41 protein-coding genes and 2 pseudogenes (2 of these 43 running past the window's edge) are annotated in these 57,671 nt (G+C 68.8%); 19 read left to right on the top strand and 24 right to left on the bottom strand.

Annotation, left to right across the window (positions count from 1 at the left end):
- From AZL_RS18510 to AZL_RS18495, 5 genes and pseudogenes are all read right to left on the bottom strand, one after another.
- Window positions 1-743, bottom strand: the 5' portion of a protein-coding gene (locus tag AZL_RS18510) for a branched-chain amino acid aminotransferase (RefSeq protein ID WP_012976015.1). It extends 358 nt beyond the left edge of the window; the window shows 743 of its 1,101 coding nt (coding positions 1-743); the start codon lies at window positions 741-743; the stop codon falls past the left edge of the window.
- A gap of 4 nt (window positions 744-747) precedes the next feature.
- Window positions 748-1,542 (bottom strand): hypothetical protein, encoded by a 795-nt coding sequence (locus tag AZL_RS18505; RefSeq protein ID WP_012976014.1) that lies wholly within the window; start codon window positions 1,540-1,542, stop codon window positions 748-750.
- 43 nt (window positions 1,543-1,585) lie between these two features.
- The gene (locus tag AZL_RS18500; protein WP_148219480.1) at window positions 1,586-2,368 is read right to left on the bottom strand and encodes an acyl-homoserine-lactone synthase; all 783 of its coding nucleotides are present in this window, start codon (window positions 2,366-2,368) and stop codon (window positions 1,586-1,588) included.
- Between the two features lie 406 nt (window positions 2,369-2,774).
- A pseudogene (locus AZL_RS34455) lies at window positions 2,775-2,948 on the bottom strand (recombinase family protein); the annotation flags it as partial.
- A 32-nt stretch (window positions 2,949-2,980) separates the two neighbouring features.
- A protein-coding gene (locus AZL_RS18495; protein ID WP_247894349.1) for an IS3 family transposase occupies window positions 2,981-4,470 on the bottom strand; the annotation gives its coding sequence in 2 pieces (ribosomal slippage) (window positions 2,981-4,044 and window positions 4,044-4,470; 1,491 coding nt in all).
- A 121-nt stretch (window positions 4,471-4,591) separates the two neighbouring features.
- Here AZL_RS18495 and AZL_RS34450 point away from each other — a divergent pair.
- Window positions 4,592-5,688 (top strand): IS630-like element ISAzs14 family transposase gene (locus AZL_RS34450; protein ID WP_148219284.1). Its coding sequence is split into 2 segments (ribosomal slippage): window positions 4,592-5,108 and window positions 5,108-5,688, totalling 1,098 coding nucleotides; the frame shifts between segments, so codons are not numbered across the junction.
- Here AZL_RS34450 and AZL_RS34445 read toward each other — a convergent pair.
- Complete coding sequence (locus tag AZL_RS34445; RefSeq protein ID WP_012976010.1) at window positions 5,671-6,132, bottom strand: site-specific integrase; 462 nt, start codon at window positions 6,130-6,132, stop codon at window positions 5,671-5,673. The two genes, AZL_RS34450 and AZL_RS34445, sit on opposite strands and share 18 nt — an antisense overlap.
- A gap of 223 nt (window positions 6,133-6,355) precedes the next feature.
- Between AZL_RS34445 and AZL_RS37650 the strand changes: the two are divergent.
- From AZL_RS37650 to AZL_RS18450, 5 genes and pseudogenes are all read left to right on the top strand, one after another.
- Window positions 6,356-6,472, top strand: a pseudogene (locus AZL_RS37650) (helix-turn-helix domain-containing protein); the annotation flags it as partial.
- A 380-nt stretch (window positions 6,473-6,852) separates the two neighbouring features.
- Window positions 6,853-9,108, top strand: a complete 2,256-nt coding sequence (locus tag AZL_RS18465) for an ATP-binding protein (protein WP_012976009.1) — start codon at window positions 6,853-6,855, stop codon at window positions 9,106-9,108.
- A 4-nt stretch (window positions 9,109-9,112) separates the two neighbouring features.
- Entirely contained in the window at window positions 9,113-9,586 is a 474-nt protein-coding gene (locus AZL_RS18460) for a response regulator (RefSeq protein ID WP_012976008.1), read from the top strand.
- An 11-nt stretch (window positions 9,587-9,597) separates the two neighbouring features.
- Entirely contained in the window at window positions 9,598-11,082 is a 1,485-nt protein-coding gene (locus AZL_RS18455) for a sensor histidine kinase (protein ID WP_148219479.1), read from the top strand.
- 5 nt (window positions 11,083-11,087) lie between these two features.
- Window positions 11,088-11,462, top strand: a complete 375-nt coding sequence (locus tag AZL_RS18450; RefSeq protein WP_012976006.1) for a response regulator — start codon at window positions 11,088-11,090, stop codon at window positions 11,460-11,462.
- 167 nt (window positions 11,463-11,629) lie between these two features.
- On the opposite strand, the gene AZL_RS18445 is transcribed toward AZL_RS18450, so the two are convergent.
- From AZL_RS18445 to AZL_RS18410, 8 genes are all read right to left on the bottom strand, one after another.
- Window positions 11,630-12,124, bottom strand: a complete 495-nt coding sequence (locus tag AZL_RS18445; protein ID WP_012976005.1) for a copper chaperone PCu(A)C — start codon at window positions 12,122-12,124, stop codon at window positions 11,630-11,632.
- A gap of 193 nt (window positions 12,125-12,317) precedes the next feature.
- A complete protein-coding gene (locus tag AZL_RS18440; RefSeq protein WP_247894348.1) occupies window positions 12,318-12,695 on the bottom strand; it encodes a DUF2946 family protein in 378 nt (125 codons plus the stop codon).
- Window positions 12,696-12,865: 170 nt separating this feature from the next.
- Window positions 12,866-13,642 carry an ABC transporter ATP-binding protein gene (locus AZL_RS18435; RefSeq protein WP_012976003.1) on the bottom strand — a complete coding sequence of 259 codons (777 nt, stop codon included), beginning with the start codon at window positions 13,640-13,642 and terminating at the stop codon, window positions 12,866-12,868.
- Window positions 13,578-14,318 (bottom strand): ABC transporter permease, encoded by a 741-nt coding sequence (locus AZL_RS18430; RefSeq protein WP_012976002.1) that lies wholly within the window; start codon window positions 14,316-14,318, stop codon window positions 13,578-13,580. The genes AZL_RS18435 and AZL_RS18430 overlap by 65 nt, the downstream gene beginning before the upstream one ends.
- Window positions 14,319-14,336: 18 nt before the next feature.
- The gene (locus AZL_RS18425; protein WP_012976001.1) at window positions 14,337-15,362 is read right to left on the bottom strand and encodes an ABC transporter substrate-binding protein; all 1,026 of its coding nucleotides are present in this window, start codon (window positions 15,360-15,362) and stop codon (window positions 14,337-14,339) included.
- Between the two features lie 96 nt (window positions 15,363-15,458).
- Window positions 15,459-16,163 (bottom strand): ABC transporter ATP-binding protein, encoded by a 705-nt coding sequence (locus tag AZL_RS18420; protein ID WP_012976000.1) that lies wholly within the window; start codon window positions 16,161-16,163, stop codon window positions 15,459-15,461.
- A gap of 47 nt (window positions 16,164-16,210) precedes the next feature.
- The gene (locus AZL_RS18415; RefSeq protein WP_012975999.1) at window positions 16,211-16,948 is read right to left on the bottom strand and encodes a sulfite exporter TauE/SafE family protein; all 738 of its coding nucleotides are present in this window, start codon (window positions 16,946-16,948) and stop codon (window positions 16,211-16,213) included.
- 4 nt (window positions 16,949-16,952) lie between these two features.
- Window positions 16,953-18,569, bottom strand: a complete 1,617-nt coding sequence (locus AZL_RS18410; RefSeq protein ID WP_012975998.1) for an acyl-CoA synthetase — start codon at window positions 18,567-18,569, stop codon at window positions 16,953-16,955.
- Between the two features lie 170 nt (window positions 18,570-18,739).
- On the opposite strand from AZL_RS18410, the gene AZL_RS18405 reads away from it, so the two are divergent.
- Window positions 18,740-19,249 (top strand): RT0821/Lpp0805 family surface protein, encoded by a 510-nt coding sequence (locus tag AZL_RS18405; protein ID WP_012975997.1) that lies wholly within the window; start codon window positions 18,740-18,742, stop codon window positions 19,247-19,249.
- Window positions 19,250-19,272: 23 nt separating this feature from the next.
- Here the strand turns inward: AZL_RS18405 and pseG are convergent, their stop codons facing one another.
- The 6 genes from pseG to AZL_RS18375 all read right to left on the bottom strand — a co-directional run bounded on the left by pseG (window position 19,273) and on the right by AZL_RS18375 (window position 31,383).
- Entirely contained in the window at window positions 19,273-20,355 is a 1,083-nt protein-coding gene (pseG, locus tag AZL_RS18400; RefSeq protein WP_012975996.1) for a UDP-2,4-diacetamido-2,4,6-trideoxy-beta-L-altropyranose hydrolase, read from the bottom strand.
- A gap of 123 nt (window positions 20,356-20,478) precedes the next feature.
- Entirely contained in the window at window positions 20,479-21,204 is a 726-nt protein-coding gene (locus AZL_RS18395) for a nucleotidyltransferase family protein (protein ID WP_012975995.1), read from the bottom strand.
- 170 nt (window positions 21,205-21,374) lie between these two features.
- Window positions 21,375-25,403, bottom strand: a complete 4,029-nt coding sequence (locus tag AZL_RS18390) for a tetratricopeptide repeat protein (protein ID WP_247894414.1) — start codon at window positions 25,401-25,403, stop codon at window positions 21,375-21,377.
- A gap of 2 nt (window positions 25,404-25,405) precedes the next feature.
- Window positions 25,406-27,412: a tetratricopeptide repeat protein gene (locus AZL_RS18385; RefSeq protein WP_012975993.1), complete on the bottom strand. Its 2,007-nt coding sequence runs from the start codon at window positions 27,410-27,412 to the stop codon at window positions 25,406-25,408.
- Window positions 27,413-27,508: 96 nt separating this feature from the next.
- Window positions 27,509-29,812 carry an NADP-dependent malic enzyme gene (locus tag AZL_RS18380; RefSeq protein ID WP_012975992.1) on the bottom strand — a complete coding sequence of 768 codons (2,304 nt, stop codon included), beginning with the start codon at window positions 29,810-29,812 and terminating at the stop codon, window positions 27,509-27,511.
- 239 nt (window positions 29,813-30,051) lie between these two features.
- Entirely contained in the window at window positions 30,052-31,383 is a 1,332-nt protein-coding gene (locus AZL_RS18375; RefSeq protein WP_086935420.1) for a dicarboxylate/amino acid:cation symporter, read from the bottom strand.
- A 266-nt stretch (window positions 31,384-31,649) separates the two neighbouring features.
- Between AZL_RS18375 and AZL_RS18370 the strand changes: the two genes are divergently transcribed.
- From AZL_RS18370 to treY, 5 genes are all read left to right on the top strand, one after another.
- Entirely contained in the window at window positions 31,650-33,503 is a 1,854-nt protein-coding gene (locus AZL_RS18370; RefSeq protein ID WP_247894413.1) for an ATP-binding protein, read from the top strand.
- Window positions 33,500-34,855 (top strand): sigma-54-dependent transcriptional regulator, encoded by a 1,356-nt coding sequence (locus AZL_RS18365; protein WP_012975989.1) that lies wholly within the window; start codon window positions 33,500-33,502, stop codon window positions 34,853-34,855. Before AZL_RS18370 ends, AZL_RS18365 begins: the two co-directional genes overlap by 4 nt.
- Window positions 34,856-35,107: 252 nt before the next feature.
- Window positions 35,108-35,416, top strand: a complete 309-nt coding sequence (locus AZL_RS18360; RefSeq protein WP_042444604.1) for a hypothetical protein — start codon at window positions 35,108-35,110, stop codon at window positions 35,414-35,416.
- Between the two features lie 148 nt (window positions 35,417-35,564).
- Window positions 35,565-41,195 (top strand): malto-oligosyltrehalose trehalohydrolase, encoded by a 5,631-nt coding sequence (treZ, locus tag AZL_RS18355; protein ID WP_042444212.1) that lies wholly within the window; start codon window positions 35,565-35,567, stop codon window positions 41,193-41,195.
- A 33-nt stretch (window positions 41,196-41,228) separates the two neighbouring features.
- Entirely contained in the window at window positions 41,229-44,009 is a 2,781-nt protein-coding gene (gene treY, locus AZL_RS18350) for a malto-oligosyltrehalose synthase (protein ID WP_012975987.1), read from the top strand.
- 87 nt (window positions 44,010-44,096) lie between these two features.
- Here treY and AZL_RS18345 read toward each other — a convergent pair whose 3' ends face one another.
- Window positions 44,097-44,543 carry a response regulator gene (locus AZL_RS18345; RefSeq protein ID WP_042444210.1) on the bottom strand — a complete coding sequence of 149 codons (447 nt, stop codon included), beginning with the start codon at window positions 44,541-44,543 and terminating at the stop codon, window positions 44,097-44,099.
- 228 nt (window positions 44,544-44,771) lie between these two features.
- Between AZL_RS18345 and AZL_RS18340 the strand changes: the two genes are divergently transcribed.
- A complete protein-coding gene (locus tag AZL_RS18340; RefSeq protein ID WP_012975985.1) occupies window positions 44,772-44,990 on the top strand; it encodes a hypothetical protein in 219 nt (72 codons plus the stop codon).
- A 13-nt stretch (window positions 44,991-45,003) separates the two neighbouring features.
- On the opposite strand, the gene AZL_RS18335 is transcribed toward AZL_RS18340, so the two are convergent.
- Window positions 45,004-45,789: an oxepin-CoA hydrolase, alternative type gene (locus AZL_RS18335; protein ID WP_012975984.1), complete on the bottom strand. Its 786-nt coding sequence runs from the start codon at window positions 45,787-45,789 to the stop codon at window positions 45,004-45,006.
- On the bottom strand, window positions 45,786-46,217 hold the full coding sequence (locus tag AZL_RS18330) for a PaaI family thioesterase (protein ID WP_012975983.1): 432 nt from the start codon (window positions 46,215-46,217) through the stop codon (window positions 45,786-45,788). Before AZL_RS18330 ends, AZL_RS18335 begins: the two co-directional genes overlap by 4 nt.
- A gap of 227 nt (window positions 46,218-46,444) precedes the next feature.
- On the opposite strand from AZL_RS18330, the gene AZL_RS18325 reads away from it, so the two are divergent.
- The 3 genes from AZL_RS18325 to AZL_RS18315 all read left to right on the top strand — a co-directional run bounded on the left by AZL_RS18325 (window position 46,445) and on the right by AZL_RS18315 (window position 51,543).
- Window positions 46,445-47,152, top strand: coding sequence for a glutathione binding-like protein (locus AZL_RS18325; RefSeq protein WP_012975982.1), 708 nt, complete (start codon window positions 46,445-46,447; stop codon window positions 47,150-47,152).
- Between the two features lie 315 nt (window positions 47,153-47,467).
- Window positions 47,468-49,048 carry a bifunctional metallophosphatase/5'-nucleotidase gene (locus AZL_RS18320; RefSeq protein ID WP_247894412.1) on the top strand — a complete coding sequence of 527 codons (1,581 nt, stop codon included), beginning with the start codon at window positions 47,468-47,470 and terminating at the stop codon, window positions 49,046-49,048.
- Window positions 49,049-49,119: 71 nt separating this feature from the next.
- On the top strand, window positions 49,120-51,543 hold the full coding sequence (locus tag AZL_RS18315) for an ATP-binding protein (RefSeq protein WP_247894411.1): 2,424 nt from the start codon (window positions 49,120-49,122) through the stop codon (window positions 51,541-51,543).
- A 33-nt stretch (window positions 51,544-51,576) separates the two neighbouring features.
- On the opposite strand, the gene AZL_RS18310 is transcribed toward AZL_RS18315, so the two are convergent.
- Window positions 51,577-51,915, bottom strand: coding sequence for a DUF1491 family protein (locus AZL_RS18310; protein ID WP_012975979.1), 339 nt, complete (start codon window positions 51,913-51,915; stop codon window positions 51,577-51,579).
- 82 nt (window positions 51,916-51,997) lie between these two features.
- Here AZL_RS18310 and AZL_RS18305 point away from each other — a divergent pair, with 82 nt between their 5' ends.
- The 3 genes from AZL_RS18305 to flgK all read left to right on the top strand — a co-directional run.
- Window positions 51,998-53,488 (top strand): tetratricopeptide repeat protein, encoded by a 1,491-nt coding sequence (locus AZL_RS18305; protein ID WP_012975978.1) that lies wholly within the window; start codon window positions 51,998-52,000, stop codon window positions 53,486-53,488.
- Between the two features lie 211 nt (window positions 53,489-53,699).
- A complete protein-coding gene (locus tag AZL_RS18300) occupies window positions 53,700-56,315 on the top strand; it encodes a flagellar hook-basal body complex protein (RefSeq protein WP_012975977.1) in 2,616 nt (871 codons plus the stop codon).
- Window positions 56,316-56,447: 132 nt separating this feature from the next.
- A protein-coding gene (flgK, locus tag AZL_RS18295) for a flagellar hook-associated protein FlgK (protein ID WP_012975976.1) crosses the window boundary here: on the top strand, window positions 56,448-57,671 show its 5' portion. Its footprint extends 186 nt past the window's final position; 1,224 of the gene's 1,410 nt are visible here — the first part of the coding sequence; it begins with the start codon at window positions 56,448-56,450; the stop codon falls past the right edge of the window.

The raw sequence follows: 57,671 nt of genomic DNA, 5'->3' as shown, positions 1-57,671 counted from the left end.
ACCGCGACGTTCATCGCGGTGAATTCCTCCAGCTTGCGGCGCTCGACGGCGTCGAGCCAGAGAAGTTGCTGGAAGCCGTTCCCCTGAAGCTTCGCCGCGGCGGGGAAACTGGCTGCGTAATTGCCAGCCGCCTTGATCGATCCGGTGCCACCGGGTCCCGCCCGGCAATAGCCGCGCTCGATCCAGGCGTTGATCGGCGTGGTGAAGAAGACGTCGGAGGGCGTCGCGCAGACGAGGAAGACGTATTCGGTCGAGGGCACCACCGAAAGGCTCGGCGTCGCGCCGAACATGAACGGGCGCAGGTAAAGCGACTGGCCCGGCGCGTCGGGGATCAGCCGGTCCAGATGCGCGACGAGCCGGACGAGCGTGTCGACATAAACGTCTTCCGGGAACTCCGGCATGCCGAGCCGAGCCGCGGAACGGTTGAAGCGGCGTGCGTGGTCCCGCGGGCGGAAGAGCAGCGCCGGCGCCTCGAAGATTTCGCCGAGGTTGCGATAGGCTTTCATGCCCTCGAAGATCGCCTGCCCGTAATGCAGCGCCTGCGTCTCGGGATAGAGGCCCATCGGTTCGAGCGCGGTCAGCCGGGGAGCTTCCCAGGCTCCGTCACGAAAGACCGCCTTGGCCACGACCGGCGCCATGATCCTGCCGAATCCGAGATCCTCGGGCAGGGTGATGCCGTCGATGCGCGCCTGCAGGTCCGCGCCGATGCCGGCGCGGTGGTGGGAAAGGGTGTGGATGTCCATCCCTTCAGCTCCAGCATAGAAGGTGCCGGTCCTCGCCGGCGCAGCCGACGAAACCGGATATCGTCAGCCGTTCGCCGTCGACGATCTTGCGGATGGCGTGCACGCAGGCGGTGTTGACCATGATCAGGTCGCCGACCTCGGGGGCGACGACGAGCGATTCCCGGGGCAACATCTCCCGCGGGTAGCCATAACTGCCTTCGAACCGCTGGGCGATTTCCTCATACTCGTCATCCGAGACGACGAAATCCCAGGTTTCGAGTTCGCCGCCTGCGGACGAGGTCGTCAGATAGATGTTGACGCCGATCTGATCGCTGATCTTCAGCTCGTCGAGCTTGTCGTCGCCCAGTTCGCGCTTGAGCAGGTCCTGGTGCGGCAGCCCCTCGCTGCCGACCCGCCAGAGGCGCGAGATCCCGAAGGGGGCTTTCAGGCCGTTGCGGCACATCAGGGCGGTGCCGCCCGGCCAGGCTTCGTCGAGCGTGAGCCGGAGGAGATCGGTCGGCGAGACGTGCGGCGCGCTGACCTGCCGCAGGCGGCGCTGGATCACGATACCCGTTTCGAAGTACCGGCGGTGCCGATCCTCGCTCCGTCGCGCGGCCCACAGGGAGTCGATGTTGCTGGCGTAGATGCCCGAACCGGCCGTGTCGACGATGTCCGCCATGACGCCCTCGGCGAGGGCGGCGCAGTATTCGGGATTGTAGAATTTCGGCACGCGTACGACGATGTGCTCGCGCCTGAACAGCTTGCGCAGCACGTCTTCCGTCAGCGTGTCGACCACGATGAGCTTGTCGCTGATGGCCATGGTTTTTTGTCCGGGTTTGTTCGGGATGGTGTGCCGCGCGCGCTCAGGCGCGGCCTTGCGGGAAAGCAGCCGTCGCGGCGGCGACGGAAAGCGATCTTGCCGGCAGGATTGCCGACAGAGTGCCGGCGATCGGCGCCCCGTCCGCGGCGTCGCTTTCCGTCAAGGTCGATTTCACCGCGCCGGGGGCGACGAAGCGCGAAGGAAGATTCATCTCGACGGGGAAATGCCCGGCGACCGTGTTCAGGCCGTCATAGGCGTGAACCGGACCGAGACGCGTAAAGCGGCAGCCGGCGCGCTGAAGGATCCGTTCGACGAAGATGTCGTAGACGGAGACAATCGACTGCAACCCGAGTGCCCGTGCCGAGCCGAAAAGCCCGCCCAGGAGTGCGCGCGTCACCTCGTTGATCCCGTCGGGATGGAAGGCGCGCGCCGCCTGCGTGTCGACGCAGAAGCGGGAGCTTTCCCAGGTGTCGGCACGGCGGATGGGCCGCGCGTCGCCCATGACCTCGGGAAAGACGTCCGAGAGCATATGCGGCCCCATGGTCGGCAGGAGCCGCAGCGACCCGATCAGTCGCTGATCTGGATCCGTGACGCAGACATAGACCGGGTCCTGCAGGTCGAAGCAGTCGATTTCCTCGCCGTCCCGGACCTTTACGGACCATTTCCGGCGATTGAGGAAGAGTTGGGCGCGCAGCCGATACATCTGGCGGCAGAGTTCTGCATGCCGGGTCCGATCGGAGCCGCTGAAGACGGTGATCATCCGGAAACCCCCAAACCGATTCTGGAAATCGGCGGGGATTGTGCCAAAGCTCGCCGGATTGGCCATTACGGCAGAAATCCGGTATTGAGCCGGCGGCAAATCCCCATGGAAGTAGTTTAACACGAAAGAAGAGCAACCTTTGATTTCTTCGCCGCCCGGTTCCCTTTGGCTGCGCACCGCAGCGCTGGCCGGATGAGGAGCCTCCCTCAATGTCGGATCTTGCGATCGGTCTCATCAAAGTCAGTTAGCCGGGAAAATTCATGTGGGTTGGCGGGTGTAGCGGCATCCGTGGAGCGGCCGTAGGATTTGGGTGCTGACGCCAACTCCTGCCGCTGCCCGGCCTGTCCCCCTCTGGCCGGAAAGCCGGTGATCGGGCGCTTTGACGGCCGTCGCTTGTCCTCCGACGACGGGCTGGGGGCACTACACGAAAGTGATCAGATTGTCCGGGATGTGAGAGCTTAATAGGAACTCATCAAACCACGGGATCAACAGCATCAAGAGGGTCGCCACCAAGAGCGGCATAGAGCGCAGTTTTTCCGACCTTGATCCGCGCAGCGGCTTCACGAACCGTGAAACCTTGGGCGAGGAGCGCCTTTGCCCGGCGTAGCTTGTCCTCGGTCACCACCGGCGTGCGCCCGGCGGAACGGTCAACGACTGTGAGACAGCCCGAGTTATGAATTAGGCTTGGATGGTCTCTGGCTTTTGCGGCGGATTGATCCAGACTTCGATTGGCTTTGCGGGTGGTTGAGGCGCTTTGCGAACGAAACGCTCCGGTGTGCGGCGAAAGGCACGGTCGAGGGTTTGCTGGCGGGCGGCATGGACGGCGTCGGCTTGGCCGTAATGGACTTGGTCTGGGGTCATCAGGCCGATGCCGGCATGGTGGTGATCCCGGTTGTACCAGGTGAAGAAGTCCCGGCAGAAGGCCCTGGCATCCTCGATGGAGCCGAAGCGCTTGGGGAATTGCGGCTGATATTTCAGGGTCTTGAAGTGGGCCTCCGAGAACGGGTTGTCATTGGAGGTGTGGGGCCGGCTGTGCGATTTGGTGACGCCGAGGTCGGCGAGCAGGAGAGCGGTCGCCTTGGCCTTCATCGGGCCGCCTCGATCGGCGTGCAGGGTCAACTGGCCGGGTGGGACGGCGTTCTTGGTCAGCGTCTCCTCGAACAGCGCCTTGAACAGGGTGGCGCTCTCGGCATCGGCGACGCACCAGCCGACAACGCGGCGGCTGAAGATGTCGAGGATCACGTAGAGGTAGTAATAGGACCACTTCATCGGCCCCATCAGCTTGGTGATGTCCCAGGACCAGACCTCGTTCGGGGCCTTGGCCAGCAATTCGGGTTTCCGGTAGGCCGGATGACGGAGCTGGTCGCGGCGTTCGCGGACCTCGTCATGCTCCGCCAGCAGGCGGTACATGGTGCGGATGGAGCAATGATAGACGCCTTCATCGAGCAGGGTGGCGTAGACTTCCGCCGGGGCGAGATCGACGAAGCGCGGCTCGCGCAGAAGGGCGAGCACCGTCTGGCGCTCCTGGACCGCGAGCGCCCGCGGCGGGCGTGGCCGGGGGCGAGGCGCCGGTTCCCGGCCGGCCAGCCGGACCCGATGCCGATGGACGCTGGCGCGGGCGACGCCGACAGCGGCGCAGGCCGCACTCACAAGACCGCGGTCGGGGGCCAAGGTGGCGATCGCGCTCATCGCGGCGTCTCGTCGCTGTCGGCGGGAGGCAAGGCAATCCCCAGCAGGTCCGAGATTTTTTTTTGGACGTCGATGACCGCCTCGGCCCGTTCCAGGCGGCGCTGGAGGCGGGCGATGTCCTGGCGGGCCTTGGCCAACTCCGCCTCCAGCGGGTTGGCGGGAGCCGCCTTCGGCCCGCGCTTGAGCGGCTTCAGCGCCTCGAAGGCACCGGCATCGCGTTGCCGGCGCCAGTCGGTCAGGGCCGACGAATAAAGACCTTCCCGCCGCAGGATCGCGGCGATCCCACCGGTGTCCGCCGCCCGATCCGTCTCGGCGAGGATCCGCAGCTTCTCCGCCGCCGTGAAGGTCCGGCGCTTCGGACGCGACGAAAACTCCGGGGGAACTGCCACAGGCGCGGCAACAACCCGCGGCGTCTCACCGGCGTCGGGAACCGCCTCCGATACAGGGGCGGACAGGGGCATCTTGTTGGGCATAACCACGAAATCAGTTTCCTACCCCCTCAAGCTTAAACTTCAGGGGGCACGGTGTCTCATACCAGAGCCGGAAACTTCTGACTCGCCGGGTCTGTGGCTTGCGGTTCAGCGCCGGTAGTGATTCCCTGTGCCAGGTCTCACCATTGAGCGAAGCACAGCCATGTCCGCCCTGCCGATCCGCCCCGACCTGAGCTCGGAAGACCTGCGCCGCCTCGCCCGCGGCGAGAGCGATGGGCGGGTGTGCCGGCGCCTGCTGGCGATCGCCATGGCGCTGGACGGCGTCAGCCGGGCGGAAGCGGCGCGGCAAGCCGGCATGGACCGGCAAGCGCTGCGCGACTGGGTCGTGCGCTACAACGCCGAAGGGGTGGACGGCTTGCGGGATCGGGCGCGCTGCGGCCGGCCGCCGCTGCTCGCCGACGCCTTGGAGCCGGAATTGGCTGACCTGATCGCCGCCGGCCCCGAGGTCGAACGGGACGGCGTCGTCGAGTACCGGGTTCGCCACATCCGCGACTTGGCCCTACGGCATTTCGGGGCGGACTACAGCCGCACCGGCATGCAGGACCGCTTGCACCGCATGAAGCTGTCCTTCCTGACGCCGCGCCCGATCCATCCCAAGGCCGACGCACCGGCCCAGGAGGCGTTTAAAAAAACTTCGCCGAACGCCTCGCCGCCATCGGAGAGGACCACCCCGAGGCGAGCGCCGTGGAGGTCTGGTTCCAGGACGAGGCCCGCATCGGCCAGAAAGGCACCCTGACCCGGCGCTGGGCGCCGCGCGGCAGCCGGCCGCGCGCCGTGCGCGATCATCGTTTCAAGTCGGCCTATCTCTTCGGCGCGGTCTGTCCTGAGCGCGACACCGGAGCCGCCATCGTCATGACGCGCGCCAACACCGAGGCGATGAACCTCATGCTGGAGGAGATCAGCCGCACCGTCACCCCCGGCGCCCATGCCGCCGTGGTGATCGACGGGGCGGGATGGCACACCAGCGGCGATCTCGCCGTGCCGGCCAACATCACCCTCGTGCCGCTCCCGCCCTACAGCCCGGAACTCAACGCCATCGAAAGGCTCTGGCAGGTCATGCGCGACACCCTGCTGTCCCACCGGCTCTTCACCGACCTCAACGCCATCCTCGACGTCTGCTGTCGCGTCTGGAACCGCATCCTCGCCGAACCCGGCCGCATCCGCTCCACATGCGGTTACCCGTGGGCCTTACAGGTCAAAATTTAACGGCTTTGGTATCACTCTCATTGGCACAGAGGGTTCGGCCTCAGCGAAGACCGCTGAACTCTGCCGCTGGTCCAGGAACTGATAGAAGCCCTTGATGGAAAACAAGACTTGGTTGTGCAAGCTGACGGAGCCGGCATGGCGTTCCTGATGCAATGGCACAATTCGAGCGTGGGCGGAAGCCTGGCTGCTACCATATCGAACCGCCGTCATGAGGAAACGGTCGAATTCTGGAACCGTCAACTGCGCGAAGCTCTTACCCAAGGCTCCGAGATGATTTCCCAACTGCACGACATGACGGGCGTAGTGTCGGACGGTGCTGGGCGCATAGCGGCGTGCCTCCAGGAACAGCACAAAGTCGCGGATTTCCGGAACCACCACACCGTGGTCGTCGAAAGCTGTCCAACTGACCAAGCCCGAAGGCATCACGATACGCTGAAGGTGCATGACGCACCTGACACGTTGTTGACAGCCTCAGGGTAAGCCTGTCAGCAACAGGGATCAAACGCGCAGAGTGGTTAGGTATCTGACGCTCCTGACATGAGCAATCCTCCTACAGATATTTCCATAACGAAAGTTATGTGTCTTTGTTGTGTAGGCTCGGTAGGTTCTATTCTGAAGTGCAACTTTCTTGTAATCACAGGGCTTTACGGGTCGTGAGCGCTGATGGGTGAACATTATTCGCAGAATCCAGGATATGCGCGACGCCAAGATGCCGGTGGCTGCGATCGCCGATGCATTGGGTCGCCACCGCTCGACCATCCACATAAACGTGTTGTCGCACTTCAGCTTGATTCCGCCCTCGAAGATCTTTGGCTGGGCCATCCCGATCATCTTCATCATCGGTCTGCTGGCGGTGACCAGCGTTCTGAAGTTGATCTTCAGATACCGCCCTCGTCAAAGAAAATTATGATCTTAGTATTATGATAAATGGATGGTCTTTCGAGAAAATCGCGGAGCGATCCAGAAACTTATCCTATGATAATGAATGTATGGGCTGGGAAAGGACATGCTGCCGCTCGGGCCGGATGCCGCTGATATCTTTCGGCCGATGCCGGCAAGCCGTGATTGATGCCGACCCATTCCGGGAACGCCCAACGGACCGATGACCGAGTTGAGCAAAGGACGACCGTGACGCCCGCAATCGGACCGGAACCGCGGCCCCAGATGACGACAGGCGCGCTTGATCCCGACACCTGCGCGCGTGAACCGATACACAGCCCCGGCAGCATCCAGCCGCATGGCCATCTTCTGGCCGTCGAGGCGGACAGCCTGCGTCTCATCCGTGCGAGCGCGGATGCCGGGGCGGTGCTGAACCGGCCGCTGGCCGCCGCCTTCGGCCAGCCGCTCGGCGATCTGATCGACACCGCTTCCAAGTCTTCCCTCCTGCGTGGCCTGCGCGCGGCCCCGGCCGAGCCGGTCCAGCTCGACATCCTGCGCCTGCCCGAGGGGAGCGATTATCAGGCCATCGCCCACCGGTCCGGCGACCTGTTGATCCTGGAGCTGGAACTGCTGCCCGCCTCCGGCGCCGGCACCTTGGAGGCCCTGTATCCGCAGTTGCGCGAGGGCATCCGGCGCATGCAGGCCGCCGCCGATTTCGCCGCCCTGCTGGCCTGCACCGCGGAGGAGGTGCGCGCGTTGAGCGGGTTCGACCGCGTTCTGGTCTACCGGTTCGACGAGCAGTGGAACGGCACCGTCATCGCCGAGGATCGAAACGGCCGCCTGCCCTCCTATCTTGGCCTGCGCTTTCCGGCATCCGATATCCCGCAACAGGCCCGGCGGCTCTATGCGCTGAACCGCCTGCGGCTGATCGCCGATGCCCGTTATCAGCCGACCCCCATTCTGTCCGCCGCCCTGCCCGCCCCCTTTACCGATGGCTGGGAGCCGCCACCGCTGGATCTCAGCTTCTCGGTCCTGCGCAGCGTATCGCCGGTGCACCGGGACTATATGCGCAACATGGGCACGCCGGCCTCCATGTCGATCTCCGTGTTGGACGGCGAGCGGCTGTGGGGCCTGATTTCCTGTCACCATGCCGAACCGCGGCAGGTCTCCTTCGCGGTGCGCACCGCCTGCGACCTGTTGGGACAGGTGCTGTCCAGCCAGATGATCGCGCTGGAGCGGGCGGTCGATGCCGACCATCGCATCCGGTCCAAAAGTACACAGGCCCGGCTGCTGGCCCATATGGCGGCGGCGGAACGCTTCGTCGACGGTCTGGTCGAGGACCGGGAGGCGCTTCTGGGACTGGTGAATGCCGAAGGCGCGGCGGTCCTGTTCGACGGCGACTGCCGGCTGGTCGGCCGCACGCCGCCGCAGGAGGTGGTCGAGGCCATCGCCGCTGCGCTCGCCGCTCAGGGCGTCAGGGATCTGTTCGCTACCCACCGGCTTGCGGCCGAGCTTCCCGCCACCGTCGGGATGGCCGGGAGGGAAGGAAGCTTCGGCGGTCTGCTGGCCATCTCCATTTCCCAGCTGCATCCCAGCTATCTGCTGTGGTTCCGGACGGAGATCGTGCAGTCCATCGACTGGGCCGGCGATCCCAGGAAGCCGCAGGATGCCGGCGGCAGGCTTTCCCCCCGCAATTCCTTCGAGGCCTGGAAGGAGACGGTGCGCGGCCAGTCCCTGCCCTGGCGGCATGGCGAGCTGGAGGCGGCCGGCGATTTCCGCAATGCGATCGTCAGCATCGTTCTGCGTCAGGCCGAGGAGACGGCCGCTCTCAACGATGAGCTTCGCCGCAGCAACGGTGAGCTTGCCGCCTTCTCCTATTCGGTGTCGCACGACCTGCGGGCTCCCTTCCGTCATGTCACCAGCTATGCCGAGCTCCTGCGTTCCCGTGCCGCCGACAAGCTGAACGAGCGGGAGCGCCATTATCTGGACAGCATCATCGAGGCGGCGAGTTCGGCCGGCCGGCTGGTCGACGGATTGCTGCACTTCTCCCAACTGGGCCGCGCCACGCTGGCGCGGGTGGAGGTCGATGTCGGCCGGCTGGTGGAGGAGGTGCGCCATCTGCTGGAGCCCGATCTGCATGGCCGCGACCTTCGCTGGATCCTGCATCCGCTGCCCTGCGTCGACGGCGATCCGACCATGTTGCGTCTGGTGATGCAGAATCTGCTGTCCAACGCCATCAAATACACGCGCGACAGCGCCGAAGCCGAGATCGAGGTCGGATGTCGCGAGACCGCCGAGGACGTCGAGTTCTTCGTGCGGGACACCGGGCGCGGATTCGACATGGCCTATGCCGGCAAGCTGTTCGGTGTCTTCCAGCGTCTGCACCGCGAGGAGGAGTTCGAGGGCATCGGCATCGGTCTCGCCAATGTCCGCCGCATCGTGGAACGCCACGGCGGGCGGGTGTGGGCGGAAGGCGGTCTGAACCAGGGTGCGACCTTTCATTTCTCCCTGCCGCGGTCCGCGGCCGCCCAACCGAGGTAGCCCCATGGCCACGCTGAAACCCATCCTGCTGGTCGAGGACAACCCCAAGGATCTGGAGCTGACGCTGGAGGCCTTCGCCGAGGCGCAGCTCGCCAACGACATCGTCGTCGCCCGTGACGGGGCGGAGGCGCTGTCCTATCTCTTCGATGCGGATGGGCAGGCGGTTTCGAAGCCGACCGATCCCAAATATCCGGCCGTCATCATCCTCGACATCAAACTGCCGAAGGTGGACGGAATCGAGGTGTTGCAGCGGATCAAGGCCGATGACGGCACCAGGGCCATTCCGGTGGTCATGCTGACCTCGTCGAAGGAGGAGCAGGACCTTGTCCGCAGCTACCGGTTGGGCGTGAACGCCTTCGTCGTCAAGCCGGTCGGGTTCAAGGAATTCTTCGACGCCATCCGTGACATCGGCAGTTTCTGGGCGATCCTGAACGAGCCGCCGCCGGGCTGTCACCCCCGCCGGCCGCGTGGCGGCTGATGGCGCAGTTGATGACGTCCACCGCCGGCCGCCATGCCGGTTCACCGCTTGCGGAAGGCGATCCGGCAGCCTCCACCCCGGCGATTTCCTGCCGCGTCCTGCTGCTGGAGGACAGCGGCATCGATGCCGATCTGGTGCGCGAGCATCTGATGATGATCACCGATCATCAGTTCGATATCCACAGGGTGGAGACCCGGCGGGACTTTGTCGATGCCGTCGCCGGCGGCTCCTCCTTCGACCTGATCCTGTCCGACTTCGACCTGCCGGATTTTGACGGCATGTCGGCGCTGGCGATCGCGCGCGACCGGCTGCCGCGGGTCCCCTTCATCTTCGTCTCCGGCATGCTGGGCGAGGAGACCGCCATCGAGGCGCTGAAGAAGGGCGCCACGGACTATGTGGTGAAGCTGCGCATGGAGCGCCTGCAGGTCGTGGTCCGCCGCGCCCTGATCGAAGCGCGCGACCGCAACGAACTGGCCGACAAGCGCAAGGCCCTGGCCGACGGCGAGGCACGGCTGCGCTTCGCGCTGGAGGCCGGACGGCTGGGGTCTTGGGAGCTGACGCTGGCGAGTGGACGGCTGCGCGTTTCGACGATCTGCGCGGCCAATCTGGGGCTTTCCGACCCTGCCGAGATTTCGAGCTGGCACCGGTTGCTGGAGCGCGTCCATTCCGAGGATCGCAGGCCTTTGCAGGCGGCGGTTCGCCATGCGGTGACCTCCGGCTCGCCGCTCGAAACGGAATACCGCACGATCTGGCCCGGCGGCGCCGTCCATTGGGTCCAAGTGCGCGGACGTGCCGTCTATGACCGCAACGGCGTTCCGACCGGACTGGCCGGCGTCTCGCTCAACATCACCGACCGCAAGAAGGCCGAGGAGCGGCAGCTCCTGCTGCTGGAGGAATTGAACCACCGGGTCAAGAACACGCTCGCCATGGTGCAGTCCATCGCCAGGCAGACGCTGCGCGCCGCCCCGTCGGTGGAGGCGTTTCCCGACGCGTTCCAGTCGCGGTTGCGCGCCCTGGCCCAGGCCCATGACCTGCTGACCCGCCGCCATTGGCAGGGCGCGTCCTTGAGCGAGATCGCCGCCCTGACGTTGGAGCCCCATGTCGATGCCGGGCGTGTCCGGGTCGGCGGCCCGCCGGTCACCCTGGCGACCGGCGTGGCGGTCTCCCTGCATCTGGCCTTCCACGAACTCGCCACCAACGCCGCGAAATACGGTGCCCTTTCGGTGGAGAACGGCCGTGTCGATCTGGATTGGCGGGTCGCCCGGCCCGCCCCCGGTCCTTCCATCCGCGACGAGGATGGCGGCGCGCTCGTCCTGCTCTGGCGCGAGAGTGGCGGGCCGCGGGTGGAGCCGCCGACCCGCCGTGGTTTCGGCTCCCGCCTGATCGAGCGCGGTCTGGCGCATGAGCTGGACGGTGATGTGGTCCTTGCTTTCGACCCGGCCGGCGTGCAATGCCGGCTGACCATCCCCCTGTCGTCGCGAGTGAGCCCGCTGTGACCGAGATGACCCTGTCCGATCTCACCGTCCTGATCGTCGAGGACGAACCGCTGATCGCCATGAGCGTGGAGGACGCCCTGCTCGACCGGGGCGTGCGCTGCCTCGGTCCCGCCGGCTCCGTCTCGGCGGCCTTGACGCTGATCGAAACGGGGGGCTTCGATATCGCGCTGCTGGACGTCAATCTGCGCGGCGAGCGGGTCGATGTGGTGGCCGACCGGTTGGCCGAAGCCGGCATTCCCTTCATCTTCACCACCGGCCATGGCACGGGGGGGCTGCCCGATGCGCACCGCGCGCGGCCGGTGATCGGCAAGCCGTTCCGCGATTTCGACCTCACCGACGCCCTGGCCCGCCATCGCCGGGTTGAGGGGCGGCCGCGCTGAGAGGCGCCGGACCTTATCATCCGGGCGGTTCCGACACCATGAGCCGGTGCGGCAGGCCGGCATCCGCATCGACCAGGCGGATGGCCTTTACCGTGACCGGGCGGAATATTCCGTCCTGGCGCGGATCGCGCAGCCGCTGACGGCGGTCTTCTTCAAAAGCCGCGGGATTACTTGGCCGGCTCGGCGTTGTGGTTGTGGCCTTCGGCCGGTGCCGCCTGCCCGGCCGCCTCGACGGCGATCTCGACATCGACGGTCCCGGCCTTCTCGAAGCGCAGGGTCATCGGGACGCGGGAGCCCTTTTCCAAAGGCTGCTTGAGGCCGAGCAGCATGATATGCAACCCACCCGGTGCCAGCTTCACCTCTTCGCCCGGCGCGACGGGGATGCCTCCGGCAACCTCCCGCATCTTCATCACGCCATTCTCGTTCAGGTGGGTGTGAAGCTCCGCCTTTTCCGCTGCCGGGGTGGAGGCGCCGACCAGACGGTCCTCCGCCGTCCCGGTGTTCTTCAGCGACAGGTAGGCGCCGCCATTCGGCGCGGACGCGGCGGTCGCGCGGGCCCAGGGGTGGCCGATCTCGATCGGACCGGCCTTGTAGCCATGGGCCAGGGCGGCGCCGGCGCTGAACAGGGCGAGGACGGCGGCGATGCCGAGAATGCGTTTCATGGACTTCGTCTCCTGGAATGCGGCTGTGAACAGCAAGGGGGCGCCGAGACGATCGCCGTCTCGGAGCTTGGATTGGATTTGCCGGCTTTGAGGGGCTCGGGCTTGCAGGCCGCCACGATGGTCTTCCCCGCTCCGGACATGGGAACGAGCGCGATGACCGGCTGTGGCAAGCGGCTTGGCGAGTTTGGAAAGATCAGGCGATGGACGGGGGGGCCCGGGCCTGGAGCGTCGACAGGAACCAGCCGGCGGCGATCCGTTCGGCCGGCAGCAGGCGGGTGTCGTCGGTCATGGCCAGGGCCGGGCCGACCGTCAGCGGCGGCGGCGGCGGGGCCAGCCCGGCGACCAGCGGACAGAGCGGGCAATGGCCGAGGCCGGTGACCGCATGGTCCGGCGCCTTCTGACTGCCATTGTCGCCGATCGCGTAATCCGCGGCATCCACGGCGATGCTGGTCAGCCCGCCGGAGGAGCAGATCAGCAGCGGCGCCATCTCTCCATTACGGGGGGCGCCGGACGCCAGCGGCATCCAGCCCCAGGCGATGACCTGCAACAACAGCGCGACCATCCCGGCCATCAAGCCTGGCCTCCGCACCCGCCGCATTGTCAACCGACCGAGGGCCATCCGGCTCCGCCGCTCCCGCAAAGGCGGCCGGACCACTCCGGCCAGCCGGCAAGATAGCGCAGCCGGTCTGGCGGCACGAGCGGCAAATGAACCCACAGGCCGTGAAGGGATGATCCGACGCGTCAGGCCAGCAGCCGGAAGGCCGGCTCCGGCCGTGCCAGCAGCTCGCGGCGCAGGGCCTCGATGGCGCCATCGTCGCGGGCGGCGCGGGGGAGCGTCACCGGCACCTCGGCCACCACCCGGCCGGGAGAGGGTGCCAGCACCAGCAGCCGGTCGGCCAGCGCCAGCGCCTCGCGCAGATTGTGGGTGACCAGCAGCACGGTGGCCGGGCGCCGATCCAGCAGCCGCGACAGCAGGGCGCGCAGGCGGAGCGCCGTCGCCTCGTCCAGCGAGACGAAGGGCTCGTCCATCAGCAGCAGGTCGGGCTCCACCAGGAAGGCGCGGGCCAGCGCCACCCGCCGCGCCATGCCCAGTGAAAGCTGGGTCGGGAAACGGTCGGCGACGGCGGACAGCTCCAGCGCGTCGAGCATCGAGTCCACCGCCGGTCCCCGGCGCAGCGGACGCGGCAGGACCAGCGCCAGATTCCGCCTTACGCTGCGCCAGGGCAAGAGGCGCGGCTCCTGGAAAACATAGCCGAGTTTGGCGGAACCGCCGCCCGGTCCCGGCCCGACCGCGACCACCCCGTCGAAGTCGCGGTCGAGCCCGGCCGCGATGCCGAGCGCCGTCGTCTTGCCGCAGCCGCTGGGGCCGACCAACGCCACCACCTCCCCCGCCGCGGCGGACAGGGTCAGGCCGCGGAGGGCCTCCACCGCGCCGAAGCGCTTGGAGCGGATCTCAAGCCTCAGCGGGCATCCGCCGCCAGCGCTGGCAACGCCGCTCGGCCGGCTGGAGGACGCCATATTCCAGAAGCTGGACCACGGCCACGAACGCGATGCTGTAAGCCAGGATTCCTGCGACATCGAAGGTCTGGAAAAGAAGGTTGATCTGGAATCCGACGCCGTCGCTGCGGCCGAGCAGTTCGACCACCAGCACGATCTTCCAGATCAGCGCCAGGCCGGACCGCGCGGCCGCGGCGATGGTCGGGGTGAGTTGCGGCAGCAGAACATGGCGAAGCCTGTCGGTGGGCGACAGACGATAGACGCGGGCCATCTCGATGAGCCCCTCGTCGATGGCGCGGGCCCCGGCCCGCACCAGAACCACCGTGTTGGGAATTTTGTTGACCGCGACGGCGCCGATGGCCGCCGCCTCGGTCAGGCCGAACCAGACATAGGCCAGCACGATCACCACCAGCGCCGGCAGGTTCAGGAAGAACACCAGCCAGGGACCGAACAGCCGGTCCATCACGACCGAACGCCCCATCGACAGCCCCAGCCCGACCCCGACCGACATGGCGAGCGCGAAGGCCGCCAGCACCCGCAGCAACGTGGCGCCCATATGATGGAGCAGTGCCCCGCTTTCCGCCTCGCGCAGCAGGGCCTGCGCCACCGGCAGCGGTCCCGGCAGCAGGCGCCCGCCGGCTGAGAGCGCCGCCGCCTGCCACAGCGCCAACAGCAGCAGGATCGACAGCAGGGGCATCAGGGCGCGGCGCAACGGCTAAGCCCCGCCGGTCCAGAAGGTGCCGGGAGCGATGGCGGGCGCGTCGCCGACCAGCTCCCGCCCGCCGAGACGCGCCAGCAGCGCATAGAGTTCCGCCGCCGCCATGACCGCCCCCGCCCGCTCCTCCTCCGTCCAGCGTCGCGGAATGCCTTCGCGGTAGCGGTCGCGCAGGGTGCGGAAGGTGGCGTCGTCCTCCGCCTGCATCAGCGGGGCGAGCCGCTCCCAGGCGGCGTCCGACTGGGCCAGCAGGGTCTTGGCCCGAGCGGTCGCCGCCTGGAACCCGGCGAGGGCCGCCGGATTCGCCCGCGCCCAGTCCTCGCGGAAGACATAACCGATGGCGGGCACCGCCGCCGGCTGGCCCAGCGCCTCCAGCATGCCGGACACCGTCATCAGCACGCGCATGCCCTTCGCCTCCAGCCGGGCGGCGAAGGACCAATAGGTCAGCACGGCGTCCAGGCCACCATCGGCGACCTTGCTGTTCAGCAGCGGGGGAGCCGCGAAAAAGGGCTGGGCATCGCGGTCGAGCGACAGGCCATGGCGGTCGCCGGCCAGCGCCTTCAGCAGAAGCCAGCTCTTGTCGAGCGGGCTGCCGGCGACGCCGATGCGCTTGCCCCGCAGATCGCCGACCCCGGCGATCTTTGAATCGGCCGGCACCACCAGGGCGCCGACGGCGGTCGAATAGGGGATGAAGGACAGCGCCTCCCCCTTGGCGCGCATGCGCGACACCCACAGCCAGTCGGAGACGATCACCTCGACGCCGCCGGCCTGCAACGCCACCTGGGTGGCCGGATTGCCGGCCAGTTCGACCAGTTGCAGGTCGATCCCGGCCTGCCGGTCGAATCCGTTGGCGCGCACGGTGTCGAGTTCCCAGCTGACCGTGCCGAATTTCAGCACCCCAGCGCGGACGGCCGGGCGATCAACCGGCCGGTCATCGGGCGCCGCGCCGCGCCCGAGCGCCGCCGATGCCAGAAACGCGCCGGCCGCCAGCAATGTCGTCCGTCTGGTGCAGCCCGCCGTCATCATCCCCGCCCGCTCTTTGCCGAGAGGTCAGCATAGGGGGAACGCCGATGGTCCGTATATTCAACGATGGGAGGATAAGGGGATGGGAGGATGAGGGGCTCACAGCCCCAGATAGGCCTGTTTCACCGCAGGGTCGGCCAGCAGCGCCTCCCCGGTTCCCGACAGCACCACCCGTCCGTTTTCCAGCACATAGGCGGCCTGGGCGAGGCGCAGCGAGGCGGCGACATTCTGTTCGACCAGGATGATGGTCATGCCGTCGGCGGCCAGCGAACGGATGATGCGGAACAGCTCCTGCACCAGGGCGGGCGACAGGCCGAGCGATGGTTCGTCGAACATGATCAGGTCCGGCTTGCCCATCAGGCAGCGGCCGATGGCCAGCATCTGCTGCTCGCCGCCGGACAGGGTGCCGGCGGCCTGGTCCAGCCTTTCGCGCAGGCGGGGAAACAGCTCCAGCACGCTGTCATAGGTCTGGCGCGCGCTCGCGCGGGCGCGCGGGATGACCGCACCCATCTCCAGATTCTCCCGCACGCTCAGTGTCGGGAAGATCTGCCGCCCCTCCGCCACCTGTCCGATGCCGAGGTCGCAGACGACATGGCTGGGCAGGCCGGCGATCTCGCGGTCCTTGAAGCGGATGCTGCCGCGCGCCGGCTTCAGGATGCCGGCGATGCTGCGGATCAGCGAGGTCTTGCCCGCCCCGTTGGCGCCGACGATGGCGGTGGTCCGCCCCTCCGCCACCCGCAGCGTGACGCCGTCGAGCGCCTGCGCGTCACCATAGTACAGGTCGAGGTCGGTTACGGTCAGCATGGCGGCGGATCGATCCACAAAGGCGGGGTGCGCCCTCTATAGCGCGATCATTTCAGGAAGAACACCGCACTCATCACCAGACCGACGGCGATGATGCCGGCGCGCAGGACCGACTTGGGGATTTTCCGCCCCAGCCGGGCGCCGACATAGCCGCCGGCCACCGCCGCCAGCGTCATCAGCAACGCCTTTCGCCAGTCCACCGCCCCACCGGCGGCATAGGCGAGCACGGCGATGGCGGTCAGCACGGCGGAGAACAGGTTCTTCAGCCCGTTCATGGCGTTGAGGTCGGTCATGCCGAACAGGCTCAGTTGCGCCAGCAGCAGGATGCCGAGCCCGCCGTTGAAATAGCCGCCATAGACCGAGACGGCGAACAGCGTGCCCAGCATCGCCCGGTCGCCATGCAGTCCCAGCCTGCGCAGCCGCCGGGCCAGGACGGTGCCGAAGGCGAACAATCCGGTCGCCGCCAGCAGCAGCCACGGCACGATGCCGCGGAACACCGAATCCGGCGTCAGCAACAGCAGCCCGGCCCCGGCCAATCCACCGGCAAGACTGACCGCCGACAGCAGCGGCAGGCCGAGCGTGCCGACCGGTGTCAGATCCTGGCGGTAGCCATAGACCCCGCTGGCATAGCCGGGCAGCAGGGCGACGGTGCCGGTGGCGTTGGCCGCGACCGGTGGCACCCCGGCATAGATCAGCGCCGGCAGGGTCAGGAAGCTGCCGCCGCCGGCGACCGCGTTCATCGCCCCGGCCAGGAAGGCCGCGGCCAATAAAATAAGCTCTGTCATGATGTTATGGACGGTTCCTCAACTCCCGGCGAATGATCTTGCCGGTGGTGGTCATGGGCAGGTTGTCGAGGAACTCGATGGCGCGCGGATATTCGTGGGCGGCCAGCCGGGTCTTCACATGCTCCTGGATCGCGGCGGCCAGGGCGTCGTCCGCCGTGACCCCCTCCTGAAGCACGACGAAGGCCTTGACGATCTCCGTGCGCAGCGGGTCGGGCACGCCGACCACCGCCGCCATGCGGATGGCGGGATGGCCGATCAGGCAATCCTCGATCTCGCCGGGTCCGATGCGGTAGCCGGCCGAGGTGATGACGTCGTCGTCCCGCCCGACGAAGCGGATGTAGCCGTCGGCGTCCGCTTCCCCCTGGTCGCCGGTGACCAGCCACTCTCCGATGAATTTGGCCGCGGTGGCCTCGGGATTGTTCCAATAGCCGAGGAACATCACCGGGTCGGGCCGGCGCACCGCGATCAGGCCGAGCCGTCCCGGCGGCAGGCGCCGGCCCTCGCCGTCGATCACCGCCACCTCATGGCCGGGCACCGGGCGGCCCATGATGCCGGGCTTCGGCGCCATCAGCGTGGCGGCCGAGGACACGATCATGTTGCATTCGGTCTGGCCGTAGAATTCGTTGATCGTCACGCCGAAGGTCTCGCGGCCCCAATCGAGCAGCCCGGCGCCCAGCGTCTCGCCGCCGCTGGCGACGGAGCGCAAGGCGAAGGGATGGCGGGTCCGCGGGTCCGCCGCCGCCCGCATCATCTTCAGCGCCGTCGGCGGCAGGAAGGCGTTGCGCACCTGGAATTCGGCGAGCAGGGCGAAGGCGGCCTCCGCGTCGAACTTCTCGAAGCGGTGCGACACCACGGTCACCCCATGGTGCCAGGCCGGCAGCAGCACGTCGAGCAATCCGCCGATCCATGCCCAGTCGGCCGGCGTCCAGATGCGGTCGCCCGGCTGCGGGAACAGGTCGTGCGACATCTCCACCCCCGGCAGATGGCCGGGCAGCACGCGGTGGGCATGCAGCGCGCCCTTCGGCTGGCCGGTGGTGCCGGAGGTGTAGATGATCAGCGCCGGATCGTCGGCGGCGGTGTCGGCCGGGGTGAAGTGATCGGACGCCGCGTCGCACAGCCCATGCCAGTCCAGGCAGCCGGGAGCGGACCCGTCGATGCGGAAGACGGCGCGCAACTCGGGCAGCCGGTCGCGGATCCGCGCGATCTTGGCGGCCCCGGCGGCATCGGTGACCACGGCGCGGGCGCCGCAATCGGCCAGCCGGTATTCCAGCGCCTCCACCCCGAACAGCGAGAACAGCGGCACCGCGATGCCGCCCAGCTTGTAGACGGCGACATGGCTGAGGGCGGTCTCAGGCGCCTGGGGCAGCAGGATGCCGACCCGGTCGCCGCGATCCACCCCCTGGGCGGCCAGCACGTTGGCGAAGCGGTTGGACAGGGCGCGGATGTCGGAAAAGCGGTATTCCTCGACACCGCCGTCGCGCCGCTTGTGGATCAGGGCGAGGCGGTCGGGTTCGGCCTCCGCCCAGCGGTCGCAGACGTCGACGCCGATGTTGTAGCGGTCGGGCACCCGCCAGGAAAAGGCGCGCGCCACCGCGTCATAGCTGTCCGCATTCGGCAGCATGTTCGTTTCCTCCCAAGGCTTTGTCGTCGATTCCTTTCGCGGAACCGTTGATCCGATCATAGGAGCAAGCGAGGGGCTGCGTCACGCGCCGGGAATAAGATGCGGACCAGCCATGTTGATGGGGGCAGGTACCCACCGTTTCGTGACGATCCAACAGGACGAGAGCCACCATGAAAGCCAGCCCCTTCCTCGCCGCCGCGCTGTCCGCCAGCCTGCTCGCGGCTCCGCTCGCCGGCTGCGCCCAACCCGGCTATGGCGATTCCTATGGCGGCGTCAGCGCCAACAAGCAGACGGCCGGCACCGTGCTGGGCGGCGTGGTCGGCGGACTGGCCGGATCACGCTTCGGCGGCGGCAGCGGCAAGCTGGTGGCGGTGGGCGTCGGCACGCTGCTGGGTGCGGCGTTGGGCAATGCCGCCGGCGCCTCGCTCGACCGCGCCGACCAGACCTATGCCCAGCAGGCGGCGGTCAACGCCTACACCGCGCCGACCGGCAGCACCATCCGCTGGAACAACCCGGATACCGGCAATTACGGCAGCTACACGCCGGTGCGCGAGGGCACCGGGCCGCAGGGCCAGCTCTGCCGCGAATACCAGACCACCATCGTGGTCCAGGGCCGGGCCCAACAGGGTTTCGGCACCGCCTGCCAGCAGCAGGACGGAAGCTGGCGCGTGGTGAGCTGACGCGTCTTCAATTGATGTGACGGTCAGGCCAGCGCCGTCCGCCGCCGGGCGGCGCCGCCGGATTTCGGCGGCGGGCCGGTGAGGGCGTGGGCGATGCGTACCGCCCCGTCGCCATCCAGCGGCAGTGCCGCGGCGGCATCCTGCATCCGTTGCCGCCGTCCGGCATCGGCCCAGAGAGCGAGCGCCCGCTCGGCAATGGCCGCCGCCGCTTGGGCCGGATCGCGGCCGCGGGCATCCACGGCATCGCTCCAGCCCAGCCCGGCGGCGTCGCCGCTCGCCATCGCCTGGTTGTCGGCGGTGACCACCAGCAGGGTCGGCACCGCCAGCGCCGCCAATTCCCCCATGGTGCCGCCGCCGGCCGAAACCGCCAGCCCGGCCTCGGCCATCAGCGCGCCCATGCGGGAACAGTCGATCTCCACGGAAACCTCATCGGAGGCCAGCGTCGCCAGTTCGGCCGCGCGCGGATTGCTGCCGCCGACCACGGCGGCGATCCGGCAGCCGGCGGGCCGGCCTTCCGCCAACGCCCTCACAACCGGACCGGTCAGGCCGAGCGGATCGGAGCCGCCGAAGGTCACCAGCAGCACCGGCCGGTCGGCGACGCGAAGCCGCGGCGTCCGGGCCGCGAGCCGCAGCTCGCGCCGCAACGGCGCATAGCCGGGGCCGAGCAGCAGGACGGCGCCGGGCGCCATCGTCTCATAGGGAAGGGCCGCCGCCTGCGGCGCGGCATTGACCACCAGGTCGGCGTGCAGCGGCGTGCCGTCGCCCAGATCGTCCCAGGCCAGCACCCTGGCGCCCGCCGCCTGCAACCCGGCGCGGTAGGCCTCGCCGAAGCGGTAGCCGTCGAGCATCACGGCGGTGCCATGCTCCCGCCGCAGCAGGGAACGGGTGGCGGCCAGATCCGCCGCCTCCCCCACCGGGCCGGCGATGGAGACATGGCGGAAGCCGTCGGCGGACAGGCGGCGGTCGATGGCCGGGGTGGATTCGGCGCTGGCGAACAGCGCCTCGTGCCCTTGATCGCGCAGGGCCTCGGCCACCGCGAGGCAACGCATGACATGACCCGTGCCGATGGCGGGCGAGGCGTCGGCGCGGATGAGGATGACGGCCATGGCACTGGTCCGAAGAGGGCGGCGCCGGGGCTGGGCACCGGGCTGGTCGGAGCGCATCTTGGCCCGGCACACCGCCTCAAGTCCAGTGGCAGTCTGTGACGCGCGGGGGGTGACTAGCGGTGGTCAGGACTCGCGGCCGGCGATCACGCTGGCGGCGGTGGCGAGGCTTTCCGGCGTGCCGATGTCGAGGAAGCGGGCCTTGGCGACATGGGCGTTCAGCGTGCCGGGAGGGAGCTTCTCCAGCACGTCGCGTTCCAGCGACACCGCACCCGCCGCGATGAAGCGGTCGAGGAAGGCGGCGGAGAACAGATAGACCCCGGCATTGATGGTGCCGGTGCCGGGCGCCTTGTCGAGGAAGCGGCGGACGCGGCTGTCCGGGCCGATCTCCACCCGGACGAAGCGGGAGGCGTCCTCCACCGTCACGCACAGCACCGACGCCTCCGCCCCCGACAGCCGGTGCGAGGCGATGAAGGCGCGCAGGTCGGCGTCGAGGAAGGTGTCGCCATTCACCACCAGGATGGTGCTGCTGCGCAGCTCCTTGCGGACATAGCCCAGCGCGCCGGCGGTGCCGAGCGGGCGCGGCTCGATCTGGCAGACGACGTCGATGGTGCCGGCCGAATCGCCGCGGGCGAGCCATGCGGTCACCCGGTCGGCCAGATGGCCCAGGCAAAGCACGACGCGGCGCGATCCGTAGGTCGACAGATAGTCGAGGAGATGGCCGAGGAAGGCCCGGCCCGCGATCGGGGCCAGAACCTTCGGCGTGTCGCCCAGAACGCCTCGGATGCGCGTGCCCAGCCCGCCGGCGAGCACCGCGACGTCTATGTTGGCAAGAGCGTCCTCAGACCGCACCGACCGTCCTTTCCCTGCAAGCCCGCTGTCGCCGTCCGGCTTGTGCAGCCAGCTTACGACGGCACGGGCGTCGCGTCACCCACCCTGCGCGGGCCCCGACGGCCATAGTCGATAAAGGGCGCGCACGGGAATCGCAATGCGGAATTGCTCTTACCGCCCTCCTCCGAAGGTCATGCCGCCGCCTCCCGGCGAGCGGCCAGACGGCGCAAGCACCGCGCGACGGCGGCCAAGGTCGCATCATGGCCATCGGGCTGGTCCATAAGCCTCATGGATGGGAACCATGGTCTCACCGCCGCCCCCATGGCCGACCAGTCGCCGGCCGATCCGATCCGCCACACCGGGATGCCGAGGGCGGCGGCCAGCTCCCCCACCGCGGTCGGCGCGGAGATCACGAGGTCGAGGCCGGAGATCAGGGCCGCCACCCCCTCCAGGTCGTTGCGCTGGTCGAGATCGGGCCAATGATGCAGCACATTGCCGAAGCGACGCCGGGCCTCCTCCCGCTCGGCGTCATGCCGGTCATACTGAAGGCTGAGGAAGGTCGCACCCGGCACGGCGAGGACCGGTCCCCATTGGTCGATCCGGCTGTAGGCGCCGGCCCGGTCGGCCGTCATCCGGCTGCTGCGCCAGCAGATGCCGACCCGCAGTCCGGGGCCAAGCGCGGACAGACGGTCGCGCCATCGCGCCGCCAGCCGCGGATCGGGGGCGAGAAAGGCGAGGGTCGGGGGAAAATGCCGCAGGCTGGGCCGCAGCCTTGCGGCGACGCTCCCCATCGGCGCATGGCAATCGGCGTCCTGCGGGTTCTCCGTCGGCGCCCGGACCTCCGCCCCCGGCAAGGCGCGGGCGAACAGGCCGGCCAGGCGCGGGTCGCATTCGACGATCACCCGGCCAGCCCGCTGGAAGGCCAGCAGATCGGGCAGCGCCGTGCCGAACAGGATCTCGTCGCCCAGCCCCTGCTCGCCCCAGACCAGGATACGGCGGCCGGCCAAGGCGTCGCCCTGCCATTCGGGGATGGCGAAGCGGCGGGGCACGGCGTCGCCGGTGGCGAAGCGGTGGGCGTAATCCTCCCAACCACCGGCGAGATCGCCCTCGGCCAACCGCGGCAGGGCGCGGTTCATCCGCGCTTCGGCGCGGCCGGGGGCCAGCCGCACAGTGCGTTCGCTCCAGCGGCGGGCGGGCGAACGCTCGCTCGCCATCAAAAGGGCATGGCCATGGTTGACCAGGATATCCGGCAGGTCGGGGGCGAGCGCCGTGGCGCGCCGGTGGGCCAGCAGAGCCTCGTTCCACCGTCCCAGACCCTCCAGGGCTGCGCCCAGCATACTCCATCCCTTGGCCGAAACCGGGGCCGAAACCGGGGCGACCTGTAAGGCCCTGCGGCATAGGCGGACGGCCTCGGCGAAGCGCCCCTGACCCTTCAGGGCGGTCGCTGCCGTGACCAGCACCCCGGCGAGGCTGGGAGCCAGGGCCGCGGCACGGCTGCTGGCGGTTTCCGCTTCCTTGAAAAGCCGGGCGGCCAGCAGGGCGGCGGCGAGGTTGCCCCAGTTTTCCGCCTGCGTCGGACGCAGCCGGACGGCGCGGCGATGCCGGGTTGCCGCCTCCTCCGCCGCGCCTTCGGCCTGGAGCGCCACACCGAGATTGCCCAGCGCCTCGGGGAAGGCCGGATCCAGCGCCACCGCCCGCCGGTGCCAGTGGATCGCCGCCGTCGGTCGGCCGAGCCGCAGCAGGGTCAGGCCGCCATTGGTCCAGGCGGGGGCCTGTGCCGGGGCGGCGGCGACGGCATGACGGTGAAGGGCTTCGGCCTCCGACAGCCGGCCTTGCCGATGCAGGGCGAGCGCCTGTGCTGCGTGGTGGGACGCCGTCGATAATCGTGATGCCGCCGATGATTGGAGGGGAGAGAGGGTATCCGGCCGGGGGGAGAGCGCCATGATGGCGCGGGCCATGTCGGCCATCGTCGCCGACAGCGGTTCGCCGGGAGGCGGTTGGAACAGGCGCATCGCCGGATACCAAGGGCGGACCTCCGCCCCCAACTGCGTCCAGTCGCGGGTGCCGAAGCGCCAGACCGCGGTGCCCAGCGCGCCGGCCAGTTCGCCGACCGACATGGCCGGCGAGATGACGAGGTCGAGCCCGCTGATCAGGGCGGCGACGCCATCGAAATCATCCTTGCGGTCGAGATCGTCCCAGCGGTGCAGCCGAATTCCGAACATCTGTTCGGTCCGCCGGACCTCCTCCTCGACATCGCCATATTGCAGCACGACCCACCGGATGCCGGGCAAGGCGAACAGCGGTGCCCAGGTGTCGAGCGGCAGATAGGCGAGGCTGCGTTCCGCCGTCATCATCTGGCTGCGCCAGCCGATGCCGATGCGCAGGCCGGGGCCGAGCGCCGCCAGCCGGCCGCGCCAGCGCTCCGCCAGCCCGGCATCGGGCACCAGCCAGGAGGGGCGTGGCGGGAAATCGGCCAGCCGGCGGCGCAGCACGCGGGGCAGGGAGCCCATCGGCACATGGCGGTCGTAATCGGGGATCGCCATCGCCTCCCGGCCCCGGGCGTCGAGCGCCTGCGCCCGCACCCGCAGGCTCGGGAAGGAACGGGCGAACAGCGGCACCAGACGGTGGTCGACCTCCAGGATGGTGGAGACGGCCCGCCCGGCCAGTTCGGGGCAGAGGGCGGAAAACAGGATGGTGTCGCCCACTCCCTGCTCCCCCCAGATCATCAGGCGTCGGCCCGCCAAATCCTCGCCGCGCCAGGCCTGGGCGCGGGGCTGGCGCCCCTGCCCGACCTGCCCCGATCCGAAGCGCCAGCCATAGCCCGGCCATCCCCGATCGAGATCGCCGGTCTCCAGCCGCAGCAGCCCCTTGTTGAAATGGGCCAGCGCCAGATCGGGCCGCAAGGCGACGGCGCGGTCGTAGCAGCGCTCCGCCCCTTCCCCGTCGCCCAGCCGCTGGCGGGCCAGCCCCAGATTGCTCCAGGCCTCGCCATAGGCGGGGTCCAGCGCCAACGCGCCACGGTAGCAGGCGGCGGCACCGGCATGGTCGTGCCGGCCCTGGCGCAGATGGCCGAGATTGTTGCGGGCCATCGCCTCCAGCGGGGCGAGCCGGATGGCGCGGCGCTGCGACCGCTCGGCCTCGGCGAAGCGTTCGGCGCCGCGCAGGGCGTTGCCGAGATTGGTGTGGGTTTCCGGCCGGGCGGGATCGAGCGACAGCGCCACATGCCATGCCGGCCAGGCCTCCGCGGTGCGGCCGGCGGCGTGGCGGGCATTACCCAGATTGTTCCAGGCGCCGGCGAAGTCTGGGCGGTGGCGGATGGCCTCGCTATGGAAAACCTCCGCCTCGGCGGGACGCCCCTGGGCGCCGCGCACGCTGCCGAGATTGTCCAGCGCATCGGCATGGCCGGGCTGGATGCCGGTGACCGCATCGAAGCAGGTGGCGGCATCCTCCAATTGACCAAGAACTTTAAGGCAAAGCCCCAGGCCATTGAGAGAAAACGTATCTCTTGGATCGAGGCGCAGCGCGTCGGCATAGCGCTCCGCCGCCTCCTCCAGACGGCCATCGGCATGGAACGCCGCCGCCAGGGCCGAGAGAGCCGTGGGGTCGGACACGCCGCCGCCCAGCCTTGCCGCCTCGCGCAGGGCGGACGCCGCCTCGTCCAGGCGGCCGAGATGGCGCAGGCTGACGGCCCGGTTGGTCCAGGGGCGCGGATCGCCGGGCAGCAATTCCGCCGCACGGGCGTGGGCGGCCAGCGCCTCCTCCGCCCGGCCAAGCCCCTGCAAGGCGGCACCCAGATTGAGCTGGGCATCGGCGAGACCGGGTGAGAGCCGGCAGGCTTCCGCATAGTGGGTTGCCGCCTCCGCCAGCCGGTCCCGCGCCGCCAGCACCAGCCCCAGATTGAAGTGGGCGGCGACATGGTCGGACTGGCGGCCCAATGCCCGGCGCTGCGCCGCTTCGGCCTCCGCCAGCCGGCCAAGCCGTTGCAGGACGATCCCCTGGTTGGCGTGATAATCGGCGACCTCGGGGGCCAGCTCGACCGCCATTGAAATCAAATCAAGGGCTTGAAGGTTATCATTCCGCTGATGGTTGAGGACGCCAAGCAGATGCAGGGCATCGGCATGGCGCGGTTCCACCTGGAGCACGCGCTGATACAGGGGGGCCGCCGCGTCCAGCGCGCCGGCCTGATGGTGGTGGAGCGCCTCGGCGAACCAGTCGGCCACGCTCACGAATCACCTGCGGAAAGTCTTATAAGCATCTGCTTTACTTTTGGAATAGCCGTTCCAACCCCATATCCGCCTTCGGGCTGGACACAGCGCATGGTGGGGAACCAGGGGCGGACGGCGGTGCCGAGCTGGGTCCAGTCGCGCCGCCCCAGCCGCCAGACCGGAACACCCAATGCCGCCGCCATCTCGCCGACGGCGGAGGCGACGGTGATCACGAGATCGAGGTTCGCCATCAGGGCGGCGGTGCCGTCGAGGTCGGCGAGCTGATCGAGGTCGGCCCAACGGTGGATGCGCAGGGAGTGCCTTTCCTCGACGGCGGCGATCTCCTCTTCCCGCCCATCATATTGGAGGCTGACGGGAAGCAGGCCGGGCAGACTCAGCAGCGGCTCCCACTCCTCCAGGCTGGTGTAGGCATGCCGGCGTTCGGCGGTGACGCGCTGGCTGGTCCAGGCGATTCCGACCCTCAGGCCGGGGCCGAGACCGTCCAGCCGCGACCGCCAGGCCGCCACCCGCTCGGGATTCGGCTTCAGCCAGCCGGCCGGGGGGACCGGGACCGGCGCGCTGTTCCACAGCAGCCGGGGCAGCGACCCGAAGGGCAGATGGCAATCGGCATCGGTCCGCCGGCGCGACGGCGCCCGCACCAGGGTGCCGGGGAAGGAACGCTGGAACAGCGGGACCAGCCGCGGCTCGCATTCGACGATGGCGTCCGGGAAGCGGGTCAGGGCTTCGGGCAGCAGGGAGCCGAACATCAGCTCGTCCCCCAGCCCCTGCTCCGCCCACAGCAGCAGGCGGCGGCCGGCGAGATCGCCGCCATCCCACGCCGGCAGGTCGAGGGGACGCCTGGGCTGGAGCCGGGCGGATTCGAAGCGGACCGCGTAATCCTCCCAGCCGTCCGCCAGCCGGCCCTGGCGCAGGCGCAGGATGGCGCGGTTGAAACGGGCCGGAGCCTGGGCTGGATCGGCCTCCAGCGCGGCGGTAAACGCCTGCTCGGCACCCGCCTCGTCCCCCAGATCCTGAAGGGCGAGCCCGAGATTGGTGTGACCGGCGGCGTAGCCGGGGCGCAGGTCCAAGGCCCGGCGCTGAAGGTCGGCGGATTCGGCGGCCCGCCCGCGCAGGCGATGGATGGTGCCGAGATTGGTCAGCGCCTCCACCATGCTCGGCTGGAGACGCAGGGCGCGGGCGAAGGCGATGGCGGCGGCATCGATGCGGTCGGCGTTTTGCAGGGCGAGGCCATGGGCGTTCCAGCCCTCGGCATCCCCCGGTTCCAGCGTCAGATAGCGGCGATAGGCCGGCTCGGCGGCTGCGCCACGACGGTGCAGCGCTCCGGCCAGGGCGAAAGCCGCCCCGGCATGGTCCGGCTTCCGCATAAGCGCGCCCCGCAACATCCCCTCCCCCTCGTCCGGGCGCCCGAGATCGAGCAGGGCGAGGCCGAGGGCGGCGCGCGCTTCGGTCAAGGCCGGATTGGCCGCCAGGGCATGGCGCAACAGCGGCTCCGCCTCCGCCGCTTGGCCGAGGCCGCGCAGCACGATGCCGAGATTGCCCTCCGCCTCGGCGTAATCGGGACGGGCGCGCAGGGCGGCACGGTAGGCCTCGGCGGCCTCGGCGCTCTTGCCCTGGGCGTTCAGCGCGTTGCCCAGCGTGTTGGCGGCCTCCGGGAAAGGACGGCGCAGCCGCAAAGCGTTGCGGGCCGCCCGTTCCGCCTCGGCGGGGCGGCCCCGCGCCTGGAGGGCGTAGGCGAGGTTGGCATGGTAATCGGGAACGTCGCGCTTGGCCGCCACCGCCTGCCCGATCAGCTCGGCGGCCTCGGTGAAGCGGCCGGTCTGGCAGGCGATCATGCCCAGCAGATGCAGGGCGTCCGGCTGGCGAGGCTGGGCGGCGAGCGCCTGACGATAGAGGGCTTCTGCCTCGGCCAGGCGGCCGGTCTGATGCAGCGCCACCGCCTGCCCGACCAGCGCCGCGGCGGTGGCGGCAGCGGGATTGCCGGATTTGCGGGGGAAGCTGCTCATGCCCGTGCCGTTTGGGGTGGCGACGGGTAAGGGATAGCACGAATTGGACGCGGGGGAACGGGGCGCGGCGGTCTTCCGCGCCCCCTCCCCCGTTGATCAGGCTTCCACGCCCGCCGGGGCGGCGTTGACCGGCTCGGCGAGCTGGGCATCGACCACGGCGACGGCGGTCATGTTGACCAGACCGCGGGTGGTGACCGACGGGGTGACGATGTGGACCGGCCGCTGGACGCCCAGCAGGATCGGGCCGACATTCTGCGCCTCGCCCAGGATCTTCATCATGTTGAAGGCGATGTTGGCGGCGTCCAGCGTCGGCATCACCAGCAGGTTCGCCTCCCCCTTCAGCGGGCTGTCGGGCAGCAGTTCCTTGCGGATGGCGGGAGCGAGGGCCGCGTCGGCGTGCATCTCGCCATCGATCTCGACATTCGGCATCTGCGCCCAGGCCAGCTCGACCGCCGCGCGCATCTTGCGGGCCGACGGCGTGTCGGCGCTGCCGAAGTTGGAATGCGACAGCAGGGCCACCTTCGGCTCGATGCCGAAGCGCTTCACCTCGTCCGCCGCCAGCCGGGCGATCTCGGCCACCTGCTCGGCGGTCGGGTCGGGGTTGACATAGGTGTCGGTGATGAAGTGAACGCCCTTCTGCGAGATCAGGGCGTTCATCGTCGCCGCGACCTTCACGCCCTCGCGCAGGCCGATCAGGCCGCAGATATGCGCCCAATGCTCGTTGAAGCGGCCGGTGGTGCCGCAGACCAGCGCGTCGGCCTCGCCGTTGCGGACCATCAGGGCGCCGAAGACGGTCGGCTGGGTGCGCACCACGTTGGCGGCATGGCTGGGCGACACGCCGCGGCGGCCCATCAGCTTGCGGTAATGCTCGGTGAAGTCGGCATAGCGCGGATGGCGGATGATCTCGATGACCTCGACATCCTTGCCGATTTTCAGGCGCAGGCCCATCTCGCCGATCACCCGCTCGATCACCTCGCGGCGGCCGATCAGGACCGGCTGGGCGATGCCGTCATCGACCACCACCTGGGCGCAGCGGATCACGCGCGGATCCTCGCCCTCGGCATAGACGACGCGCTTGGGCGCGGTCTTGGCCTTGGTGATCACCGGCTTCATGAACAGGCCGGAGCGGATGACATACTGGTTGAGCTGGTCGCGATAGGCGCGGAAATCGGCGATCGGCCGGGTGGCGACGCCGGATTCCATGGCGGCCTTGGCGACCGCCGACGAGACCTCGACGATCAGGCGCGGATCGAAGGGCTTGGGCAGGATGTAGTCCGGGCCGAAGCGCAGCGACTCACCGACATAGGCCGCCGCCACCACGTCCGAGGGTTCGGCGCGGGCGAGGTTGGCCATGGCGTGGGTCGCCGCGATCTTCATCGCCTCGTTCACCGTGGTCGCCCCGACATCCAGCGCGCCGCGGAAGATGAAGGGGAAGCACAGGACGTTGTTGACCTGATTGGGGAAGTCGGAACGCCCGGTGGCGATGATGGCGTCCGGGCGGGCTTCCCGCGCCAGATCCGGCATGATCTCCGGCTCCGGGTTGGCGAGCGCCAGGATCAGCGGCTTGTCGGCCATGCGGGCCAGCAGCTCCGGCTTCAGCACCTTGGCCCCGGACAGGCCGAGGAAGATGTCGGCGCCGTCGATGACGTCGGAGAGCGCACGCGCGGCGGTGTCGTGCGCGTAGGCCTCCTTGTACTCGTTCATCTCCTCGTTGCGGCCCTTGTGGACCACGCCGATGCGGTCGACCAGCCAGACATTCTCGCGGCGCACGCCCAGCGACAGCATCAGGTCCAGGCAGGCGATGCCGGCGGCGCCACCGCCGGTGGAGACCACCTTGACCTTGGAGATGTCCTTGCCGACCAGGGCCAGCCCGTTCAGCACGGCCGCACCCACCACGATGGCGGTGCCGTGCTGGTCGTCGTGGAACACCGGGATCTTCATGCGCTCGCGGCAGCGGCGCTCGATCTCGAAGCAGGCCGGGGCGGCGATGTCTTCCAGGTTGATGGCGCCGAAGGTCGGCTCCAGCCGGACGATTGTGTCGACCAGAGCGTCGACGTCCAGCTCGTTCAGCTCGATGTCGAAGCAGTCGATGCCGGCGAACTTCTTGAAGAGGACGGCCTTGCCTTCCATCACCGGCTTGGCGGCCTGCGGCCCGATGTTGCCCAGCCCCAGCACCGCGGTGCCGTTGGTGACCACGGCGACCAGATTGGCCCGCGCCGTCAGCTCCGCCGCCTTGGACGGATCCTCGGCGATGGCGGTGCAGGCGTAGGCCACGCCCGGCGAATAGGCCAGCGCCAGATCGCGCTGGTTCGCCATGGGCTTGGTCGCGACGACCGCCAACTTGCCGGGCCGCGGGTTGCGGTGATACTCGAGCGCCATCGCCTCAAAATCGCCGGACATCGGGTCTCTTCCTCCGGTTAACAAGATTTCAGTTAATTTTTTGCGTCACTTCACCTGGACGGCGGTTATAGCCCATTCGAACTGGTGCGCCAACCGCCCTCCGAAACGGAAGGGGGACGATTCGAAGCAAATCGAAACGTCCCCCTCATCCTACCGGATCCTCCGGCGCACCGGATGGATCATCTGCGGATTTTCCAAAAACCAGCCCCGCATATGTGCCGTGCGTCCTTCGCGGTTCCTCAGATCCGGGCCAGCGCCGGCTCCTTGAAGTGTTGCTGGTACTCGGCGACCGCTTTGGTCTCGTCGAATTCGCCTTCCATCTTGGCGACGACGACGGTGGCGACGCCGTTGCCGATCAGGTTGGTCAGCGCGCGGGCTTCCGACATGAAGCGGTCGACGCCGAGCAGCAGGGCCAAGCCTTCGATCGGCAGCACGCCGGTGGCCGACAGGGTGGCGGCGAGCGTGACGAAGCCGCCGCCGGTGACCGCCGCCGCACCCTTCGAGGTCAGCATCAGGATGATGAGGATGTAGAGCTGCTGCCAGATCGTCAGGTCGACGTTGAAGGCCTGGGCGATGAAGATCGCGGCCATCGACAGGTAGATCGAGGTGCCGTCCAGGTTGAAGGAATAGCCGGTGGGGATGACGAGGCCGACGACATGCTTGGAGCAGCCGAACTTCTGCATCTTCTCCATCATCCGCGGCAGCACGGACTCCGACGAGGAGGTGCCGAGCACGATCAGCAGTTCCTGGCGGATGTAGCGGACGAAGTTCCAGATGCTGAAGCCATGGATCCGGGCGATGGCGCCCAGCACGACGAAGATGAAGATCGCCATCGTCAGGTAGACCGAGGCCATCAGCTGGCCCAGCGCCGTCAGCGACGAGACGCCGTATTTGCCGATGGTGAAGGACATGGCGCCGAAGGCGCCGACCGGGGCGACGCGCATCAGGATGCCGATCACGCCGAACAGGGCGTGGCCGATCTTGTCGAAGATGTCCTCGACGACCTTGCCCTTCTGGCCCATCGCCGACAGCGCGACGCCGAACACCACGGCGAAGAACAGGATTTGCAGCATGTCGCCCTGGACGAAGGCGCCGACGACATTGTCGGGCACGATGCCGACGACGAAGTCGATGAAGCCATGCTCATGCGCGGTGGTGGCGTATTTCTGCACCGCGTCGGCCTTCAACTGGCCGGGGTGGATGTTCATCCCGGCGCCGGGGCGGACCAGATTGACCACCAGCAGGCCGATGCCGAGCGCGAAGGTGGTCACCACCTCGAAATAGAGCAGGGCCTTGCCGCCGACCTTGCCGACCTTCTTCAGGTTGCCGATCGAGGAGATGCCGGTGACGACCGTCAGGAAGACGATCGGGCCGATGACCATCTTGACCATCTTGATGAACAGGTCGCCCAGCGGCTTCATCTCCACCGCGAGGGACGGGTAGAAATGCCCCAGCAGGATGCCGAGGCTGATGGCGGTCAGAACCTGGAAGGTCAGGTTGGTGTAGAAGGGCTTGCGCACCGCGGCCTTGTGAGCCGCACCCTGACGCTCGGCGGACATGTCTGCACTCATGCTGCTCTCCTCGTGGCGTTCCTAAGAACGGCGTTCCTGGCGGGGGCCCGTTCTTTCGTCCGGCATTTGCACCGGCTGGGCGGGCGGCCCCAACTGATTGCTCATGAAAGCAAGCGGTGGGCCAATTGCTGAATCCAGCAACATCAAGCATTTGTCGAAACAGGGAGGGCGAGAATCCGCACGACAGCACCCTCTTCCATGTGCGAAAATCCGCACAATTCACAGCGCTGCGGCATCAATGTTGCGGCGCAGCATGTGCAAGGACGATGTTGCTTACCCATCCGACCGAGCCGGCGACAGATTCGACCGCCCTTTCCTCCCCCGCCGCGGCGTTGTCGCCGGCTTCCCGGCTGGTGGCGCGGACGCTGGAGCGGCCACGCCGGCTGCTGCTGGCCGCCTTGCTGCTGGGTGTTCCGGTGGCGGCGGCGCTGGCCGCGGGCTGGGCGTCGTCGCTGGCGCAGGACGATCTGCGGGAGACGGCGCGGGCGCAGCTGGCGCTCTACAACGCCAATCTGCGGGCGGAGCTGGAGCGTCACGCCGCCGTTCCCCTGGCGCTGGCCCAGGATGACGAGGTGCGCGCGCTGCTCGCCACCCCGACGCCGGCCGCCGTGGACCGGCTGAACCGCAAGCTCCAGGGCATTTCGCGGGCGCTCGACGCGCTGGCGCTCTATGTGATGGACGCCAGGGGGACCACGCTGGCGGCCAGCAACTGGGACGGCGCCGCCAGCTTCGTCGGCGAGAATTTCTCCTACCGGCCCTATTTCCGCATGGCGATGGAGCAGGGCGAGGGGCATCATTTCGCGCTCGGCACCACCTCGCTGGTGCCGGGCTATTACACCGCCAACCGGGTGGTGGCGGAAAACCGCACAGTGGGTGTCGTGGTGCTGAAGCTGGGCTTCGACCGGCTGGAGCGCGCCTGGACGCCGGTGCGGGAAAAGCTGCTGGTGACCGACCGCGACGGGGTGGCCTTCATCACCAACATGCCGTCCTGGCGTTACCATGCCCTGCCCCGCCGCCTTCCGATCAGCCTGCCCATCGTGCCGGAGGGCACCAGCGAGGGGCTGGACGTGCTGCCCTGGGCCTTCGGCGGCGCCTCCGACCGCATCGCGCTGGAGGAGCCGGACGGGCCGCGCCGCTATCTGCTGACCTCCGTCGCCATGCCCGGCGGCGACTGGACCCTGCACAGCCTGACCAGCCTGGATCCGGTGACCGCCCGCGCCTGGGTCGCCGGCCTGCTGGCGGCGGCGGCGGTGGCGATGGCGGCGCTCGCCGCCTATGCCGTGGCGCTGCGCCGGGTGGCCCTGGTCGAGCGTCTCGCCCTTCAGGAGGAGTCGCGGGTGGAGCTGGAACGCCGGGTCGCCGCCGCCACCGCCGACCTGCGCGCGGCGGAGAACGAGCTGACCCAGGCGGCCAAGCTGGCGGCGCTGGGCCAGATGTCGGCCGGCATCGCCCACGAGATCAACCAGCCGCTCGCCGCCATGCGCAGCTTCGCCGACAACGCGGTCGTCCTGCTGGAGCGCGGACGGCTGGACTCGGTGCGCGACAATCTGGCGGAGATCGCCGAACTGACCGACCGCATGGCCGCCATCACCCGCCAGTTGAAGGGCTTCGCCCGCCGCGCCTCGGGCACGCTGGGGCCGGTGTCGGTCCAGGGCGCGGTCGCCCAGGCGCTGGCCCTGCTGGAAGCCAAGCTGCGGCGCGAGGACATCGCGGTCGAGGCCGATCTGCCCGACCAGCCGGTCCGGGTGATGGCCGAGGATGTGCGGTTGCAGCAGGTGCTGGTCAATCTGATCGGCAACGCCGCCGACGCCATGCGCGGCTGTCCGGAGCGCCGTCTGCGCATCGGGCTGGTCGCGGCGGAGGGCGAGGCGCTGCTGAGCGTCGCCGACACCGGCGGCGGCATCGCCGAGGCCGACCTGCCCCGCCTGTTCGTCCCCTTCTTCACCACCAAGGAGGCCGGCGAGGGGCTGGGGCTGGGGCTGTCGATCAGCCATGGCATCGTCGAGGATTTCGGCGGCGGCCTGACCGCCGCCAACCGCGACGGCAAGCCCGGTCACGGCGCCGTCTTCACCCTGCGGCTCACCACCGCGGAGCCGGTCCCCATGGAGCACAGTCAATGAGCCAGCCGATTCCCGAGGCCGCCGGCAGCGTGCTGTTCGTCGATGACGAGCGCGCGGTGCGGCTCGCCGGACAGCAGGCGCTGGAGCTGGCGGGCTTCGAGGTCACCGCCTGCGATGGGGCCGAGCGCGCCCTGCGCCATGTCGCGCGCGACTGGCCGGGCTGCCTCGTCACCGACGTGCGCATGCCGCAGATGGATGGGCTCGCCCTGCTGGCGCGGGTGCGGGAGATCGATCCCGACCTGCCGGTCATCCTGATCACCGGTCATGGCGACGTGCCGATGGCGGTGGAGGCGATGCGCAACGGCGCCTACGACTTCCTGGAAAAGCCCTTCCCCTCCGACCGGCTGACCGAGGTGGCGCGACGCGCGGTGGAGAAGCGGCGGCTGGTTCTGGAGAACCGCCGGCTGCGGGCGCGGATCGCCGGCGGCAGCGATCCGGCGGAGACCATCGTCGGCCGCACCCCCGGCATCGAGCGGCTGCGCGCCACCATCGCCGCGGTCGCCGACACCGACGCCGACGTGCTGGTGTTCGGCGAGACCGGCACCGGCAAGGAGATGGTCGCCCGCGCACTGCACGCCGCCAGCGGCCGGCGCAAGAACCCCTTCGTCGCGCTGAATTGCGGCGCCATGCCGGAAACCATCTTCGAGAGCGAGCTGTTCGGGCATGAGGCCGGCGCCTTCACCGGGGCCGCCAAGCGCCGGATCGGCCGGATCGAGCATGCCGGCGGCGGCACCCTGTTCCTGGACGAGATCGAAAGCATGCCGCTGGCCTTGCAGGTCAAGCTGTTGCGGGTGATCCAGGAGCGGGTGGTCGAGCCGCTGGGATCGAACGAGCAGGTGCCGGTCGACCTGCGGGTCGTCGCCGCCACCAAGGCCGATCTGCGGCAGGCGGCCGATGCCGGGAAATTCCGCGCCGACCTCTATTACCGGCTGAACGTGGTGGTGCTGACCATCCCGCCCCTGCGCGAGCGGCGGGACGATATCCCGCTGCTGTTCCAGCATTTCGTCGCCCAGGCCGCCGGCCGCTACAACCGCGAGCCGGGGACGCCGACCCGCGAGCAAATGCAGCGGCTGATCGGCCAGGACTGGCCGGGCAATGTCCGCGAGTTGCGCAACGCGGCCGACCGCTTCGTGCTGGGGCTGGAGGACGTGGCGCCGGCGCCGGTGTCCGCGCCCTCCCCGCTGTCCCTGGCCGAGCAGGTCGATCTCTACGAGAAGGGGCTGATCCAGTCCGAGCTCGCCCGTCAGCGCGGCAGCGTGAAGGCCGCCATCGAGGCGCTGAACATCCCGCGCAAGACCTTCTACGACAAGCTGAAGCGTTACGGATTGAGCCGCGACGATTTTCTGGAATGACAGGGTGTATGATTTCCCAAATTTGAGTTCATCGGCTTTTGGATTGTCGGCCATCCCCCATCGGGGCAGTTGACGGGCGCCGACGCTTGCCGGGGATTTTCGCGCTTCCCATTTGCCTTTCCCATATGGCGGACAGCCGCCGGTGGCGCGGCGGGACGGACCTTTCCTTCGTTCCGGCTGTTGTATCGATTGAGACCACGCAGCACCGGCATCGAGGGGGACGGCCTGAGAATGTCACCGAGGATGAGCACCATGACCCCCCGTCTCCTTGCGGAACTTCTGGAACCGATCCTGATTGCCGCGGACGACGATGAGGAAGCCCTGTCCGAGGCCGTGAACCTGACCGCGGAGGCCATGGCGGCGCTTGGCGCCACCGTGCTCGACCCGGATGGCCAGCCGGCCCGTGGCGTATCCGATGAACGGGCCGTCGTCGCCGCGCTGAACACCCATGCGCACAATCTGATGCGCGACGGACGGCTGGACGATGTCGTCGAGGCCCTGCAAGTGGCCGAGCGGATCGGGCGGCTCGCCCATCTGCCGCACCATCCGCGAACCGTCTGACCACCGCCGCCCAATCACCACCGTCCGACCACTCTTTCGGAGGAAGGGCGCAGGCGTTCGTCGAAGCGGCTTCGCGGGTGCGGGAACTCCGGCTCTCCGCGCTGTTGGAGCGACACGCCACCCAGCGCCCAACAGGGGAGGAGCCCTCGTGTCCACCGCGCCGCAGCCACATGCCCAGTCGAACATTCTGGCGAACCCGCTTGAAAGCGAGATCCTGTCCCGCCTCCAGGACGATCTGCTGCCGGACCATCTGCTGACCCGTCGCTGGTACGCGGCGAAGGACGCCGGCCGGCCGGTCGTGCGCATCGTCGACGCCCTGCCGCTGCCGCTCGCCGGCGGGGGACAGGCCCAGCTCTGCCTGCTGCGGGTCGAGCCGCCCGGACGGGAGCCGCAGCTCTACCAGCTCCCCCTGATCCTCGATCGTGGCGTCGGCGAGGACGCCTCGGTGATCGCCGGTTCCAGGGACCTGCCGGTTCCCGGCCGCCTGCGCGACGGCTATGCCGATGACGGCGTGGTACGCGCGCTGCTGGACGCCATCCTGAAGCGCGACCGCCAGCCGGGCGAAACGGCGCTGTCCGCCGGCCTGACCGCCGGCCATACCCGCGCTTGCGCGGCGATGGCGGAAGAATTGAACGCCGACGCCCCGCTGCGCCGGATGACGGCGGAGCAGTCCAACACCTCCATCCGCATCGGCGACACCGCCATCCTCAAGGGGCTGCGCAAGCTGGAGCCCGGCATCCATCCCGAACTGGAGGTCGGCCGCTTCCTGACCGAGGTGGCGCGCTTCCCCAACACGCCGGCTCTGCTGGGCTGGGTGGAGCGGGCCAACAGCTCGGGCTCCACCACGCTGTGCGTGCTTCAGGAGCTGATCCCGGAGGCGACGGACGGCTGGAGCCATGTCACCGGGCACCTGACCGGCAGGGTCGCCCGTTTCGAGGATGGCGACGCGGCCAAGTCCGCCGACTCCGGCAGTGTCGGCTTCCTGCGCCTGCTGGGCCGGCGGACGGCCGAGCTTCACCGGGCGCTCGCCATCCCCGGCGGCGGCGACGCCTTCACGCCGGAGCCGGCGACCCCGGAGCGGCTGAAGGAGTGGGCGGGCGGTGTGCGGACCCTGGCGAAGCGCGTGCTGGAGCGGCTGAGCGCCGCCGCCCCGAGGCTGGACCCTGCCATCGCCGCGCCGGCCGCCGCCCTGGCGGCGAGCGAGGCGGCGGTGATGGCGCAGATCGACGCGCTGGTCCCCGCCGAGGCCGGTCTCAGCGCCATGCGGCTGCACGGGGACTATCATCTCGGACAGGTGCTGGTGTCGCGTGGCGACGTGCAGATCGTCGATTTCGAAGGCGAGCCGATGCGCCCGCTGGCGGAGCGGCGGGCCAAGCATTGCGTCCTGCGCGACGTCGCCGGCATGCTGCGCTCCGTCGCCTATGCCGCCGCCATGGCGCGCGACGCGATCCCGGCCGATCTCGACGGCCCGTCGCGTGACGCCCGCATGGCCTGGCTGTCCTGGTGGGAGGGGGCGGCGTCGGCCGCCTTCCTCGACGGCTATCGCGACGCCATCGGCGACTGCCCCGGCTTTCCGCGCGATCCGCAGGCGGCGGCCACCCTGCTGAAGCTGTTCCTGCTGGAGAAGGCGCTCTACGAGGTCGGATATGAACTGGCCAACCGCCCGGATTGGGTGGCGATCCCGCTGGCCGGCATCACCGCCATCATTCGCGCCGATGCCGGGCCGGAGATCGCCAGCCGCGACCGTGACCGCGTCGTCCCGGTGGACGAACGCCGCCGCCGCCATCCCATGCCCTTCGGGGCCGAGGTTCAGGCCGACGGCTCCGTCCGCTTCTCGCTCTGGGCGCCGTCGGTGGCGTCGGTTCTGCTGTCGCTCGACGATGGCGGCCAGCCGGTGGCGATGGAGGGCCAGGGCGGGGACGGGGGCGGGGACGGGGGCGGCGGCTGGTTCGGCCTGACCACCGCGCGGGCGCAGGCCGGCAGCCGCTACCGCTTCGTCCTGCCGGACGGGCTGGCGGTGCCGGATCCGGCCTCCCGCTTCCAGCCGGACGACGTGCATGGCACGTCGGAGGTCATCGACCCCGGCGTCCATGCCTGGACCGACGCCGCCTGGACCGGCCGGCCCTGGCACGAGACGGTGCTGTATGAGCTGCATGTCGGCAGCTTCACCCCGGAGGGCACCTTCCTGTCCGCCATCGACCGGCTGGACCATCTGGTCGAGCTGGGCGTCACCGCGATCGAGCTGATGCCGGTGGCCGATTTCCCCGGCACGCGCAACTGGGGCTATGACGGGGTTCTGCCCTTCGCCCCCGACAGCGCCTATGGCCGGCCGGAGGATTTGAAGACTCTGGTGCAGGAGGCCCATGCCCGTGGCCTGATGGTCTTCCTCGACGTGGTCTACAATCATTTCGGGCCGGAGGGGAATTACCTCCACGCCTTCGCCGGCAGCTTCTTCACCGACCGTCACAAGACGCCGTGGGGGGCGGCCATCAATGTCGACGGCAAACGCAGCGGGCCGGTGCGCGACTTCCTCGTCCACAACGCGTTGTATTGGCTGGAGGAGTTCCATCTCGACGGGCTGCGGCTGGACGCCGTCCACGCCATCATCGACGACAGCGGGCGCCATGTGCTGGAGGAGCTGGCGGAACGGGTGCACGGCCATTTCCAGAACCGGCGCCATGTCCATCTGGTTCTGGAGAACGACGCCAACCAGGCGCGTTTCCTGGCCCGCCACCATGAGGGCGATCCGCGCTGGCACACCGCCCAGTGGAACGACGATCTGCATCACTGCCTGCACAGCGCCGCGACCGGCGAGGATGGCGGCTATTACGTCGATTACGCCCATGATCCGGCCAAATGGGGCCGCGCGCTGGCGGAGGGCTTCGCCTTCCAGGGCGACCCGTCGGCCTTCCGCGACGGCGAATTGCGCGGGGAGCCGTCGGCCCATCTGCCGCCGACCGCCTTCGTCACCTTCCTCCAGAACCATGACCAGATCGGCAACCGCGCCTTCGGCGAGCGCATCTCCCACATCGCCAAGGCGGAAGCCGTGCGCGCCGCGACCATCCTCTCCCTGCTCGGTCCCGGCATCCCCATGCTGTTCATGGGCGAGGAATGGGCGTCGGCCAAGCCCTTCCCCTTCTTCTGCGATTTCGGCGAGGAACTGGCCGACGCGGTGCGCAAGGGCCGGGCGGAGGAGTTCGCCAAGTTCCCCGAATTCCAGGATCCCGACGCCCGCGCCCGCATCCCCGATCCCACCGCGCCGGAGACGGCGGATTCGGCCAAGCTGGATTGGGAGGCGCGCGGGACGGCGGAGCATGCGGAGTGGCTCGGCTGGTATCGCCGGGCGCTCGCCCTGCGCCGGGCCGAGATCGTGCCGCGGCTGGACGGCGCTCCCGGCGGGGTGTCGAGCCATGCGGCGGTCGGCGGGACCGGGCTGACGGTCTGCTGGACATTGGGTGACGGCAGCCGGCTGCATGGCTTCGCCAATCTGGGGGACGCGCCGGTAACCGGCTTCCCCGCGCCATCCGGCCGGGTGTTGTGGACGGAAGGCCAAGGGCTGGCCGGCGATACGCTCGGCCCCTGGTCGGTGGTGCTGTGGCTGGAGGAAGCCTCGGCGCTCGACCGGCTGGCCGACCGCATGGGCATCGAGCGCTCGTTCGACAACGCCGCCGGCTCGACGGTGACGGCCAGCGACCAGACCGTCCGCGCCCTGTTATCGGCCATGGGGGTCGAGGTCGGGGACGAGGCCGCCGCGCTCGCCCATCTCGACCGGCTCGACGGGGAACGCCATGGCCGCGCCCTGCCCCCGGCGGTGGTCCGGCGGGCGGGGAAGGCGGTCACCGTGCCGGTCACCCTGCCCGATGGCACCCGCAGCCTGCGCTATGTCCTGACATTGGAAAGGGGGGAGACGCGGAGCGGCGTCGTCGGCTTCGCCAGCCTGCCGCGCTGTCGCCGCCTCACCGTCGGCGACGTCACCTATGCCGAGCGGCGACTGCCGCTTGGTGAGCTGACCCAGGCCGGCTACCACACGCTGCGGGTGGAGACGGAGCATGGCGTGGCGGAGACCCGCCTGATCCTGGCGCCCGCCCGCTGCCATCTGCCGGCGCCGATCCTGATGGGCGGGAAGCTGTGGGGGCTGTCGGCCCAGCTCTACACCCTGCGCAGCGCCCATGACTGGGGCATCGGCGATTTCGGCGACCTGCGGACGCTGGCCGACATCGCGGCGGCGCGCGGAGCGGCGGTGATCGGGCTGAACCCGCTGCATGCCCTGTTCCTCGACGATCCGGACCATGCCAGCCCCTATTCACCAGCCAGCCGGCTGTTCCTGAACCCGCTCTACATCGACGTCACGGCGGTGCCCGAATTCCTTGACGATGCGGAGTCGCGCCGGCAGGTCGCCTCGCCGGAGTTCCGGCGGGCGCTGGAGACCGCGAGATCCGCCACCCACGTCGATTACGCGGCGGTGTCCAGGCTGAAGCTGCCGATCCTGGAACGGCTGTTCGCCGTCTTCCAGCGCTCCGCCAAGCCGGAACGCCGCGCCGCCTTCGACGCCTTTTGGGCGGAGGGCGGTGTCGGGCTGGAACGCTTCGCCACCTTCCAGGCCCTGCGCGAGCATTTCGCGCGTGAGGGCAAAGCCGACTGGCATCGGTGGCCGGCGGAGTACCGCGACGCCACGGCGCCGGCGGTGGTGCAATTCGCCGGCCGGCATGCCGACCGCGTCGCCTGGTTCGCCTGGCTGCAATGGCTTGCCGACGACCAGCTGCGTCTGGCGGCGGAGCGGGCGGCGGAACTCGGCATGGCGATCGGCTTCTACCGCGATCTGGCGGTCGGCGCCGATGCCGGCGGGGCGGAGACCTGGATGACGCCGCAGGCGGTGGTCGACGCCGCCCATGTCGGCGCTCCGCCCGATCTTTTCAATCCGGCCGGGCAGGATTGGGGGCTGCCGCCCTTCCATCCGCAGGCGCTGCGCGCGGCCGGCTACCAGCCCTTCATCGATCTGGTGCGGGCCAACATGCGCCACGCCGGCGCGCTGCGCATCGACCATGCCATGGCGCTCCAGCATGTCTATTGGATTCCGGAAGGCCACCCGCCGGGGGAAGGCGCCTATGTCGCCTATCCGATGGAGGATCTGCTGGGGATCCTGGCGCTCGAAAGCCAGCGTCACCGCTGCCTCGTCGTCGGCGAGGATCTGGGCACCGTGCCGGACGGCTTCCGCGAGCGCATGAGCGAGGCCGGGGTCCTGAGCTACCGCGTCGTCTTTTTCGAATGGACCGACGACGGCGGCTTCAAGGGGCCGGACGCCTATCCCGATCTGGCGCTCGCCACCGTCGGTAGCCACGACCTCGCCACGCTGCGCGGCTGGTGGGAGGGCGACGACATCACGCTGAAGGCCGGCAAGGGTCTCTATCCGGCGGTGGACGAGGAGGAGAAGCAGCGCCGCCGCCGCGACGCCGATCGCGGCGCCCTGATCGATGCCTTGCGCGCGGCGGAGATCGCCCTGCCCGCCGGCTTCGGACCGGACAGCCCCTATGACGAGATGCTGGACCATGCGGTCCATGCCTTTCTCGCCCGCACCAACGCGGCGCTGGCGGTGGCGCAGTTGGACGACCTGACGCGCGAGCGCGACCAGATCAACCTGCCCGGCACCACCGATCAATACCCCAACTGGCGCCGCAAGCTGTCGATGACGCTGGAGGAGCTGGCCGACGCGCCGGAACCGGCGGCGGTGGCCGCCATCCTGGAGGCGGCGCGTCCGCCCTCTCCCCCCGCCCGTTCCTGATTCCACGTCCCCCCTTCCGAGGAGCACGCACCCATGGCCCCCGCCGCCGGCAAGCCCATCCCTCGCGCGACGTACCGGGTCCAGCTGAATGGCGGGTTCGGCTTCGACCGGACCGCCGCCATCGCCGATTACATCGCCCGCCTGGGCGTCAGCCATCTCTACGCCTCCCCCTACATGAAGGCGCGGCCGGGCAGCACCCACGGCTATGACATCGTCAACCACAATGAGCTGAACCCGGAGGTCGGCGACCAGAACGGGTTCCGTGATCTGGTGGAGGCGCTGAAGCGCAACGGGCTGGGTCAGATCCTGGACTTCGTCCCCAATCACATGGGGGTGGGCGGCGCCGACAATGAATGGTGGTTGAATCTCCTGGAATGGGGCGAGGAAAGCCCGTATGCCGGGTATTTCGACGTCGAATGGGACTCCGATTACCGCTACCTCCAAGGCAAGGTTCTGGTGCCCTTCCTGGGCGACCAGTATGGCGCGGTGCTGGTGTCGGGCGGGCTGGAGCTCCGCTTCGACACCGAGACGGGCGGTTTCGCGGTCTGGGCCTACGGCACGCACAAGCTGCCGGTCCGGCCGCAGGATTACGGCGTCATCCTCGGCACCGACCACCCCGACCTCGAACGGATCGCCGACTCCTTCACCCACCTGGCCGACGCCCGTCCCCACCAGCTTCGCCGCGCCTCCGACCTGAAGGCCGAGCTGGCCGAACTGGCGGCGGCCCGGCCCGACATCGCCGACGCGATCACCCAGCGGCTCGCCGTCTTCCGCGGCTATCAGGGGGAAATCGAGAGCTGGGGCCATCTGCACGCGCTGATCGGCCGTCAGAACTGGCGCGTCGCCTATTTCAAGGTGGCGGCCGACGACATCAACTACCGCCGGTTCTTCAACATCAACGAGCTGGCCGGGCTGCGCATGGACGAGCCGGAGCTGTTCGACATCGCCCACCGCATGGTGCTGGGGATGGTGGAGGACGGCACGCTCGACGGCATCCGCATCGACCACGTCGACGGGCTGATCGACCCCAAGGGCTATTGCCGCCGGCTGGTCCAGGCGGCGTCGAAGCCCTTCTATCTGGTGGTGGAGAAGATTCTCGCCCGCCATGAGCGGCTGCGCGAGGATTGGCCGATCGACGGCACCACCGGCTACGAGTTCGCCAACCTGATGGGCGGCCTGTTCGTCGATCCCGACGCGGAGGGGGCTTTCACCCGGCTCTATGCCGATTTCATCGGCCGGCGCGACGATTTCGACGAGGTGGTGCGGCAGTGCAAGATCCGCATCATGGACGGCGAGATGGCGAGCGAACTGAACGTGCTGTCGCGCAAGGCGGCGCGCATCGCCCGCTCCAACCCCGCCACCGCCGATTTCACCGCCAATATCCTGCATCAGGCGCTGAAGGAGACCATCGCCCGCTTCCCCGTCTACCGCACCTATGTCGATGGCGGCGTGCCGAGCGAGCTGGACCGCCGCGACATCGATTGGGCGATCTCCCGGGCGCGGCGGGCGGAACAGGGGCCGGACGGCTCGGTCTATGATTTCCTGCAAAGGCTGCTGACCACCGATCTGGTGGCGGCGCCGAAGAGCGGCTACAGCCACCGGCAGGTCACCCGCTTCGCCATGCGGTTCCAGCAATACAGCGGGCCGGTGATGGCCAAGGGGCTGGAGGACACCGCCTTCTACCGTTACAACCGGCTGGTGGCGCTGAACGAGGTCGGCGGCCATCCCGACCATTTCGGCGTCAGCGTCGCCGCCTTCCACCGCGCCAACCAGGACCGTGCCCGCAACTGGCCGGGCAACATGCTGGCCAGCACCACCCACGACACCAAGCGCGGGGAGGATACCCGCGCCCGCCTCTACGCCCTGTCGGAGATGGCGGAGGAGTGGGAGCGGCAGATCCAGGCCTGGAGCCGGCTCTTGCGCGCCCGCCGTGGCGATGTCGAGGGCACCGCCCCGCCCGACCGCAATGACGAGTATCTGTTCTACCAGCTGCTGCTCGGCGCCTGGCCGGCGGAGCTGACCGGCGCCTCGCCCGACCGGATCGACCAGGGAGCGATGACCGTCTTCGCCGAGCGCGTCGTCGGCGCCATGACCAAGTCGATGCGGGAGGCGAAGGTCCATTCGACCTGGGCGGCTCCGAACGAGGCTTATGAGGGAGCCGTCGTCAGCTTCGTCCACGATGCGCTCGACGTGACCCGGCGCAACGCCTTCCTGGAGGCCTTCCTGCCCTTCCAGGCGGCGCTGGCGCGCATCGGCATGGTGAATGGGCTGTCCCAGACCCTGCTGAAGCTGACCAGCCCCGGCGTCCCCGACATCTATCAGGGCTGCGAGCTGTGGAATCTCAGCCTCGTCGATCCCGACAACCGCCTGCCGGTGGATTATGACGCCCGCCGCGGGCTGCTGGAGGAGGTCGAGGGGGTGGTCGGGCGCGGTGCCGTTTCCGCCCTGCTGGAGCGCTGGACCGACGGCGCGGTGAAACTGGCGGTGACCCGGCAGGCGCTGGCGGTGCGGGCGGAAATGCCGGAGGTCTTCAGGACGGGCGAGTATCTGCCGCTGGAAGCCACCGGCGACCATGCCGACCATGTGGTCGCCTATGCCCGCCGGACCGATGAGGGCTGCGTGCTGGTGGCGGTCCCGCGGTTGTCCGGCCGGCTGGGCGGGGCGCCGGATTGGGGCGACACCGCCATCGCGCTGCCGCGCGGCGCCCGCTGGCGCGACCGCCTGACCGGGGCGGAGGTGGAGGGCGGCGACGCGGTGATGGCGGCGACGCTGTTCGCCGGCCTGCCGGTTGCTCTGCTGACGCGGGAGGGGTGAGGGATCGAAGGCCGGGAGGAAGGCGCGCGAGCGATCACGCGCCTTTCTGTCTTATCCGTGGTCAAGCTATGACCGTCCGCGTGCCGATCAGGCCGAGCGGGCCCTCGGCAGGCCGGCGGCGAACGCGGCGGAGCCCTGGAAGAGTTCCAGCGCATCCGGCTTGGAGGATGGCCGCAGGCCGCCTAGGATCTCCCCGGCGGTGCCGATGGCCTGGACCAGCGCGTCGGGCATCACCGGCTTGCGCAGCAGGCCCATGGCGAAGCTGCGGGCCTCCGCCGCATGGTGATCGAAGCCGGTCATCAGCAGCGACGGAACGCCATTCTCCTCCCACAGGCGCCGGGCCAGCACGAGGCCGTTCTCCCCTCCGGCGAGATTGACATCGACCAGCGCCAGGTCGGGACACTCGCGGGCGCCGACCCGCGCGGCCTTGACGGCGTCGCGCAACGGTCCGACCACGGTGTAGCCCGCATTCTCCAGAACAGCCTTGACGGCCGGACCGATCAGCGGATCGTCCTCGACGACAAGCAACTTCAAGACGGCATGCTCCCTTGGTTGACGGAGCGGGCTTATAGCCCGCCCCATCCGGTTTTCGAAGCGCGATCGGCTTCGACCCACTGAACCGCCCATGTTTGTCGCGGTTCCTTCCCGTTCAAGAGGTCGAAGGGGTACCCCCTTCCGGCCATGCGGCCTCGTTGAGCGCCCTGGTAGGAAACATACGCCGACGCCACGCGTTGCACCCGCACGCGTGAGAGGAAGGAAAGCATGGCATTTGTCGAACTGACCGAGATATCGGGGCATACCGTTCTGGTGAACCCCATCGCCGTCGTCTATCTGCGCGGGACCGCCGAGGGCGGCACCGACATCCATGTCACCGGACGGACGGAGCCGCTGCGGGTGCCGGGGGCGCCGTCCGATGTCGCCCGCGCCCTGGAGAGCGCCGCCCCGACCCCGCCCGATCCAACCCTGTCATTGCTCGCCTGACGGCGGGCTGTCGTCAGCCGGCGCGCGGATAGCTGGGCGGCCGCTTCTCGAAGAAGGCGGCGATGCCCTCCGCCGCCTCGGCCCCATGCAGCGCCTCGACGAAGAAGGCGGCCTCGCGGTCGAGCTGCGCGTCGGCCGCACCGAACCCGCTCTCGATCAGGCGCTTGGCCCGGCCGATGGCGAGCGTCGGCCCTTCGGCCAGCCGCTCGGCCCAGGCGAGCGCTTCGGCCAGGCTGGCGCCGGGCGCCACCACCCGGTTGACGATGGCGAGCTGGGCCAGCCGGGCGGCGCCGATCCTGCCGCCTTCGAACATGATCTCGGCCGCCAGCTGGGGCGTCGCGGCGCGGGCGAGGAAGGCGGTGGCGCCGCCATCCGGATTGAGCCCGACCTTCACATAGGCGAGCAGGAACGTCGCGTCCTCCGCCGCGACGATCAGGTCGCAGCCGAGCGCAACCGAGAAGCCCGCCCCGGCGGCGGCGCCCTCCACCGCGGCGATCACCGGCTTCGGACAGGCGCGCATGGCGCGGATCCAGCCATGGAAGCGCTCGAGCAGTATGCGGGTGGCATCCGGATCGGTCTTGGCGTTGGCGACCAGCCGGCCCAGATTGCCGCCGGAACAGAAGGTGCCGTTGGCTCCGGTCAGGACGACGGCGCCCACCCCCGGATCCGCCGCCGCCTGGACCAGCGCGTCGCGGCCGGCGTCCATCATCTCCGGCCCCAGCGCGTTCCTGGTGGCCGCGTCGTCCATCGTCAGCACCATCACGCGGCCCTGGCGCGTGACGGTCAATTGTCCATTCATAGCTCGGTCCCCTCCCGGTTCTCGCTGCCCGGCTCATATTTGAACATGCCCTCCGACGTGGCGATCAGGGCGCCGGTGCCGGCATGGCGGATCTCCGCCGCCACCCCGACGATCTTGCGCCCGCCGCCCCGCAGCCGGCCGGTGGCGACCAGCGTACCGCCGCGCGCCTGTCCCAGAAAGCTGGTCGACAGCGACAGGGTCATCACCCGCCGCACGCGGCCGGGAAAGGGACAGTATGTTGCCGAGAATCCGGAAACCGTGTCCAAAAGCGTCACCAGAACCCCGCCATGCACCAGACCGGCCCGGTTCAGATGGCGGTCGTCGACGGCCAGGGTGAACTCCGCCCCGCCCTCCTCCCAGCGACTCAGGGCATAGCCCAGCAGGCGCTGGAAGCCGGATTCCGGTTCCCCCTTCAGCAGATCGTTCATCCGGTGATGCCTTTCTTGTTCCTGCCTGTTTTCGTGGACAGACTACCACCGAACGCCGAAACCGGTCCGGCCTTCAACGCCAGCGGGGCGTCGCCGCCTGGGCGCACCACGGATCGAAGGGCAGCCGCGCGTCCGCGCGGGCTTGCCAGCCGGGACGAAGCGGATACCTTTTCGGGGAAATCGCCGGCCGACCGATCCGGGGCCGGAAAATCACTGGAGGGTTTGGGATGATCGACCTCTATTTCTGGCCGACGCCGAACGGCCACAAGATCACGATCTTTCTGGAGGAGGCCGGGCTGGACTACGGCTTCAAGCCGGTGAACATCTCCACCGGCGACCAGTTCAAGCCGGAATTCCTCGCCTTCTCGCCCAACAACCGCATGCCGGCGATCATCGACAACGCCCCGGCCGACGGCGGCGAGCCGATCACCGTCTTCGAATCCGGCGCCATCCTGGTCTATCTGGCCGAGAAGACCGGCAAGTTCCTGCCCGCCGACGTGCGTGGCCGCAAGACGGTGTTGGAATGGCTGTTCTGGCAGGTCGGCGGTCTCGGCCCGATGGCCGGACAGAACCATCATTTCGTCCAGTACGCGCCGGAACGCATCCCCTATGCGATGGAGCGCTACGTCAAGGAGACCGGGCGCCTCTACGGCGTGATGGACAAGCGCCTCGCCGACAACGAGTTCCTCGGCGGGGCCGAGCTGTCGATCGCCGACATGGCGAGCTATCCCTGGATCGTCCCGCATGAGCGCCAGCAGCAGGATCTCGACAAGTTCCCGAACCTGAAGCGCTGGTTCACCGCGATCAAGGACCGTCCCGCGGTGGCGCGCGCCTATGAAAAGGGACAAGAGATCAACCCCAACCGCACGCCCACGGTGACTGAGGACAGCAAGAAAATCCTGTTCGGCCAGTCCGCCGACACGGTCAAACGCTGATCCCTGCGCGCCGGTCCGGTTCCGAACATCGGGCCGGCGCCACCTTTTGTCGCGGTCCACGCCCGATTTTTCTATGTTCGATCGGCGCATTGTGGATTTCCAATGCGTACGAACGGGCAAAAAGCTCGTGATCCAGGGCCCAGGTCATCAATATGACAAAGCGGTAACGCGGCTTCGCTTCAACCCGGACGCGGAAATGAGCATAATCCGGCGAGGGGGCAATGGTGACGCCGGACTATGGACAACATCGGGACTTCAATCGGCGCCGCTGGCTGGGTGCGACCCCGGGTCGGCAGGGTCTTCTCGCCCCGGACCGTGTCGCGGACGCTCGGCTTCGCGCTGGGCGTCCTCCTGACCCTTGCGGCGGGGCTGCTTCCCGCGCGTGGGCAGCAGCCTGACGCACCGCCCGCGAAAGCCTCGGCGGACGGCGCGACGGCTGGCGTAGCGGACACCGGACCGGTCCATCTGACGATCCTCTACACCCAGGGCACGACCGATCTGGACGAGACCGCCGGTCGCGGCGGCATGGGCCGGCTGGCCGGCGCCATCCGCCAGGAACGGTCCGCCCACACCAATGTTCTGGTCCTGCATGGTGGCCAGACGCTGGCTCCCTCGGTCCTCGCCTTCTACGACCAGGGCGCGCACATCATCGATCTGCTGAACGGCATGACCATCGACGCGATGGCCGCGCTGAACCGCGAGTTCCACCATGGCGATGACCGGCTGAGCACCCGCGCCTTCGAGGCCGGCTTTCCCATCGTCACCACCAACTCCGTCGACCGCTCCACCGGCCGCACGCCGGACGGGCTGGAGGAGGCGGTGGTGCTGACCGCCGGGCCGCTGCGCATCGGCGTGATGGCGGCGACGCCGGTGCTGACGCGGGAAACCACCCGCGCCCAGCGCACGGAATTCCGCGATCCCGTACGGGCTCTGTCCGCCAAGGCCGCGGCGTTGCGGGCGGGTGGCGTGGATCTGGTCGTGGCGATGACCGGCTATGCCGGCGACACCCACCGCAGCGTGCTGGCCGCCCGTCCGGCCGACATCGTGCTGTATCAGGACCGCAACCGCCCTTTCGGCGTCGATTACGACGGCAAGTTCCTGTCGGCCACCGTGGGACCGCAGGCCGCCTGGGTGCTGGCGCTGGATCTGACGGTGGAGCGCAGGACCGGGCCGGACGGCAAGCCGGTCGTGAGCTGGAGCCCGGCGCCCCGCCTGATCGACACCGCGACGGTGGCGCCCGATCCGGCGATGCTCATCATGGCCAAGACCTATGCGGCTCGGCTCGACACCATGCTGCGGATGGAGGTGGGACGTCTCACCGCGCCACTCGACACCCGCAAGGAGACGTTGCGGACGGGCGAGAACGCCTTCGCAAACGCCGTGGTCGACACGCTGCGCGAGACGCTTGACGGCGATGTGGCGCTGTTCAACGGCGGCGGCATCCGCGGCGACCGTCAATACCCGGCCGGCGCCCTGCTGACCCGGCGCGACATCTACGCGGAATTGCCCTTCCACGATGTCGGCGTCGTGCTGGACGTCACCGGACAGCAGCTTTGGGACGCGGTGGAGAGCGGCGTTTCGGCGGTCGAACAGTTGCAGGGCCGCTTCCCCCACCTGTCCAACGCCCGCGCGGAGATCGATCTGACCCGTCCACCGGGACAGCGGCTGCGCAGCCTGTCGGTCGGCGGCAAGCCGGTGGGCCTGTCCACCCACTACCGTCTGGCGACCAGCAGTTTCCTGGCGTCGGGCGGCGACGGCTATGGCGTTCTGGCCGGTGCGCCAAGGCTGGCGGAGGACCGCTACACGGATTTCATCTCCACCCAGATGATCGACCAGATCACCCGCAACGGCGAGTTCGTTCCCCGGCTGGATGGCCGGATGAGCGTGAGGCGGTGATGGACGGATTGTCCTCCACCCGTCCGGCGCCCGCCATCCTGCGGAGCAGACCGAGAGCGGCGCCGCTGCCCATGCCCGAGCCCGGCGCGCGGCACCACTCGCAGATGCCGCCGCCCAATCGGACGCGGCGTTTCGGCATCACCATGCGCATCACCCTGGGCCTGTCGGTGATGGCGCTGCTGGTGCTGCTGATCGGCGGGGTGTCGATGTCGTCCTTCCGCCTGTTCCGGACGGAGGTGACGGCGCTCTCGACCAACACCCTGCCGGAGGTGATCACCAGCGCCGAACTGCACGGCTCGCTTCAGAAGCTGGTGGCCCAGCTGCCGCAGCTCGCCACCGCGACATCGACGCCGCAGCGCCGCTCCATTTATGACGGGCTGGTGACGGAACTGGACGCGATGCAGCTTCTGGTCGCCCGCATGCGCGGCCTGATGAAGGAGAGCCGCGCGGATGGCGGGGATCATGACGGCAATGTCCGCCTGTTGGAACAGACCCGCTCCACCCTGCTGATCCTGGCCGCCACCGTCGCCGACCTGAATGCCGAGGTCACCCGCCAGATCGCGTATGGCGACCACCAGGCCGAGGCCGCGCGAGCCCTGAGCCGGCTGGCGGCGTCGATGGAGAGCCTGCCCGATACCGGCGCCTGGGCCGCGCGCGTCGGTGCGCTGATGGCGCGCGCGGCGGGAGCGACGCAGCTCGACCATCTCAGCCGGCTGAAGGGGGAGGCGCGGTCGGCTGAACGCGCGCTGTCCGATCTGTCCCGGCTGCCCGGCGGCGCCACGGACTCCATCGGCCAGATGATGTCCACCATCCAGGACGAGCTGTTCTCGCTGCTGGTGGCGCCGGACGGGCTGTTCGAAAGCGCGATCGAGAGGTTGCAGGCCCGCAACCGGTCGATGGCGCTGACCGGACAGGCCCAGGTGCTGGTCGAGACGGTCGAGCGTTCGACCCGCGCGCTCTACGATTCGATCCGCGACCAGTCGGCCGAACGCACCGAAGCCCTGGTGGCGCTGATCGCCGAACGCACCCGCGCGGTCATGATGCTGGCCGGCACGTCCGTTGTGCTGGCGGTGTGCGTCTATTTCATCTTCCGCCGCTTCCTGTCCTCGCGGCTGGTGGCGATGAACCGGGCGGTGCTGGCCCGGCTGTCGGGACAGCGGGAGCTCTCCCATGGCATGGGGGGGCCGGCCACCGCTCCCGTCCCCCTGCCTGTCCCGGTCGATGGCGACGACGAGATCACCGATATCGGCGCCTCGATCCGTTATTTCATCGAGGAGATCGACCGGCGTCAGCAGGCCCTGGCCGACAATGAGCGACGTTTCCGCGACCTGGTCGAGGGGTCGATCCAGGGAATCGTCATCCACCGCGACTTCCACCCGCTCTATGCCAATGACAGCTTCGCCGCCATGTTGGGGCTGACGGTGGCGGAGGTGCTGGCCCTGCCCTCTTTGCTGTCGACGGCGGCGGTGGCGGAGCGGCAGCCGATGATCGACAGTTACGACCGGCTGCTGGAAAGCGGAGAGCCGTTGCCGCGCCGCCGGATCCGTGCCTGCCGGCCCGACGGCGCCGGGCTGTGGGTGGAGATGACCGGTCGGCGGGTCGATTGGCTGGACGGCCCGGCGATCCAGGCGGTAGTGGTCGACGTGACGCGCGAAGTGGAGGCGGAAGACGCCCTGCGCCAGTCGCGCGACGCCGCCGAACGCGCCCTGTGGGAGCTGAAGGCGACCCAGGCGAGCCTGATCCAGGCGGAGAAGATGGCCTCGCTCGGCCAGCTGGTCGCCGGCGTGGCGCACGAGGTGAACACGCCCATCGGCATCACCATCACCGGCGCCTCGCAGTTGCAGGCGCTGATCGGGGAACTGTCCGACCGCCATACGGCGAGCGCCTTGAAAAAATCGGACTTCCAGCGCTTCCTCCATGACGGGATGGAGATGGCCAACCTGATCCTGTCCAACAGCACCCGTGCGGCCAATCTGGTACAGAGCTTCAAGCTGGTCGCGGTGGATCAGTCGAGCGACGAGCGGCGCGCCTTCCTGCTGCGCGATTACATCGACGAGCTGCTGCGTAGCCTGCACCCGACCTACAAGGCGCGGACGGCGCTGACCATCGCCGTCGATTGTCCGGCCGATCTGGAGCTTGACGGCTATCCGGGGGCGCTGTCGCAGATCCTGACCAACCTGATCATGAACGCGCTGGTCCATGCGCTGGATCCGGACCAACCCGGCCGCATCACCATCGCCGCCCGCCCGCTGGACGGCGACATGGTCGAACTGTCGCTCGGCGACGACGGCAACGGCATCGCCCCGGAGATCCTGCCCAAGATCTTCGATCCCTTCTTCACCACGCGGCGCGGGTCGGGTGGCAGCGGGCTGGGGCTGCACATCGTCTACAATCTGGTAACCGGGCGTCTGCATGGCGGCATCGGGGTGGAAAGCCGCCCCGGCGAAGGCACCCGCTTCACGCTGCGTTTCCCGCGGGTCACGGCGGCCGTCTGAACGGCGCTCCGCAAGGCGTCGCCGGGCGGGCGGTCAGCGCACCGGCCCCTCGAACCAGTGGCGGCCCTGACGGTCCTCCACCTCGATCACCCAGACGTCGGGGTCGTAGCGAACCTGTCGGGCGATGTAGGCATCGGCGTCGGGCTCCGCTACCGGGTCGGCGCCGGTGCCGCGCGACCAGAACAGCCGCTCGCCATCGCCCTCCCGCGTCTGGACCAGCACCGAGAAGGTCCGGTCGAGCCGGTTCAGCTTCAGGATCACCGTGCCGCGGCTGGGATCGCCTTTGCGGACCACGGTCATCGTGACACCCTGGGCATCGGCGGTGCGGATATGGGCCGAAACCCAGAGATGCGTCGGAAGGCGGTCGTCCATTGCCGTGACAGGCTCCTGATCTTCGGCTCTTGCTGATTTTCGATTCTCGCCCTGCCCGGCGCGCCGGTGTAGAGAAGAGGGCATGGCAACACTCCTGGACGCTCTCGACACCGCCGTCAACCACCACATGGCCGGCCATGCCGATGCGGCGGCCGACGCCTATCGCCGAATCCTGACGGCGGATCCGGCGCAGCCCGATACGCTGCACCTGTCCGGCGTGCTGTGGGCGCAACGGGGCGACGCCGCCGCCGCGGTGCGATGGATCGGCCGCGCGGTGCGCGTCCGCCCGTCCGCTCCCGCTCCCTGGGGCCATCTGGGGGCCGCGCTGCGGGCGGCGGAGCTGCCGCAGCGGGCCGAACCGGTGCTGCGACGCGCCCTGGCGCTTGATCCGGCGGATGGCGACGCGCTGGAGGCGCTGGGAGCCTCCCTGCATGCCCTGGCGCGTTATCCCGACGCGCGGCGCTGGCTGGAGCGCGCGGCGCGGCGGCGGCCCGGCCATGTGGCGACGCTGCTGAATCTCGGCACCGTCCTGCGCGACCAGCGCCGGTTCGATGAGGCGGAAAGCTGCTTCGATGCCGTTCTGGCTCGCAATCCCGCCAGTTCCGAAGCCCATCTCGCCCTTGCTGTCGGGAGGCTGGTCCGGGGGGACCTGCGCGCCGGGTGGGAGGGGTTCGAGCATCGCTGGCGCCGCTTCGCCACCCCGCCCTGGGCCGGCGAACCACCGGGCGGCGCCACCATCCTGCTGCACATGGACCAGGGATTCGGCGACGCCATCCAGTTCGTCCGTTACGCCCCGCTGGTGGCCGGGATCGCCGCCCAGGGTGGCGGCCGGGTGATCCTGGAAACGCATTTCCTGCTCTACCGCCTGTTCAACCGCTGCCTGGGCTCCTCGATCCAAGTGCTTGTGCGTGGGGACGATCCGCCGCCGCACGATATCCAATGCCCGCTGATGAGCCTGCCGCGCGCCTTCGGCACCGGCCTGGAGGAGATTCCGGCCAGCGTTCCCTATCTCTCCCCCAACCCCGACGACGTCGCCCGCTGGGGTGACAGGTTGGACGGGCTGGACGGGACACCGGAGGCTGAGGGCGGTGCGGGGCCGCGGATCGGGCTGGTCTGGGCCGGCAATCCCCATCACCGCAACGATCGCAACCGCTCGATCCCGGTGGCGGCGCTCCGCCCGCTGCTGGCGGTTCCGGGCGTGCGCTTCATCAACCTGCAGAGCGGTGAGGCGGCGGCCGAACTGAACCGCCTGCCCGGCGTGGCGGTGCCGGCGGCGATGGGGCGGGTGCGTGATTTCGCCGATACCGCCGCCATACTCGCCAACCTCGACCTGCTGATCACGGTGGATACCGCCATCGCCCATCTCGCCGGGGCGATGGGCGTGCCGTGCTGGCTGATGCTTCCCCATGTGCCCGACTGGCGCTGGCTGCTCGACCGGGCGGACAGCCCCTGGTATCCCTCGCTGCGCCTGTTCCGCCAGCCCCGCCCCGGCGACTGGGCGACGGCGCTCGGCACCGCCGCCGCCGTGCTGAAGGCGCAGGCCGCCCGCGCCGGTCAGAGCCGACGGCGCTGACGGCCGGCGGCTTCGGCTGGAGCTTTCTGCCCGCCCGCCCCGCCGGCACTAGGCGAAACTTTCCTAGCTCCCGGCAATTTCCGGCGCCAAGCCCGCGCTTGGGGAAAATATCGGCCATTTCCAGCCTGTTGCCAGCGTCTCCGGAGTTGGCACTCCGTTTGCTAGACAGGGCGCAGAAGACCTTTGCCCTTTCTTTCGGAGACCCCCGGCCATGAGCATCTTCGGTTCGATGACAACCGCCGTTCTCGGCCTGAATGCCCAGTCGAAGGCGCTCGGACATATCTCGGACAACATCGCCAACAGCTCGACCATCGGCTACAAGCGGGTCGATTCGGCCTTCGAGACGATGGTCCTGCAATCCAGCCAGCGCCTGCACGAACCGGGCGGGGTCACGGCGCAGCCGGTCTTCATGAACAGCATCCAGGGCAGCCTGACCCAGGTTCAGAGCCCGACCAACATCGCCATCCAAGGCCAGGGCTTCTTCAGCGTTTCGAAGGTCAACGTCCAGAACAGCACCAGCACGTTGGTGCAGACCCAAACCGGCGCGGTGAACTCGTCCTCCGTCTACTACACCCGCGCCGGCGACTTCGAGCTGGACAAGAGCCGCTATCTGGTGAACAGCTCCGGCTACGCGTTGAATGGCTGGCTGGTCGATCCGGTCACCGGCGTGCTGAAGAAGGATCAGGTGGCGCCGGTCCAGGTCAGTTCGCTGATCGACAAGCCGGTGGCCACCAGCACCATCGACCTGGAGGCCAACCTGCCGGCCACCCCCACACCCGGCAAGAAGGTCCCGGACAGCAGCATTCCGATCTTCGACAGCCAGGGCAACCCGCGCACCGTCAATTTCAAATGGCGCCAGCAGGCCGACAGCAGCTGGCGCATGGTCCTGGAAACGCCGGGCTCGAACACCAAGCCGGTGGACGGCACCTTCAGCGGCAATCCCGCCACCGTGTCCTTCGGCCAGAACATCGCCGGCCAGACCGCGGTCGCCCAGGTCAATGTCGTCACCATCGCCGGCTCCAACACCAACGGCCAGGACAACCTGCGCATCGGCGACACCTATTCGGTGAAGGTCGACGGCACCAACTACAGCCTGAAGGTCACGGCCGACAATATCGGCTCGATCCGGACCTATTCCGGCCTGGCCGGCGCGCTGGCCAACCAGATCAATTCCGCCTCGCCGGCGGCGTCGGTGCTCGCCACCTCGTCGGGCCAGACCATCCGCGTCACCGCCCGCAATCCCGGCACGCCGTTCAAGCTGAACACCGACGTGGTGTCCGGCACCAACACCACCAACACCATCGTCGCCCAGACCTCGACGGCGGCGACCGCCAGCGCCGGCGAGATCGACAAGTTCCAGTTCCCGCAGACCCAGGTCGAGGTCGGCGACTCCTTCACCATCAACGTGAATGGCACGCCCATCTCCTACACGGTGACCGCCGCGACCTATCAGAGCTATCCGACGGTGAGCGACGTCGTCTCCCAGCTGGCCGGCAAGATCAACCAGGCGCTGGGCTCGACCGTCACCGCGTCGTCGGCGGGCAACATCCTGTCGATCCAGGCGAACGCGGTGAACACCAATGTCACCTCGAGCGCCACGGTCACGAACTCCTCCACCGCGGTGAACACGATGAGCTCGCTGCCGTCGGTCTCCAGCGTGGCCGGCGTGCGGCAGAGCCGGACGGTGACGCTGACCGGCACGCCGGGCGACATCGGCACGCAATACACCCTCAGCATCAACGGCACGGCGGTGACCTACAGCACCACCGGCGAAGAGATGACGATGGAGGACATCACCGCGGCGCTGGCGAACAAGATCAACTCCAACACCGCCTTGCCGGTGACCGCGACCGCCCAGGGCGGCGTCATCACCGTCACCGCCAAGACCGCGGCCAGTCCGACCGGCACCAACACCATGACCGGCACCGGCACGATCACATTCAACGGCTCCAGCATCGATGTCGGCGATGTCTACACCATCACCGATTCCGGCGGCGTGCCGCACTCGCTGACGATCACCGACGCCAATGCCGGCACATACAACACGCCGGCCAAGGTCATGCAGTATTTCGCCACCGTCGTCCCCGGCGCCACCGCCAGCGGCAACACGCTGACGGCGGCCGGCGCGACCGGTACGGTCGTCGATGCGCCCGTCGCCCAGTTCACCCTGGACCAGAGCGCCATCGCCGGCCAGACGCCCGCCCACATCGGCCTGACCTTCGGCAAGTCGCCGGAAACGGTCGGCACGCTGACCAACATCTCCACCGCCCTGGTCGGAACCGGTTCGGCGGTCAGCGCCGCCAACCAGTCCGCCGGTTCCGACGCCACCGTCACCTTCACCGTCGATTACGGTTTCGGCCCGCAGCAGATCACGCTCAATCTCGGCAAATACCAGAAGCCGGGTGGCCTGACCCAGTTCGCCGGGTCGGAAATCAATGTCAGCCGGCTGATCCAGAACGGCGCGCCACGCGGACAGTTCAAGGATGTGGTGTTCGGCGACGGCGGCGCCGTGATGGTCAACTACGACAATGGACGTTCCAAGATGATCGCCAGGGTGCCGATCATCACCTTCAACAATCCAAACGCCCTGCAGCGCGAGTCCGGCGGTGTCTTCCTGGAAAGCGAGGACGCCGGCAAGCCGAACTTCAATGATCCGGAGACGAACGGCGCCGGCGCGGTGGTGGCGAACAGCGTGGAGAGCTCCAACGTCGACATCGCCGACGAGTTCACCAAGATGATCGTCACCCAGCGCAGCTATTCGGCCAACGCGAAGATCGTCACGACCTCCGACGAAATGCTTCAGGAGGTCCTGGGGCTGAAGCGTTAAGCGCGTCTTTGACCTCCTGATCGCCAGCTCCTGATCGCCGGTTCCCGATAGCCAGTTTCCGATCGCTTGAGAAGGGGTGGCGGCCATTCCGGCGCCACCCCCACCATCCCGATCCGCGAAAGGTCCCCTGCCATGTCCCTCTTCGCAGCCTTGAACAGTGCCACGGCCGGGCTGCGCACGGTCCAGACCAGCGTCAAGCTGGTTTCGGACAACATCGCGCAGGCCAACGATCCCAACCGCACGCGCCATACCGCCCAGCAATCGGTGGATGCCAGCGGCCAGGTGATCAGCACGACCTATCGCCGGGAGGTGGACACGGCCCTGATGGGGCAGGTGATGGACCTCACCGCCCGCGACGGCGGATCGCAGGTGACGTCGACCTACATGCAGCAGTTGGGCGATCTGATGCGGACCACCAACGGGACGCCGCTGATCAACGACTACGCCAACAAGTTCCAGGCCGCCATCAAGACGCTGTCGACCTCGCCGGAAGACGAGACGGCGCAGTACCAGCTGGTGCAGACCGCCGAAAGCTTCTCGCGCGAGATCCGCCGGGTGTCCGAAGGGGTGGAGCAGCTCGACCGCAACATCAAGGACGACATCGGCACGTCGGTCGACAAGGTCAACGACCTGCTGAAGCAGATCAACCAGATCAACAATGATTCGGTGTCGCTTCAGGGCCAGGGGTCGGCCGCCAACGCCGTCGCCGACAAGCGCGACGGGCTGGTCCGCGAACTCAGCGGCTACATGGGCATCCGCACGGTCGAACGGCCGGACGGACGGCTGGCGATCTTCACCCCGTCGGGCCTGGCGCTGGTCGATGGGCAGCAGGCAAATCTTACCTATGACGGCGGCAATATCAACCTACAGGTCGGCAATCAAGTCACCTCGATCAACAACCACCTCGCCACCGGCAAGCTGGGCGCGCTGATCCAGATGCGCAAGGACGGCTCGACCACCGAGCCGCCGACACCGGCGAGCGGCGACCCGACGACGGAGATCATCCGCAAGCTGCGCTCGCAGCTGGACGAGTACGCCAAGGCCTTCACCGGCCCGACCAAGCCGGGCGAACCCACCAGTTTCGCCGACGCCTATGACGATGCCAGCCCGGCCGCCGCCGGCGAGCAGCCCAACCAGTTCTTCACCGGCAACGACCGTTTCACCATCGCGATCAACCCCAAGCTTCTGGACAACACCAACAAAATCAAGCAGTCCGCCATCGACGACATGGTGACGGCGATCAACGCTCCCGGCCGCAGCTTCAGCGCCGACGGCCTTCAGATGAAGGACACCACCTACAGCGCCATGGGCAGCGCCATCACCGGCACCTGGATGGCCGCCGCCAAGACCGCCAGC

It is taken from the genome of Azospirillum sp. B510, from assembly GCF_000010725.1.
Classification (GTDB): Bacteria; Pseudomonadota; Alphaproteobacteria; order Azospirillales; family Azospirillaceae; genus Azospirillum; species Azospirillum lipoferum_B.
The sequence above is the reverse complement of the archived record's forward strand: the minus strand, read 5'-3'. Positions and strand labels throughout refer to the sequence as shown.

What these genes read in the sequence shown, in the direction of transcription:
- AZL_RS18505 (WP_012976014.1), bottom strand. Translation starts at nt 1,542, where the DNA reads ATGGCCATCAGCGACAAGCTCATCGTGGTCGACACGCTGACGGAAGAC.
- AZL_RS18500 (WP_148219480.1), bottom strand. Translation starts at nt 2,368, where the DNA reads ATGGCCAATCCGGCGAGCTTTGGCACAATCCCCGCCGATTTCCAGAAT.
- AZL_RS34445 (WP_012976010.1), bottom strand. Translation starts at nt 6,132, where the DNA reads ATGCACCTTCAGCGTATCGTGATGCCTTCGGGCTTGGTCAGTTGGACA.
- AZL_RS18465 (WP_012976009.1), top strand. Translation starts at nt 6,853, where the DNA reads ATGACGACAGGCGCGCTTGATCCCGACACCTGCGCGCGTGAACCGATA.
- AZL_RS18460 (WP_012976008.1), top strand. Translation starts at nt 9,113, where the DNA reads ATGGCCACGCTGAAACCCATCCTGCTGGTCGAGGACAACCCCAAGGAT.
- AZL_RS18455 (WP_148219479.1), top strand. Translation starts at nt 9,598, where the DNA reads ATGACGTCCACCGCCGGCCGCCATGCCGGTTCACCGCTTGCGGAAGGC.
- AZL_RS18450 (WP_012976006.1), top strand. Translation starts at nt 11,088, where the DNA reads ATGACCCTGTCCGATCTCACCGTCCTGATCGTCGAGGACGAACCGCTG.
- AZL_RS18445 (WP_012976005.1), bottom strand. Translation starts at nt 12,124, where the DNA reads ATGAAACGCATTCTCGGCATCGCCGCCGTCCTCGCCCTGTTCAGCGCC.
- AZL_RS18440 (WP_247894348.1), bottom strand. Translation starts at nt 12,695, where the DNA reads ATGGCCGGGATGGTCGCGCTGTTGTTGCAGGTCATCGCCTGGGGCTGG.
- AZL_RS18435 (WP_012976003.1), bottom strand. Translation starts at nt 13,642, where the DNA reads ATGGCGTCCTCCAGCCGGCCGAGCGGCGTTGCCAGCGCTGGCGGCGGA.
- AZL_RS18430 (WP_012976002.1), bottom strand. Translation starts at nt 14,318, where the DNA reads ATGCCCCTGCTGTCGATCCTGCTGCTGTTGGCGCTGTGGCAGGCGGCG.
- AZL_RS18425 (WP_012976001.1), bottom strand. Translation starts at nt 15,362, where the DNA reads ATGATGACGGCGGGCTGCACCAGACGGACGACATTGCTGGCGGCCGGC.
- AZL_RS18420 (WP_012976000.1), bottom strand. Translation starts at nt 16,163, where the DNA reads ATGCTGACCGTAACCGACCTCGACCTGTACTATGGTGACGCGCAGGCG.
- AZL_RS18415 (WP_012975999.1), bottom strand. Translation starts at nt 16,948, where the DNA reads ATGACAGAGCTTATTTTATTGGCCGCGGCCTTCCTGGCCGGGGCGATG.
- AZL_RS18410 (WP_012975998.1), bottom strand. Translation starts at nt 18,569, where the DNA reads ATGCTGCCGAATGCGGACAGCTATGACGCGGTGGCGCGCGCCTTTTCC.
- AZL_RS18405 (WP_012975997.1), top strand. Translation starts at nt 18,740, where the DNA reads ATGAAAGCCAGCCCCTTCCTCGCCGCCGCGCTGTCCGCCAGCCTGCTC.
- pseG (WP_012975996.1), bottom strand. Translation starts at nt 20,355, where the DNA reads ATGGCCGTCATCCTCATCCGCGCCGACGCCTCGCCCGCCATCGGCACG.
- AZL_RS18385 (WP_012975993.1), bottom strand. Translation starts at nt 27,412, where the DNA reads ATGAGCAGCTTCCCCCGCAAATCCGGCAATCCCGCTGCCGCCACCGCC.
- AZL_RS18380 (WP_012975992.1), bottom strand. Translation starts at nt 29,812, where the DNA reads ATGTCCGGCGATTTTGAGGCGATGGCGCTCGAGTATCACCGCAACCCG.
- AZL_RS18375 (WP_086935420.1), bottom strand. Translation starts at nt 31,383, where the DNA reads ATGAGTGCAGACATGTCCGCCGAGCGTCAGGGTGCGGCTCACAAGGCC.
- AZL_RS18370 (WP_247894413.1), top strand. Translation starts at nt 31,650, where the DNA reads ATGTTGCTTACCCATCCGACCGAGCCGGCGACAGATTCGACCGCCCTT.
- AZL_RS18365 (WP_012975989.1), top strand. Translation starts at nt 33,500, where the DNA reads ATGAGCCAGCCGATTCCCGAGGCCGCCGGCAGCGTGCTGTTCGTCGAT.
- AZL_RS18360 (WP_042444604.1), top strand. Translation starts at nt 35,108, where the DNA reads ATGACCCCCCGTCTCCTTGCGGAACTTCTGGAACCGATCCTGATTGCC.
- treY (WP_012975987.1), top strand. Translation starts at nt 41,229, where the DNA reads ATGGCCCCCGCCGCCGGCAAGCCCATCCCTCGCGCGACGTACCGGGTC.
- AZL_RS18340 (WP_012975985.1), top strand. Translation starts at nt 44,772, where the DNA reads ATGGCATTTGTCGAACTGACCGAGATATCGGGGCATACCGTTCTGGTG.
- AZL_RS18335 (WP_012975984.1), bottom strand. Translation starts at nt 45,789, where the DNA reads ATGAATGGACAATTGACCGTCACGCGCCAGGGCCGCGTGATGGTGCTG.
- AZL_RS18330 (WP_012975983.1), bottom strand. Translation starts at nt 46,217, where the DNA reads ATGAACGATCTGCTGAAGGGGGAACCGGAATCCGGCTTCCAGCGCCTG.
- AZL_RS18325 (WP_012975982.1), top strand. Translation starts at nt 46,445, where the DNA reads ATGATCGACCTCTATTTCTGGCCGACGCCGAACGGCCACAAGATCACG.
- AZL_RS18315 (WP_247894411.1), top strand. Translation starts at nt 49,120, where the DNA reads ATGCCCGAGCCCGGCGCGCGGCACCACTCGCAGATGCCGCCGCCCAAT.
- AZL_RS18310 (WP_012975979.1), bottom strand. Translation starts at nt 51,915, where the DNA reads ATGGACGACCGCCTTCCGACGCATCTCTGGGTTTCGGCCCATATCCGC.
- AZL_RS18305 (WP_012975978.1), top strand. Translation starts at nt 51,998, where the DNA reads ATGGCAACACTCCTGGACGCTCTCGACACCGCCGTCAACCACCACATG.
- AZL_RS18300 (WP_012975977.1), top strand. Translation starts at nt 53,700, where the DNA reads ATGAGCATCTTCGGTTCGATGACAACCGCCGTTCTCGGCCTGAATGCC.